Genomic DNA, 42,206 nt, shown 5'->3' on the forward strand with positions numbered 1-42,206 from the left:
GTTATGGTCATAGATTGAGACATTTTTAGAAGATTTACTATTGGTAAATCCTCCAATCCATCCCCTTATAACTTGTCCTTTGCGACTGCTTTCTACATAGTCCCCAGACCGAAATCCAAAAGGAGTTATTGTTCCTCCTTGACGCTTGAGAATTCCTCCCTTTTTATACTGTTCTTGATGGAGTTTACGTCTGAACAATTTAGGGCGAGTTAATACAATAAAAGGGGTTTGAGTAACTAAACATTGACCAATCCATTCATGACCATGATTATTGCCACGTTGAAAAGATTGATATTTGATAAAAGCAGAAGAAGCAATGGCAATGGCATCATTTCCATGAGATTCTATAGATTGTTTATCTTTATGCTTTTTCTCTTTTATTAACCCTAATTTTTCTCGGAAACTTCCTGTAGTTTTAGAATCTACGGGAACGACGGTAGCTATTTTCCTGGCTTCTTTTCTAAACCATTCTTGTCCCACAGTAACAGGAGAAATACCTCGTCCATTCTTGATTGTATAACCCCCACAATCTTCATCTCTAATTTCTGCTATTGGTAGCAGTTTAGACATTTCTCGTAATACTCGCAATTCCATTAAGCGGTTAGCAAGTACACTGGGAGGTATTTTGCTTTGACGACGATTCTTAAACCTTTTCTCTCTATGATTACGGAGCTTAAAAGGTTTAGTCCTATCAATACGTCTGGCACGTCGAGAACGTCTTAACTCTTTTCTTTTCGCCATTTTCCCTGTTACCGATTGACGATCTTTTTTAGTTTTTTTCGACTTATAAAATCCTGGTAAACAAAGATGGAAGACAATAATTGTAACTAATTTAGACTGGAAAGCAATTCCTGTAAAAGCTTTGCCTCTATCTGTCCCTGCTACAATTTCTTGTACTTCATGACCTGATGGTTCTTTTGTTAATTGGACATAAAATACTCCTAATTTATTACGCTTAGGAATAGCTTTACCAGACTTAATCCATTTTCTAGCACGGGCTGGTGTTGTCGGCATTAATGGTTTGCCAACTGGATCTTTTACTGGAATTCTTGTTACTTGATTAGTCATATAATGCACCTTTTTAAGATGTATTTGTAGATAAAATCTACGTCCCTTCGGGCAATTTGATGAGCGTATCTTCTATTCACGACTAGACCGTAAAGAGGAGCCACTGCGGTCTTGGGGGTTTCCCCCAGGAGCAAGTGGCCTGTACAAACTAGGGAAATATTTGTACGTTTATCCCCACCAAATCTCTATGCCCTAACCAACTCTTGCGTTGCCTACCGTGAAACCTATTTCTAGGTTTTTTGGCAAGCCTCGACCTCAGCCGTTAGGCGGGTCGAGGTAGTTGACTCTAAATTAGAATAATTCTAGTCCACTATCCTCAAAAAGTTTAACTAATTTTTCTCCCATTAATTGTTCTTCTCGTAACATGACAAGACATTTTTTGGCAAACCAGTCATCATTTTTAATTTTGTCTCGTAAAAAGTCTTTCACATCGTCATCAGTAATCTCTTTATCTTCATAAAGTTTCTGGATATCTTCTAGGGAACGATAAAGAATTGTATTTTTACCAAAAATTTCATCTTCATAAATAATTTCCTTACTCATCCATTCCCAGTCAACTCTTTGTATCCAGAGTTTTTCCCCTGAAAAAAGAGAATTAATATTAAGGGTTAAATCATCAGTTACCCACCAATAAGTTTGGGGATCATCGTACATATCTCCTGTAAGACTGTTAGCTAAGGTAACATGATTTCCTGAAAAATTACGAATGTTAACATTAGCATTTTCTGTGGTTCGGTAAGCAATTTTTAATCGTAAATAAAGTCCTTCTTTTTCATATTTATTTTTGCGAGGAAGAAGATTAAAAAAACTAATTGCCGCCCCTGCTTCGTAAATTTCAATTAATCCTTGTTCTTTGTCCAAATACCAATTTGAACCATAAATAGCTGCGTCTGCTGCTGCTGCTGTTCCTCTTTGTCCCAAAATATCCTTTTCTGTGGCAAAATAAGGACGAGGCATTATCGTTTTTTTCAACCTTGGGAAAAATTCTCGTTTAGGTTCCATAATTTCTCCTTTAAATCCCTAGTTTAATCAGAGGTTTTACCTACATAACTCTTAATTGTATCACTCTTGTTGTCCTCTAAAGTCGATTAATTTCTAGATGTCTTTAATTATAAGCATTCAGCCGTCAGTATTTAGTTTTCAGTTAAGAGTTGTTAAGAGTTAAATTATCTCCTACTTTTTCCAGTCTAATACTCCTTATAAACCTTAATTTTAAAACGAGTATTAACATTGGCAAAATCAATAATCAACACTTTGTACAGATTCCTTTTCATGCTCTGAGGCAACAACTAGCCTACTTGTGTAAAAGATATGGAATTAATTACATCGAACAAGAAGAATCCTATACCAGTTTAACGAGTGCATTAGATTTAGATAATCTACCAGAATATAATGCAGATAATCCACAAACCTATGAATTTTCAGGAAAGAGAATAAAAAGAGGTTTGTATCGGACTAAGAATAAAAAATTAGTCAACTCAGATATTAATGTTTCTGCCAACATTGGACGTAAAAGTAAAGCCAATCTTTCTGAAAAGAGAGAGGTATTAGAGGGGATTTTGGACGCTCCAAGACGATACTTTATCGTGTAAAGAATCCCCATAGCCTTGCGTTAGGGTAGTTCAATTATAAGGCAACCAATAGAAGTTTCTTGTATGCTATTTTAAGCGTCTTACGGGACTGACGGGATTCGAACCCGCAACTTCCGCCGTGACAGGGCGGTGCTCTAACCAGTTGAACTACAGTCCCTTGTTCTTTTGAGCCGATTACTATCGTAACAAGGTATAGCAGAATTTGTCAAGTGTTTTCAAAAAAAAATTTTAAACAAGTCTGAGGAACATGGGTGTGAGTAAGCTGATAGCACTTTTCTCAAGTCTGTTGACCAAACATTGAACATTGAACATTTTGGTTTCAAGCCTCTCCCTTTAGGGAGAAAGAAGTTTGGGAGAGATGTGCAAACAGTTAACCCTAAATATACCAGTTCTTATGCTTTTGATGGTAGTGGGAAAGTTAAACGCAGTAAAAAGAATTATTCTTTGTGTAGGTTTCCAAATGGCAAACAATATAATGCCGATTTGTCCGCCTCATATAATATCGGGGCAAGGTATTGGTATTCTGTCTTAATTGGGGATAAGTATTTCTCTAAGGTATTTGTTAGCCAAAGTTCTACAAATACACTGCGGACACCAGTTTGCTTAGGGACACTTAGAAGTCTAAAAACTTCTGGGTGCAAGTGAATCCCCAACTATAATCTGTGATTTAGTTGGGGTGTGTTCAAGCTAGTCTAACCCAAGATAGAGATGTTTTGTTCACCATCAATCTCATCATCAAATAAACCACCGACTGTTACTAAATCCATTGGTGCGGAGGTCATTTCTTCACTCATTTCGCCTTGAGAATCTGTTGTTGCTACTGTTTCGCTATTAACTGGAGAATGGCGAACCTGATAAAATTCTTTACCGAGGTTTCTGGCCTGTTCATAGCTGTCGATATCACCTTGTTCAAAGTAATATTTAGCGGCTAAACGTAAGTCTTCAACTGCTTGTTTTCTATTACCAATTTCTGCTAAGAGAACACCTCGATTATGATAGGCTTTAGCATAATTAGATTCTAAATATAAGGCTTCTGTATAGTCTTTGATCGCCCCTGTTTTATCTCCTAATTTTTGATGATTCAATCCCCGTTGATAATAAGCTTCTGCACCCTCTGAGTTAGTGCGAATTATTTGAGATAAGTTTTCAATATTTTGCAAGGTTTCAACAACATTTTGAACTTTATTCAGTTGAGACTCTAACTGATGAGCAAATTGCTCAAGTTCATTTTCTTTTCCATTTAACAGAGTAAAAGATTCTTTATTGTCTTGAACTCTATCTGATAACTCATTAACCAGGGTTTGAAATTTCTGATCTTGCTGATTTAAACTCTTTGCTCCCTGTTCTTTTAATTGTTGTAATTGTCCTACAAGACTAGAATGATTACTATTCATTTGTTGTGTCATTTCCATTGTAGAACTTTCTTGAATTCGAGCTAATTCTACTTTTAATTGACGACGGTTAGCAATTTGTAAAGCAACTGAAAAAGAAATAGGAATAGCAGCAAAAGAAGCGTTACTCAAAAAAGAGCCAACTACACCTCCAACTAATCCAACTCCTGATAAAATATCAAAAATGTCAGATAAATTACTGTTACTATCTTGAGTTTCTAGTTCTTGAGTTTCTACTTGGTTTTCCATGATATTCAATCCTGTTTGAAGTTTAATTAATGGTGAATATTTAGTTTAAATATTCTTCTTCTTGATGGGTTAAAATGGTACAATTAGATGTAGGAGAACAAGCACAAAGTAAAATATATCCTTGATCTAATTCATCTCGTTTAAGGAAAGATTCAGCCTTTTCTGTTTGTTCAACTTTCCCAGAAACAACTTTACCTAAACAATCAAGACAAGATGCGACACGACAAGAATAAGGATGTTTAATACCTTTACTTTCCGCAACGTCAAGAACGTACTCTTCTGAGGACACCCCAATAGTTTTATTTAAGTCATGTTTAGGGTTAACTAATTTGACTTGAAAATAACTGTTAGTTTCACTCATTTGTAGCTCCTTAAATGTTGATAATTAAATGATTGATAAAAAAAGTTTAAGCACCTAAAATAGTGCAATCTAGTTGAAATGCAGGTAATATGAACTTAGATATTTGAGGAGTTAAATATTGTTGGATTACCTCCTAAATTATGGGGTAGTGTGTCCTTACAAAACGCTCATATCCGACAGAATGAATAATTTTTTGTAACTAAATCAAAATCCCATCATGTAAACGATCTAAATCATTATTCCTCGATAATAAAATTAGTTTTAAAACTATTTAAGCATCTTGAATTTTTGCCATATATTCAGATACTTTTATTTGCGTATCTTTTAGCTGTGTAATCATAGTTCGAGTGACCAATTTACGCTTTTCAACTAAGATCGCACCGGTGACAGGATGGAGGATATTTTCTTTAGCACGACTGCCAATTAAATCTTCAATATTTTCGATTTCACTGACATACATCCCCGAAGGAACTTCTACTACAACTCCGTCTCCGATAACCCTTGCTTGACAAGCTAAACGAGAGCATTTATTAGCGGTAGTAATCACATCCATAGTGCGAATTTCTCGGCGGTTAACAGGAGATAAACTCTCCATTCCTTCCGTGATAAAAACATGGCAAGTGGAACACATTCCCCGACCACCACATTCTTTCCAAACCTTCAAATCTTTGGCTAGTAAACCACTTAAAAGATTATCGTTAGTTAGTATATCAACCCTCTCGTTAATAGGGTCAAGTTTAACTGTTTTTGCCATGTCTAAAATCTCCTCAATTGATTAGTTTTTACGTAATTGATCACGACACAATAATTCCATTATTTTATGATGATCATGACCTTCTTCTCGCCATGCTTTTATGGGGTTAATTCTTTCAGCTAAACCAATTACAAAGTAATTAGAATTAGCTCCCATAGATTCACAAGTGGTTTGAATACAGTGTAATTCTTCTCCTGTTAATTTACTGAAAAAAGCACTCATAATTCCTGCTTCCAGAAAACACATAGGACGCTTATTTTGAGTAGCAAACCGAGCAAAAGGAGAATTAGAAATTTGCGGTACTAGAAAACCATTTTGATAGTATTTGAGGTTAATATCAAGGACTCCCCAACCATGAGCTTTCCAGCATTCTTTTAAGCATTGAACAAATTGAATCATGTTCATTTGTGCTAGAGGTTTTTCGTAGTATTCCCCTAACTCATCAGCAAATCTCTGATAGAAATTTTTTCCCCACCAACGACCAATACTGAATAAAGCAACACTACTTCCTTCACCCAGTTCATCTTCTAAAGTGTTATAAAGTGCCTCTAATAAAGGTTGGGGAAGGGCTAATAAACGGGAACCACTACGATTCTCTAATAAACCAAATTCAAAGTCTCCTTGAAGATAAATATCTGGAGAAAAGTAATTGCCTTTAAAGGAAGATTTTTTAACTAAATTTGCAACATCAATCATTAACTTATGCTCCTACTTTTAAGGTTTCAGATTCGGGTTTTGTTTCTAGTAGCATCATTTTTGCCTGTTTTAGAAATGGAGTTAAAATAACCATTTGCTCCATGGTTAATTTTTCTTCTAAACCCTTTATTAAGTTTTCAAAAATATGGGTTTCAATCTCTACCATTTCTTGAGCATGAATAACATCTGTGAGCCATTCTAAAAGGCGATGTCTGAAATAATCGGGATTATTTAATAACATGGCCATTGCGCCATATCGCATCACTGACATCCAGTGTTTTAATGCTTGTTCCAAACGCTGCATATTTTCATCAGGAAAAGCCTCTACTAAACTATAAGCAATATCCTGAAATATAGGTATTTCTTGATCTCGTAAACTTTGATAAATTTTTAGGCGTTCTTTAAGGGTTGCTGCCCCTTGTTTTAGGGATTGTAAGTCTGAAGATTCAAGATAGTGATCTTCAGCTTCATAAAATAAGTTTTCAAAATCTTTCTGCATGATCTTTGTTTTAGAATAAATCAGATAAGTTGTTTAAATCTAAATCGGAAGAAGTGTTATGATTTGGAGGTGTCAAGGAAGACTTTTTAGACATAGGCGCAATTTCTGGCGGTTTTTTCCAACGAATTTCTCGGAAAAAACTATTAACGGAAAGACTGAATAAAGATTCAGGTGCAAGTTGAAATTGCTCTGAAAAAGTCTGTGTTTCTTGTTGTCCTTTCCAGTTGGATTGTCTAAGAAAATCTTTGAGATTTAAGTCCAATAAAGACTGCGCACTTTCTATTAATTCAACGGCATCTAAATTTTGTAGACTGGTGGTTTCTCCTACCCAATTACAAGTACGAAAAAAGTCATAAACACTGACACTCGACCATGTTTGCCTACTCATCATTTAAGATACTCCCCATGATGTAATTTCTTTTCAATGTCCTTAGCTAAGGCCCCTTCGTTTAACCAGAAAGTTGCAGCATCAACTCTGTCTTGTTTGCCAACTAAAAACTTACAATAGGTTTCACCCATGGCATAACATTGAATTTCAATGGCATTGAGGTCTTTATTGACTAACTTGCTAAAAAATCCAGCTAATAAACCAGCATAAATATGACAAACTGGCTTACCAACATCTCCTAAAGTTCTTGCAACAGCAGAATCAAAAATGTTGACAAACATAAAGCCATTTTTCTGCTCACTCATATCCACTTCCCAGTTACCCCAACCTTGCGCTGTAAAACGCCACCACCAAGCTTCTAAAATATAGTTGAGGTTCATTTGATTGAGGGGTTTCTTATATTCATATTCGGCATAAAGCCACTCTTTAAAAAAGTCGGCATCTCGCTTTCCCCAATCTTTACCTATGTTGTAGGCAATCACTCCTGCTGCACTACCAATTTCTTCTTCTAGTCCTTCAATTAATCCTAGAATAAAGTCTTCGCTGGTGAGAATATTCCGAGATTCGTTCCAATCAATAATACTGCCTGTTTCTGTTTGGAAAGAAAAGAAATCTTCTGAGGCATAATGATGATGTCTCTTCGGATATTTCTTTTTTAAAGGATGCTCAAAATTAGTTACTAACTGTTTTGTTTCCTGTTTGCTATCACTTGAGGTGAAAACCATCTTATACTAAACCTCAATACTTTATCAAATGTAATTTCATTGTAAAAAGATAATTGGCCGACTTCCTCAGTGGTTATCAGCAAATTATCAGGGTTTGTTCTCTAAGTATCAGGGGTTGTACAGACTGATACAAACCAATACTGCCTGGTTAAGCTCGAAACGCTCTAGTTAAGGGGGGCAGGGGGCAGGAGGCAGGAGGCAGGAGGCAGGAGGGGAGAAAAAAGTTGAAAAATAAGACTATTTAGCTTTTAAAAACCTTATAATTTGCTATTTAAGATGATATCTAACTATTACTACTTCTGACTCCTTTTGAATTCTTTAAATTTCCAATTCCCTATATTTTTCAACTTCAATTAAAGCTTTAAAGTCCTCAAATTGAAAGTTATTATCAGTTATCTTTGTGCTTCCTGTTGCTTGTAATTGTTGGAAACATTGAAACATAGAATTAGTAGAATTTAATAACCCTGATAAGGCATAAGCGACTATTTTAAACCCCATTGTTTCTAATTCTTCTAAGGATAAACAGGGTGTTTTTCCACCTTCAATTATATTTGCTAATAAAGGAATATCAGGAAAATAATTAGCAATTTTTTCTAATTCTTCTTTAGTTTGGGGGGCTTCAATAAAGATAATATCTGCCCCTGCTTCTTGGTATTTTTTACCTCGATATAATGCTTCTTCTAGTCCATAAATTGCCCTAGCATCAGTTCTGCCAATAATGACTAAATCACTGTTATTTTTAGCATTTACTGCTGCTTTTATTTTTTTGACCATTTCTTCAGTTTCAATGACCTTTTTTCCTTCAAAATGACCACATTTTTTCGGCCATTCTTGATCTTCTAAAATAATTCCTGCTGCCCCAAAATCAACAATATCTTCTACTGTTCTTTGTACATTCAAAATATTTCCATAACCAGTATCTATATCACAAATAACAGGAATATTGACAGATTTTATAATATTTCTAACTTGATTTAACATTTCTGTTGCAGTTAAAAATCCCAGATCAGGGAGTCCTAATAAAGAAGCAGACATCCCAAAACCACTGGTGAAAATAAAAGAAAATCCTGCTTTTTGGGCTAATTTAGATCCCAGACAATCATAAACAGCAGGGGCAGCTATAATTCCAGGTTTATCTAATAGTTGACGTAAGGTTTTTGCTGAGTTCATAAACAATTTTCAATCAAATATTTCTGCTTTTTTAAAAGGTAAACCTTCTTGATCTTTTTTTGACAATTTTGGTTCTCCTTTTAACTGCCAGTCAATAGCCAGATCAGGATCATTCCAAAGAATACTTCTTTCATGTTGTGGGGCATAATAATCAGTGGTTTTGTAAAGAAATTCAGCAGCATCTGATAAGACAACAAAACCATGAGCAAATCCTTCGGGAACCCAAAATTGACGTTTATTTTCTGCACTTAAAAGACAGCTTACCCACTGTCCAAAAGTCGGGGAACTTTTGCGAATATCAACTGCTACATCTAACACTTCTCCTGCAACAACACGGACTAATTTTCCTTGGGGTTGTTGAATTTGATAATGAAGTCCCCGTAAGACATTTTGCTGCGATCGCGAATGATTGTCTTGGACAAAATTTCTTTCTATTCCTGTTGCTTCTGTAAACGCTTTTTCGTTATAACTTTCATAAAAAAAGCCTCGATCATCCCCAAATACTCGGGGTTCAATAATAACAACATCAGGAATTTTTGTTTGAATAACTTTCATAATTAATAACTGGTAACCCATAAATAATAACTGAATTAAACTTGCATTGTCACCCAATTTTGTAATTCTTCCCACCCTAAACCCTGACGCATAATAGAAGGAGGATCAGAAGTCATATCTAAAATAGTAGACACATCAAAACCAGGTTCTAAACTATTATCAATAATAAGGTCAACTTGACTTTCTAAAATGTCAAATAATTTAGCTTTTTCTAAGCCAAGAGTAGGAAGCTCTCCATCTTCATCGGGTAAATGAGCAGAAGTAGAAACAATGGGATTTTCTAAAGTTTGTAAAATAGCTTGACAAATTGGGTGATTAGGTACACGAATACCTGTACTTTTTCGCTTAGGACTCATCACTAATTTTGGCACAGCTTTAGTAGCTGGTAATAAAAAAGTATAAGGGCCAGGAATTAAGCGTTTCATAATACGATAAGCTTCATCAGTTACTCCTGCATAATGGGAAATATTAGACAAAGAAGAACATAAAAAAGTCAACGGTTTATCATTAGATAATTGCTTTAATTTTCGCACACGTTGCACGGCTGATTTACTATTAAGATCGCACCCGATCGCATATACTGTATCTGTTGGATATAACATGACGGACCCTTGTCTAAGGGAATCGCATATTTCGTCAATGCGACGGTCTTGAGGGTTTTTAGGATGTAAATCGTATAAAATAGCCATAATTATGACCAAAATAGCTTATTTAGACTGTGTGACAGGTATTGCTGGGGATATGTGTTTAGGAGCATTAGTGGATAGTGGTGTTCCTTTAGAATACTTGATTGAGCAACTCAAAGGGTTAAAAATTGACCACGAATATGAGTTAAGTCAAGAAAAAGTACAGCGCAATGGACAACAGGCCACTAAGGTTCATGTTAACTTGCTTCAGCATGATGATCATGATCATGACCATCACCACCATCATCATACCCCTGCTCGTCATCTTCCTGAAATTGAAGCTATGATTCGAGAGGCAAACTTACCGTCACGGGTGACAGAATGGAGTCTGGATATATTCCGTCGTTTAGCGGTAGCAGAAGGGGCAGTACACGGAGTTCCACCGGAAAATGTACATTTCCACGAAGTAGGGGCAACAGATGCCATAGTGGATATTGTAGGCACTTGTCTGGGGCTAGATTATTTAGACATTGAGACGTTATACTGTTCAGCGTTACCTACTGGTGGGGGAACGGTTTATGCCGCACATGGCCGTTTACCTGTGCCAGTACCGGCGGTGTTGAAGTTATGGGAGTCCCGTCAAGTTCCTATTTATAGTAACAATATTGACAAAGAATTAGTGACACCCACAGGAGCAGCGATCGCTGTTACACTGGTTAAAAGTTTTGGTCAACCTCCGAAGATGATATTAGAAAAAGTTGGTTTAGGTGCAGGTTCAAAAGATTTATCTATCCCTAATATTTTACGTCTCTGGATAGGGGAAAGTGTGACAGAAAAAAAAACAGTAATGTCGACATAGTTGCTGTTTTGGAAACCCAAATAGATGATCTAAGTCCGCAAGTTTTTGGTTATTTATTTGATATTTTATTGAATGTTGGGGCGTTAGATGTTTTTACTCAGTCGGTGATGATGAAAAAGTCACGCCCTGGTATTTTATTAACGGTTATTTGTGCTGTTGATAAAATAGATGTTTGTGAGAAGATTATTTTTAGAGAAACAACCACATTGGGTATTCGTCAATCTATTCAGAAACGTTCGATTTTAGATCGAGAAATTAAAATAGTTAATACAAAGTATGGAGAGGTTAGGGTTAAGATTGCAACGCAAGGAAAAGGAGAGAATAAAACTATTATTAATGTCCATCCTGAATATGAAGATTGTGCAGCGATCGCTCTTAAGTTTAATCAACCTTTAACTACTATTCAAAAAATTGTCTTAGAGTCTTTTAATTCTATGTCTTGATTCTCTTTTGATATTATTAAAATCATTAAAAACTATGAGTAAATTAACCATTAAAATAACTAATTATCAAGATGAAATAGAAGCAATTAAAAACATCAGAACTTGTGTTTTTCAAGAAGAACAAGGAGTCGATCCTGTTTTAGAATTTGATGGTTATGATGATAATTGTGTTCATTTTATCGCGTATATAAATGAGGAAGCAATAGGAACAACAAGAGTTAGATATCTTGATAAAAATACCGCCAAAATTGAACGATTAGCAGTGTTAGCTTCCTCAAGAGGTCAAGGGGTCGGTACAGCATTAATGAAAGAAGCGATAACCTTTATTAAAGGACAAGAAAAATATCAAAAAATTGTTATTCATGCTCAAGTTTATATTCAAATTTTATATGAAAAATTAGGATTTGAACCAATAGGCGATCGCTTTACAGAAGCAGATATTATTCACATAAAAATGATTAAATATATCTAGATTTTACTATCCATTGTCAAAGAGATTACTCGTACCTCGGAATTACAATTATTAATTGTTAATTGTTAATTGTTAATTGTTAATTATTAATTGTTAGCGGCATTCGTCTATAGCGTTTCTCGGACTCATGAGGTACACCTAATATCTAACTCCGAACTCCTAACTCCGAACTCCTAAAACTAGAAAACTCTGTACCTCACAAGTATGAGAAGTGCTATATATTGTCTTCCTCGTCCATCAATAAAGCATTGTCGTCACTCTCAAATGCTTGCTTGAGTAGGGTTTCAGCTTTTTCTGGATCTTCATAAATCAACTCAATCATCTCATCAGTATCCATCCCAAGCCGCTTAGCATAAAATCCAACCTCATTTTTGATTCTGTTTTCCCCTTGCCTCAGATACATCGATAGGCAATGCCTAGCCTGTACAGTGTGTTCGCGCTTGAAGCGAAAAAACGACAGACAAGCAAGTAATCGATCTTCATAAGGGGCTAAGGCTTTCATCTGGATACGTTTTGGCTGTCTACTGGGCATATTTGTTCCAAAATCTATCATATCTTCATTTACTTTAACAATTATTAGAGATGAAATAGCACTAGATTCTTCGTACCTCGGAATTACAAATAAATATATAATGAGAAAAATATAAACTTTTATAACAAAAATTTAAACCGTGTCTAAACAAGCTATAGTCGTGGGAGCAGGAATAGGTGGATTAACGGCCGGGGCATTACTCGCTCGTCGAGGATATGATGTAAGTGTGTATGAACAGGCTTATGTGCCTGGAGGTTGTGCCTCAACCTTCAAACGTCGGGGGTTTACCTTCGATGTGGGAGCAACTCAAGTAGCAGGTTTAGAACCCGGAGGCATTCATCACCGCATTTTTGAAGAATTAGACATTGACTTACCCCCAGTTACTCCTTGTGATCCTGCTTGTGCCGTTTTTTTACCAGGAGAAACCCAACCGATCAATGTTTGGCGAGATCCCGAAAAATGGCAACAAGAAAGACAACAACAGTTCCCCGGAAGTGAACCTTTTTGGCAATTATTAGCTAAACTATTTCAAGCAAGTTGGAAGTTTCAAGGCCGAGATCCAGTATTACCTCCTCGCAACCTTTGGGATATTTGGCAACTTACTAACGCGCTACGCTTAGATACATTAATCACAGTTCCTTTTACCTTGATGACGGTGGGGGATGCTTTACGGTTGTATGGATTATATAACGATCGCAGATTAAAAACCTTCCTCGATTTACAATTAAAATTATATTCTCAAGTTGATACTGATGAAACCGCTTTATTATATGCAGCTACAGCGTTAGGAGTATCCCAGGAACCCCAAGGATTATATCATTTACAAGGAAGTATGCAGGTATTAAGCGATCGCTTAGTGGAAGGGTTAGAAAAATACGGGGGAAAACTCTTCACTGGCCATTCTGTTGAGAAAATAGAAACCCTTGAGGATAAGAAAACTAAAGTTACTATTCGTGTTCGCAAAACAGGGGAAACCATCACCAAAATAGCCGATCATGTGGTGACTAATGTTCCTGTCCAAAATTTAGTTAAGATGATTGAGACACCCACTAAACCTGGGTTTAACTTGTATCAACAAAGAGTTGATAAACTTCCCGAAGCGTCTGGGGCCTTTGTTATTTATTTGGGGGTTGATGAAAAAGCTATCCCCGAAAGTTGTCCCCCTCATCTGCAATTTTTCTATGATTATGATGGCATCATTGGGGAAAATAATTCCTTGTTTGTTTCCGTAAGTAAACCTGGAGATGGTAGGGCAAAAAAAGGACAAAGAACAATTATTGCCTCTAGTTTCACCGATACTCAAATATGGAATAATATAAGTAAAGAGAAATATCAACAATTAAAACAACAATATAGCCAAGAAGCGATCGCCCGTTTAAGCAACTATTTCCACCTCAACGCTGATACTATTATTCATCAAGAAGCAGCCACCCCTCGCACCTTTGCTTACTATACAGCTAGAGATAAAGGAATAGTCGGAGGTGTTGGCCAACGGGTATCTACTTTCGGTCCCTTTGGTATCGCTACCCGTACCCCCGTCAAAAATATTTGGTTAGTAGGAGACTCTACCCACCCCGGAGAAGGTACAGCAGGAGTTAGTTATTCGGCCTTAACTGCTGTTAGACAAATCGAAAGAATGACCTAAAAATCAAGGTTGTGAAGGTTTTTAACCACCCTCACCTTAATGTCGCAAGGAGGCTGACGCTATACGAATGTTAGCGTTAAGAGGAATTGCGACCAATATATAGCAATAGACAGGTTAGTTAGGACACATAAATTGTATTTTAAGGCAACAGGCAACAGGCAACAGGCAACAGAAAAATGTCCTAATAGCCTTGGCGACTGCTATATCAACACGAAGTACGTTTTTGATGCTAAACTCATCTCGGTGAGTTTTTAAGGTCGATGAAACAAGTCTTAACCCTAGTAGTCAAGCTTCAACCTAACCCCGAACAGAGTCAATTATTAGACGATACTGCTCAGGCGTTTGCTGATGCTTGTAACTGGATCAATGAGACTGTTAAACGTAATTTGACCAATAGAAACTCAATTCAAGCTGTATGTTATCAAGACGTTAAAGAACGTTTTGGATTAACAGCTAATCATGTTGTTAGAGCTTGTGCAAGAGTAGCGGCTAATCGCTTAACTGCTAAACATAAAGGTCGAAAAGTTAAACAATTCAAACCTACCAGTTTTGATTGTGATGCTCGCACTTTTCGTTTTATTGAGACTGGTTATCTAGCAAGTATCAGTACAACTGGAAAACGAGCCAAAATCCATCTCAGAGTAAGTAATTATCATAGAGGAAAACTATCAGGTCAAAATCCAACATCGGCACAAGTTTGTCAACACAAAGATGGTGATTGGTATGTTCATATTCAACTTAAATCTGATGCTCCAAAACCGATTAAAACAGATAAGGTTATTGGAGTTGATTTTGGGAGAAGAGACATAGCATTTACCTCCACTAATAAATCATGGTCAGGAAAGGAAATTCAAGAAAAACGAGATAAATTGAATCGTGTTAGAGCTTCTTTGCAGAAAAAGGCATCCCAAGGCACAAGATCAACCCGGCGTAGATGTCGACAGATTTTGAAACGGCTATCAGGGAAAGAGAGAAGATATCAAGCATGGATTAATCATAATATATCTAAAGCTATCATCAACGAGGCTAAACAATCTAAATCCTTCGTATCTATTGAAGATTTAACGGGAATTCGAGAACGAACTAATCAACAACCTAGAAATAAAACTGAACGAAGGCGGTCTAATTCTTGGGCTTTTTATCAGTTAAGAACTTTTCTCGAATATAAAGGTATCTCTGAAGGAATTGAAGTAGTAGCAATTAACCCTAGATATACGAGCCAAACTTGTCATTGTTGTCTGCATATTGGACTGAGAAATAATAAGTCTTTTAAGTGTAGCAATAAGACTTGTGGCTGGATTGGAGATGCTGATTTGAACGGCGCGTTAATGATAGCTTTAGTGGGGCAGAGTGTAAGGCTGCCTGGAGGTTCGAGTTTGTTGGCTTGTCCCATAGACTCAGGGCTACAGAAAGCCCACGCTATAGCGACAGCTTAGCGTGGGAACCTTACAACCTTGGTATTTCAATTAAAGGAGATATGAAGTCCTATTAACTAACAAAATTTATCATCGCCATGAATACTTCACGGGTAAGAGGTAAACTATCCACAACCATCGCAGTACATAACAACATTAGATAAAGGATAGAAAACTTAAACAGAGATTTTGCCATATCCTTATCAAAAGGATTTTGTTTTAGTAACCAGGTTTTCTTGATAAATATCGCCCCTAATAAAACAGCGATCACTCCATACAACCAACCAGAAACCCCCACAGGATAGACTAACAAGAAAGTACAAGGAATCACTAATAAGGTATACCACCAAATTTGACGCACAGTTGACTCTTCTCCTTCGATAACAGGCATCATAGGAACATTAACCTGTGCATAATCATCCTTGATCATCAAAGCCAAAGCCCAGAAATGGGGGGGAGTCCAGAGGAAAATAATGGCAAATAATATCCAAGGGGCCCAACTGAGATCCCCTGTTACAGCGGCCCAACCTACTAAAGGAGGAATTGAACCTGCTGCCCCACCAATAACGATATTCTGAGGAGTATTGCGCTTCAGGAAGTGGGTATACACCAGCATATAGAAAACAATGCCGGACATGGCTAATAAACCACTGAGAAGGTTTATATAAAGGAGAAAAAGACTAAAAGACATCACCGCCAACACCACTGCAAAAATGAGGGCGTGACTAGATTGAACACGGCCTGATGGGATGGGACGGGTTCTAGTCCGCAACATTTCATAGTCAATGTCGCGATCGTAGATACAGTTCATCACTTGCGCAGAAGCTGCCGCTAGGGTTCCTCCTAATAAGGTAATGAAGAGTTTAAAAGAGTCCACTTCACCCTTAGAGGCCATCCACATTGAAGCGGCCGTGGTGATTAATAATAGAGGAATAATCCTCGGTTTGGTTAGTTGATAATAACTTCTAACTACTTGTAAAAGGTTCTCGTTACGACGGACAAGATCAGTCCCAATCATTAATTCACACCAAATTCTATGGATTGATAGTTTATTGTGCTAAGCACGAAGAAATAGGGAATAAAAAGCGAAAAATACTAACTTTTAGGCTTTTGCATCTCGCATTCCCAAAGTTGTCAAGGCGACTAATGTACCAAATAAAGCAGCCCCGACGGTATGATGGATAACGGTTAAAGGTTCCACCTGTAAACGTAGGTAAAAAGTGGCTACCCCTAAGAGGACTTGTAAAACAACGATCCCACCAGCTACCCAAGCGAGTTTTCTCAGGGTTGGATGTAGTGCCGGAGTTCGCCAAGCCATGAAAACAACGGTTAAGGTGGCTAAGGTTGCAGGAACCACACCGATAATATGACTATTCATCACTGCGCACAGTTGGGAACCGCCAAAGCATTGATGCAAGGCCCAACGGGAACCCACTAACGCCCCTAATAAGCATTGAACATAGACTAAAATAGCTGCTGTCAGGCTGGCCCAGCGCAGTTTACCGGCGGTGGTGGTGCCTTGGTAGGGGGTGAGACAGAGGGCAATGATCACTAAGCTGGCAAAGAAGAGAAGGGCAGTTCCTAAATGGGCGGTAACAATATCAAACCGCAACATTTGTGTGACGGTTAAACCCCCTAAAATGCCTTGAAAAACAATGAGTCCTAATGCCCCTAAACAAGCCCAGGGTAGCCATTTGGGGAGTTCTTTGCGAAACCACCAAGAAAGTCCTACTAAGGCCAGGGTACTTAAGCCAATGAGGGAAGCATCTAAGCGATGGAACCATTCTAAGAAGACTTGCAGGTTCATTTGTTGGGTGGGGACTAACTGACCATAACATAGGGGCCAGTCGGGACAAGCTAACCCTGCATTCATTACCCTTGTGGCACTTCCTACAGCCATCAAGAGTAGGGTCGCGATCGCAATTTTCCACACCAAAAATCTCATCCATTTTTGGACTTTCGGGCGATCGCTTGTGGTGGTTATTTGTCCTGTAAGAACAGATTCTGTCATAGCATCCTAATCACTTTATTTAACAGATTTTCTTGTTAGCAAAATGTTGATTTTGCTACAAAATTTTGTCTCTTTAAAAGTAGAGCTAGTCAGATTCTACTGAAGGGTTTCTGATTTGTGACGGAATTTTTAGGAACTTTTCCTAATCTTTTGATTAGGTTAATAATGCCTTTACTTAAGTTAACAAACCAAGACTTAAATTTAATTATGTTTTAATCTCTTAGAGGGTTTAAGCAATGGCAAAATCTGTATATTTTCGACTTTCAGGATCATGAAAAGCTAAAACAATATCTTCTTTTAGTACACCTTCTCTTAATAATTCATTAGCGATACCTTCTTCTGTCCAATCTTCTTCTATATAGATTTTATTATTTTTTATTCGTATATGAACATGAATATTTCTAATTTTTTTCTTGCCTTCCCATCCCATAAATAACCACATATATTGGTCATGTACTTCATCAACAATAAGACAGCTTTCTCTACTTAAGTTCGATGAACCTGAAACCCATTCATGGTATTCTGTTAGAACTTTTTTTATAGATTGGCGATACTTTTCTAGTTTATCCATTCTAAAATTTCCTCTTGTTCCACATCAACAACAATTAAAAGTAATTGGTTTATTTTGCTAATTTCCTTGATAGAATCTCTTTCAAAAAAGTTTACATAGATACTATCTTTAATAGCTAAATAAATTGTATATTCTGGTTCAGTTAGCTTAATTAAGTCTCGATATAAAATATATTGACCTAAAGCAACTTCAAAATCTCTCATTGGTGAGGGACTTAAAAAGCTTTTGATTTCAACAACTATTTTATGCCCACTGCGTTCAGCAGCAATGGGTTTTTCTGCTGCTAAATCAGCAAATAATTCAGCATCTTTGTATTTAATTCTATAAGGATCTGCTGTAATCGTCCAACCCTCTTTAATTAAAGCATTTTTAACTGCATCATGGTAAGTGTCTTTTGCTGGCATTTTCCTCCTTATATTTATTTTAGTGTATGTATTTATTATAGGCGATCGCTTTCTTAATTTTTATTAATTTATTTCAACAAATTTTCAATTTCTTCATCACTAAAACCAAATTGTCTAAAAATGCGTAAAACATAAGCAGGTGAGATTTCTTTTGCACCAATATCTATAGGAACAATTCTACGCTGTTTATCAACTTCTCGAATATATAAGCGATGATCTCCTTTTCCTTCTCGATAAAATTGACAACCTCCTTTTTCAAGAATTTTAATTAGTTTTTTGGGTTTAAGAGAAGGAATATTTTTAGGCATAAACTTTTCTTAGTTCGTATATTTCAGAAGATTCTGAATCTTCAATAGTTAAAAATTCATGGAGTTCATCAATATGAAGAGGACGAGAATAAACACTATCTTCACTATTATAAACTTCTAAAAAAGATTCAATTGCTTCTTTAAGTTTATCAATAGCTTGTTCTGGAGTTTTTCCCTGTCCCACTAATCCATTTTCGAGACATAATGAAATCCAATAATCTGCGCTTTTTCGGAGGATTACGGTGTAAAAGTTCATTTTTATTTAACTAATTGCTAAAATTTTTTTTGATTTAATATGATTTTTAACGCTTTCATTTAAGAGTTGGTAGAGGAAATGAGGTGTTTTTTCATTAGCTAATTCTAAATTTTCTTGATAATTTTTACAAGCTAATTCATCATTTATTATTCGATAATGAATTATTTTTGTCCATTCTGGTGCAGTAATCATTAATTGTGGAATAACAGCAATAAAAGCTTCAATTTGTTTTTGTAGTTCAAAAGATTCTAAAAAATGCACTAACCCAAACATAATGTCAGCTTGCTCACAATTATCATCTAAAATAAGATGTAAGTCTTTTAAATATTCATAATGAGGGTCTTCCGCAATATTTTCTAAAGTTTCTTCAAAAGTAATTACCTCCTCAGGAGTTTTCATCAAGCGATTTTCTTTTAAAGTTTTTAGTAAATTACTCATTAGATTACTCCTTTATAAAAAACAGTTGGCCAAGTCTCTTGATTAAGTTGAATAAGCATTTGTAAACTTTTTTTGATACTTGAGTTATAGAGTCTGTGACTAAAATAAATAGAACGAACATTCCACACTTCTTGTGCTAGTATTTGCCGAGGTGAAAGGGTTAAGTCTGGACTTCTACCATAGGATGAAGTTTGGCGATGACGACCCCCTTTTCCTGGTGATAAATGTTCCATCATGATAGCAATTCCTTGATTCGTTGTGTAATCTTTGACTTTAGCTTTCATGTAAGCATTGGAGGGAACATGATGAGGGGTTAAATTGTCTCCTCTACGACCTAATTTTAACAAGTTGCCGTACGTCCCGACTTGTCCTTCTCCTGTAAGTAGTTTAGATTGGGTAATGTTGTCTCCTTGTAACTATTTTAGGGGATAGGTTTATTATAGGCGATCGCCTTAGTTTAATACTATTGAATTTTTGTTTTTTCATACTCATAATGTGGCTGTTTTCAATTATTTGTGTTTCTTCCAATAATTCTTGAATTTTCAGAAATTCCTCATAAGGTAAAACAGCAAATTTCTTTCCATTCTTAGTTAAAAATTCAGGATGTAATTCAATCATTTTTATCTCCTTAAATTAAGTGTTAAGTATTTAAGCGATGGCAAAGTCTGTATATTTTCGACTTTCAGGATCATAAAAAGCTAAAACAATATCCTCTTTTGGAACACCTTGTCTTAATAACTCATTAGCAATACCTTCCTCTGTCCAATCTTCTTCTATATAAATTTTATTATTTTTTATTCGTATATGAACATGAGTTGATTTTAGACGTTTATCTTCTTGCCAATCAACTGTTAACCAAAGATAATGATCATGGTTTTCATCAAATACTAAACAAGTTTCAGATTGATGATCTGGTGATTGATTGACTAATTGATCATATTCTGTGAGAATGCTTTTAATGAACTCTCTATACTTTACGATTTTATCCATGAGCTAATTTCCTCCTTTCTATCGTTAAAAACAAGCAATTGCATCTGATGACGTTTGACAACAGCTTGAATTGATTTTCTCTGAAAAAAAGTATTAAAGACACCATTTTTAATTGCTAGATAAATTTCATAATCTTTCTGAGAAAATTCGAGAAAGTCACGATATAAAAGATATTGACCTAATGCTTTCTGAAAATCATTCATAGGAGAAGGATTGATAAAACTTTTAATTTCAACAACAATTCTTTGTCCTTTTTGTTGAGCTAATAAAGTCTTTTCTACCAATAAATCAGTATAAAGATTATCACCTTCATATTCAATGGTATAAGGATCAGCTACAATTGTCCAACCATCTTTAATTAAAGCATTTTTAACTGCATCATGGTAAACATCTTTTGCTGGCATTTTCCTCCTTATAGTTATTTTAGGGTATAGTTTTATTATAGGCGATCGCAAAGTCTGTATATTTACGAGTTTCGGGGTCATAAAGAGTTTTTCATATTCTGTGAGAACTTTTTAATTTATTTGACGATAATTTGTTATTAGATTAATTGTGTAATTACCTCTTGTTCTGTATTTACAATAATTAGTTTAAGCTGGTTTTCATCGACAATAATTTGTGAGGAATTGCGACATTAAGGTGAAACTTTTAGCAACAATAAACCCCTCATAATTAAAGGAGGGGTTTATTGTTTAAGGATAAGGAAATTGGCAACTACACAGGTAAATTTTCAGGTACGATAAACGCACTACCGGTAATATCTACACCAGAGTTGGCCTCAATAATCTTATCGAGGCTCGTATTCTCTAGTCTTTTATCCACAATACCTGCTAATCTATCGAGATACTCATCGTTTTCATAGAAGAAGCGATCGCCGTCCCGTAAATTGCTAAATTGCAGACCAATAATAGCATTCATGGTCTCTCCGACAATGCTATCGCCAAACTGTTGTTCTGCTAAACCACCAATCCAGAGGTCCACATCGTCAATGGAATCATAAACGGACTCAAACTTGTCCGCTAATGCTGTATCACCTCCAGTTAACTCATCAAAGCTTTCATAAGCATCTAACCCTAAACTCTCACGAACCGTGTTGAGATCAGCAACGCCAGTTTCCCGTCCCCGTTGGATATTGAGAGAAGCTAAGTCAAAACCGCCCGCTCCTGGAGGTCCAAACAAGAAGTTACGAACATCATCAACGAGCTGGGTATCAAGTTCTTGGGCCTCTTGGAGTTCTAATCCTCTGAGGAAGGAATCAACCCCACCAGCTACAATAGCACTGGGGTTGAAAAAGGCATCCCGTAGTGCTACGGAGTCCACATTGCCAGCGTCATCTACTTGTAGCAGTTGGGGAGACAGCATGGTATGGCCAAAACGGAAAAGACCAGTGGAAAATTCTGTAAAAATTCCCGGGTTTACAGTGTTGTCATAACCTTCATAATCAGCAATTACATCATCGTCTAGAAGTAAGGGCAGAAACTCATTGTAAGTAATAATCTGAACTTTTGCGCCAACCAAACGACGGGCAGATTCATAAATGAAGTCCCCACGACTTAACTCGGACTCTTGAAATAAGTTGTTGAGCCGTCTAAATCTATTACCATTTCCCCTATCTAAAATCCTTCCCATTCTATCTGCTAGACGGTTATGTTCTCTAACAAAAAGGGTATGGACTGAGATCAAACCGAATTGTTCATTAACGCGGACATCCCCTGCCATGAAGTTACCATCAGCATCAACGGGAAGTAACTCCTCTCCGTTGTTACCGATACTTGTGGCCATTCTGCCGGTGCCATCATTAGCCCGTAAAGAAGCAGCAGTGGTGGCATTGGAACCATAGACCATGGAGCCATCAAGAAAAGCAGTAATTTCGTTGATCTGTTGGCGGGGGTTAGCGGAACCATCTCCGGGATCAAAACCGGTGTCGGGGTCAAAAATAGCACGGGTTAAGGGGATAACTTGAGTCCCTGTGTTGTTGGGATCGAAATCAGGGTCACCGGCGGGAACAGGAATATCAAAGGGTTCTCCCATGGGAACGGCTTCGGTTAAACCGAGATCATGGTCAATAAATTGTCCCCATTGCCAAAACCAGTCTGAAAGATCGAAACTGTTGGGAATAGAGACTTCTCCTTGATCCGCAATAGCATTACTGATAGCTCTAGCACTGGGAAGGGTTAAAGGTGTATCGATACCGCCCCCTCTGGCTTCGGAATAGCCATCTTCATAGGCTGCCGGACTCAAGCGCAACAGTTGAATCCCTTCTTCCCCGTATAAGGGGTTAAGTAAATTATTATTTAAACCGTTAAAGGTCCGAAAGTTGTTTTCTGAAATGACATCATTCCAACGCAAGTCATAGTTATTGCCTGAAAAAACAGGATTACCAGAACTATCTACTTCCCCAGAACCTACTTTGATAAAATATCTACCTGCTTCAGCAACGGTAACATTGAAAATTTCATTATCATTGAGGGAGGTGGAAGAAGCGATTTGATTTCCTTTTCTGTCAAAGAGGAATAAATCTAGATTTCCCTGTTCATGATCGAAAAATAGCTCGATGGATAGGTCTAAAGAACCTGGGGTGACTCTAATTCGATAGAAATCATCGTCTAAGGAAACCCCTGGTCCCCCTAATTCACTGAGAAGAGTTTGTTCATCTCTCGATAGGTTAAACGCGTCGTCGAGAATATCATTATTCTCAAAAATATCATCAATCATAGTTAGTCCTTTAAATTAATGTTCGACAGAGTGGAGTTATAGAACAACAAAAAATAGTTAGGACAGATAGAATTTTGTGGAAGGGAACGGGTAACATATAACAATAAAACGTCCTAACAAAAATGTGTAGTTCTATATTTGGTACCCACTAAATCCAATTGTATTTGAGAACTTTCTCAGAAAAACCAAAGATTTTGTATAGTGATTGATACTACATAAGAATGTTAAATTATAATTAAATAACGACCCATTTCTATAAATTGCTGCTACTAAATTATTCAGTCCTAAGTCTAAGCTTAAACATGGATCTTTATCTAGATTCTCTACTATTTCTTCCTTAATTTCATAGACAAATTGAGCGACAAAATAGCGACCATTACATTTAGGAATAATCCTAAACTTATGAATCTTTTTCCCTTTTAGGAGAAAAGAAAGATCAATGAATTTAGGGTGAGCATTACCCACCCTAAGATGTTAACTTAAAGCCCCTGCTGGAATGCCTAAAATATCTTCAATTTTGGGCATTTCTTCTAAGGGAATAACTCGCCCTTCGTCTTCAAATCCTGTCATTTGATCAAAGTTCAAATAACGGTACAATTCATCAGCAAAGGGATCAATTTTTTGGGTAACAATTTCCATATATTCCTCAACGGTAGGGATTTTTCCTAATAAGGCACACACCGCAGCTAACTCGGCCGAACCGAGATAAACTTGCGCACCTTTACCCATCCGATTATTGAAGTTACGGGTAGAGGTAGAAAAGACTGTTGCATTGTCTTCTACTCTTGCTTGGTTGCCCATACATAGAGAACATCCCGGCATTTCGGTTCTGGCACCAGATGCAGCAAAAACACCATAAATACCTTCTTCCCGTAGCTGTTTTTCATCCATTCTGGTTGGGGGACAAATCCACAAAACAGATTTAATGCGCCCTGCCCCTTCTAAAATTTTGGCGGCAGCGCGGTAATGTCCGATATTGGTCATACAGGAACCGATGAATACTTCATCTACTTTATCCCCTGCACATTCGGACATCAATTTAACATTATCGGGGTCATTGGGTGCAGCAACAATTGGTTCTTTTATCTCGCTTAAGTTGACTTCGATAGTATCAGCATAATCTGCTGTTTCATCGGCTTCCATTAAAACGGGATTTTTTAACCATTCCTCCATTTTGGCAGCGCGACGCATCAAGGTTTTAGGGTCTTGATAACCCCGTGCAACCATATTTTTAATTAAGGAAACATTGGAACGCAAATATTCGGCGATAGTGTCTTTTCCTAACTTAATAGTTGACCCTGCACAAGACCTTTCTGCCGTTGCATCGGTTAATTCAAAAGCTTGTTCTACTTTTAAATCAGGTAATCCTTCCATCTCCATAATACGGCCATTGAAAACATTAATTTTGTTCTCTTTGGACACAGTTAATTTACCTTCTTGAATAGCAACCCAGGGAATAGCATTAACAATATCCCTTAAAGTTACTCCCGGCTGCAACTTTCCAGTAAACTTAACTAATACTGATTCTGGCATATCCAAAGGCATAACCCCTAATGCTGCTGCAAAGGCAACTAAACCGGAACCAGCAGGAAACGAGATACCCAAAGGAAAACGAGTATGAGAGTCTCCCCCGGTTCCCACTGTATCCGGTAATAACATCCGGTTTAACCAAGAATGGATGATACCGTCACCTGGTTGCAACGCTACACCTCCACGGGTAGAAAAGAAGTCTGGTAAGTCCTTATGGGTTTTAATATCAACCGGTTTGGGATAAGCAGCAGTATGACAGAAACTTTGTAGGGTTAAGTCTGCGTTGAACCCTAAACAAGCTAACTCTTTCAACTCATCCCTAGTCATGGGTCCTGTGGTATCCTGGGAACCAACGGTGGTCATCATGGGTTCACAAGATGTTCCGGGTCTAACCCCAGGCAAACCGCAAGCTTTACCCACCATTTTCTGGGCTAAAGTAAAGCCTTTGCCGGTGTCTTCTGGAATACTGGGACGGACAAACACGGTACTGGGTTCGAGTCCTAATGCTTCACGGGTTTTATCGGTTAATGCGCGTCCAATGAGTAAAGGAATGCGTCCCCCGGCCCGAACTTCGTCTAAAATAGTTTCAGGTTTGCGGTCAAAGGTGGCAATAATGTCTCCTTCTTCGTTAGCAACTTCTCCTTTGTAGGGATAGATGATGATAACGTCGCCGGTTTCCATATCGGAAACATCGCACTCGATGGGAAAGGCCCCAGAGTCTTCTGCGGTGTTGAAGAAAATAGGGGCTATTTTCCCCCCCAAAATGTAGCCTCCAGCGCGTTTATTAGGGACATAAGGTATATCATGTCCAATGTGCCATAAAACGGAGTTAATGGCTGATTTACGGGAGGAACCGGTACCGACTACATCGCCAACATAAGCCACAGGATAGCCTTTCTCTTTGAGTCTAGCTATGGTTGCAATACCTTCTGGCATTTTCGACTCTAACATGGCTAACCCATGCAGGGGTATATCGGGACGAGTGGTTGCATGGGGGGCTGGAGATAGGTCATCAGTATTGGTTTCCCCTGGGACTTTAAAGACGGTGACGTTTATGCTTTCAGGAACTTCTGGTTTATTGATGAACCAAGTAGCTTCGGCCCATGCGTCGATGACTTGTTTAGCGTAGGGGTTGCTTTCGGAGAGTTCTAAGACTTCGTTGAATGCGTCAAAGACTAACAGGGTTTTGCTGAGTGCGGTGGCTGCTTCTGAGGCTAAGCTGGTGTCAGAAGATTTGAGCAACTCTACCAATGATTGTACATTATAACCTCCCATCATGGTTCCTAATAAGTCTATCGCGCTTTGAGGAGAGATAAGGGGACAGGTTATTTCTTGTTTGGCAACTGCTGTTAAAAACCCCGCTTTAACATAAGCTGCTTCATCCACACCAGGGGGAACTCTATCCCGTAATAAGCTTAAAAGTTCTTCTTTTTTGTCTTCGGGAGGATGTTTTAAGAGTTCGCATAGTTGCGATGTTTGTTCTGCGGTTAAAGGTAAGGGGGGAATACCAAGTTTGGATCTTTCTGCTGCGTGTTTATGATAGTTTTCTAGCATTTAGTAGTGTCTCCTTTTCTTCACATTTACTTAAGATTTTGCGACAAGTACTTTTTAGGGTATCCCTTCTTAGGGTATCAAGTTTATTTAGTAATAGTGTTTAGGTATTTCTTAAGTTTTCTAGGAAGAGGTGTTAGGGTTGGGTCATGTTTTGGGAAGATTTGATACACTGTAAAATAATTTTTACTGATAGAGATTGTATGTTTAGGTAAATTAATTATATTTATCTACATTATTTGATGTTTTATTTATTAGGAGATTATTTTATGTTTCCAATGAAAGCTGATTTACAAGAATTAATGATTACCTTGGGGGAAATTAAACATATAACAGGAGAGGATTACAAATTATTTAAAAAATTTATTCCACGAAACCCTAAGAAATATTGGTGGTTTCAAACAGATGATAATTCTGATCAAGAAGGACTAAAGATTCAAAAAAGTGGTTTTATTTCTGAACTTTTAGAATTTAGCAAATTTTTTTTGGATAATAAAAATCCGATAATAGAACCGATACTAGGATCTTATGGAGTAGTTATTTTTGTATTAGGTAGTATTTTAGTTATATTTTGGGTTTTTAGGGCATTGTGGTGGTTATTACTATTTTTGTTTGATGAAGATCATTGGTTCTCATTTTTATCATTACCAAATATTATCATTAAACTTAACTTCATTATACTTGGTTTATTAGTTATTCCAGTTTTTATTTATACAGTCATTTACATTTTAAATAAACCTTTTTACATCTTAGGTCAATTATATACTAGACGAAAATTTTCTAATTTATTAGAATTATTCAAAGAAGTTGGTAAATATAACAAAATTGTTCAGGACTTATATGTATTAGACCAATTAAAAGAAGCTGATAATCCTGTACAAATCAATGATAGAGAGTCAGTAATAGAAGCATTAATAATAACTAGAGATGGATTAGTTCGTGCTTTAAAAACAGAAAGAATATTAAGAGAAAATCCTACATTTAATCCTCAGAATTTCAATTTAGATTTAACCAGTTTGCAAGCAGAAAAAACAATGGTCAAAGCAATAGAATATGCCGAATTACTTGATAATGCAGTACAAGTAGGAGTTAGTGTTCAAAAAGAAATGAGGAAACTACAAAAAAGAGGTTAAAGTTTTGTAGGGGTCAACGGTTGTTAACCCCTACAATAGGATGAATAAACGAAACATTAATTAGCAGCGATCTTGAAGAAATGAGTTTTACGGTGCGCTGGATTAATTTTAAGCTAAAATAGTTATATGAACTTTCGATGGGATGAACAGAAAAATCAAACTAATATCAAGAAACATGGTTTTGACTTTACTGATGCTTGGGAAATTTTTGAATCTCCCATGTTAGTAGAATTAGATTCACGACAAAACTATGGAGAAGAGCGTTATATTAGAATAGGGTTCTTAAGACAGTATGTTGTCGTTGTTGTCTTCACAGAACCTAACGATAACGTTATCCGTATCATTTCGCTAAGGAAAGCATTGAAACATGAACAAATCAAATTCACCAAATACATCAGAAACCAACTGGGAGAGAATTGAGAAAATGACAGATAATGACATTGACACCTCCGATATTCCTCCCCTAGATGATGATTTTTTTGCTAATGCAACCCTGAGAATGCCAAAGAAAAAAATATCAGTTACTTTAGAAATTGATCAAGATGTTTGGGAATGGTTCGCTGCACATGGAGAACAATACCAAACAAAAATTAATACAGCTTTAAAAATGTATGCTAACGAAACAAAAAACAACAAAACTCCTAGTAAGTAATACTTAATTTTTGTAGGAACTTATGCTGATGACTAAACCTTATTTTAAAGCAATGAATCTTAAAAATTTGAGAAAATATATCTTATCTCATAGAGAAGATAATGAAGCGTTTTATACTTTTGTTGATCGAGTTGAAACAGAAAAAAATTGGATAAATAATCCGCCTCTAGATTCAATAGAAGATATGGATAATTATCCAGAATTTTTGGAGAAGATCAAACAAGATAAAGGGAGAAAATTTTCGTATTATTAACTATTTGAAGGTTCAAAGTCTATTGATATCTCAAATACCATAGAAATATATTATAATTATAATCAACACTCTATTAACTACCAAATCATTTAACTATGTCGCAAGCAAAAATAAACCCTACTATAACTGAATCTAACAATCAGACAAATGACTGGAAAAATTTAATGGAAGATATTAAACATCCTAGCTCAAAAATAGAAAAGCAAAGAGAAGAAAAATTAAGCGAATTGTTAACAGAATGGGAAACAGAAGACTTACAAGAACAACAAGAAACTTGGGAATTGATACAACAAGTAATTAATGAAGATAAAATTAGTATTTAGTTCTTTTTTCAATGAGTAAAGTTATTTTTCTTGATTCTGCTATTGTAGGAATGCTAACAAACCCAAAAGCAACACCTAATAATTTAGAATGTCGCTATTGGTTAGAATCATTACAACAGAAAAGATACATATTAATACTATCTAAAATTGTCGATTATGAAATAAGAAGAGAATTATTAAGAGCAGGAAAAATTAAAGGACTTAGAAAACTTAATCAATTAAAAGAGACTATTCGTTATCTTCCTATAACAACAGAAATTATGCTTAAAGCTGCTGAATTTTGGGCAGAAGCAAGAAATAGAGGAAAACCTACAGCATCCCCTCAAGCACTTGATGGAGATGTTATTTTAGCTGCACAAGCAGTATTAGTAGCAGAAGCAGGAAATGAAGTAATTATTGCTACTACAAATGTTAAACATTTATCTCAGTTTACTGATGCACGAGATTGGAAATTAATTCAATAATAATATTTCTTTTAACACAATATAAGGAGTCTGATTTGATAATTTTTATCATAAATATGGGTATTCTAATCTTGATTACTGAATTTAATCAAGCATAAAGATACTATGAAAAAAGTAGTTAGTTTATCCGTTGCAGGTTTAGTTGGTTGTTTATCTATTATTTTGCAATCACAAAATAACTCTATTTTAGCTGCATCATCAACTATTCCCCCAAATCCTAAATGTAATATTAAAGGGAATATTTCAATTAGCACAGGAAGAAGAATTTATCATGTTCCTGGTCAACGAGACTATGAAAACACGGTAATAACAACAGAAAAAGGTGAAAGATGGTTTTGTAGTGAACAAGAAGCAATTGAAGCAGGATGGACTAAAGCACCTCGTTAAATTTTAGCAAAATGTTTAGAAGTTAACCTCTGTCAACTTCTACTCTATAGTAAATAAATCAAGCATTAATTAGTTAGCAATTGCCTATTGATAGTTATCTACTAAATTGGTTTTTCCATTGTTTAGGATCGCGTTTAACATGAAAAAAAGCAACAATAAGAATTATATAATCCTCAACAAGATAAAATAACCCATAAGGAAATCTAGATAATAATTTGCGCCTAACATTCTGATAAATAAGAGGATAAGCAAAAGGATTTTTTTGAATCGAACTTAAACTATCATCAACCTTACGAATAAACTCAGAACCCAGTTGATTGACTTGTGTTTCATCCCATTGATAAACCTCCTGTAAATCTAATTATGCTTCATCATAAATATTAACTTTATACATTGTTTTCCATAATTCTTTGCTTAACTTCTTCCCAAGACAAACCTGTATTTTTAATATTATCATAAGACGCTAATCGTCTACCTAACTCTTGTTTTTGATACTTAGTTAAAGGAACTTGAGTATCATCAATAATAATACTATCCCAAACATCTGCGATTAATTCAAGTTTTTCGGGAATAGTAAGAGAAGAAATTTGTTTAGATAAGATTTTATTCATAGACTTCTTAAGTTACATCCTTTAACTCATTCTAGTGTAACAAAAATTGTGTATCAATACTTCTTGATATCTACAATAAAATTAATAACCGACACAAAGAGATAAACTTTAAGATACGGTTGACCAGTTTTTGAGCTAGAATAGTTACATCAAATAGGAGACTGTGACATGGAAACTCAAAGTTCACCACAAATCAAGAATAAGACCATTCTTTCTCTAGAAGAAATTAGAGAACAATATCCAAATCAATGGGTATTAGTTGTTAATCCAGAATTAGATGATAACTTAGAAATTATTCAGGGAGAAGTTATTGCTAATTGTCCCACTAAAGAGGAATTATATGAGAAACTTCACTTGTCTAAAGACCGATCTTCTGCTATCGAATATACAGGCACTTATGATGATAATCTGGTTTTAATATGACCTTTCAAAAAAGATATTCTCTTGAACGTTATGGGACAAATTTATTAAGAACAAATGCAACAATAGGAAGCGCAAAACAAAGTAGTGGTAAAAGTAGATTTTGAGGTCATTACTTATGATTTACCTAGACAGTTACAAGTTAGTGGAGTATTAGGAATGGACTATTTACAACAACGGAAAGCTGTTATTTCTCTTCATAATGCAACAATTTATTTTGAAAATGAATAAGGGAGTCTTAGTGATACAATTACTCTATACTATTAATGGGAAAATAAGCAAAAATAAAAATCAAATAATCCTCAACAAGATAAAATAACCCATAAGGAAATCTAGACAACAATTCCCCTATAGCACTTTTAGCATAAAATGTCAAGGTCAGAAAAAGTAGAAACTATAATCAGTTCCTCTTCGAGTTAGCAGTTAATCAAGTGGTCGGCCCCTCATACCCCACTAAGACCTGTATAACCGAGATATTCAGCCCAAAATTTTCAAGATAACATTTCTTTAAGTAGTATTAAATAGTATAATGATGAGCATTAAGAAAAATTAAGTTTTTTCATCGTTTTCTCACACTACCTATAACAAGGAGATTCGAGACTGAATGCAGCAACCAATGACTGTCAATAGGCCAGAACCCAAAGTGGTCGACCTTCCGTTTAGCTTAAAAGATGTTAAAGAGGCCATTCCTCCCCATTGTTTTGAGTCTTCTGCTATAAGATCATTAGCTTATTTTTTTTGGGATATTTTCGTAATATCTGTTCTTTATGTTATCGCTGATTATTTAGATTCTTGGTTTTTTTGGCCTATTTTTTGGGTCATGCAAGGAACTATGTTCTGGGCCTTATTTGTGGTAGGACATGATTGTGGCCATGGTTCTTTTTCCCGCTACAAATGGTTAAATAATCTGATTGGTCATTTGTCCCATACTCCCATTTTAGTACCGTTTCATGGTTGGCGCATTAGTCATCGCACACATCATAAAAATACAGGTAATATTGATACAGACGAAAGTTGGTATCCTGTTACAGATTCTAAATATAATGAGATGGACTGGTTAGAAAAATTTGCCCGTTTTAAACTGGTTTTATTTCTCTATCCTCTTTATTTATTTAAGCGTTCTCCAGGCAGAAAAGGAACTCATTTTAACCCAGAGAGTGATCTATTTCGTCCCTCTGAAAAATGGGATGTTTTAACAAGTACAATCTCCTGTGCTTTAATGATAGCTTTCTTAGGAGTTTTAGCCTATCAATTTGGCTTTTTGTGGTTACTTAAATATTATTTAGGTCCCTATATTGTTTTTGTGGTTTGGTTAGATTTAGTCACCTTTTTACACCATACTGATCCCGATGTTCCTTGGTATCGTGGTAAAGATTGGTACTTTTTAAAAGGAGCTTTATCTACGGTGGATCATGATTACGGATTCATCAATAATATCCATCATAATATCGGAACCCATGTGGCTCATCATATCTTTTTAACAATGCCCCATTATCATCTAAAAACGGCAACGGAAGCCATTAAACCAGTTTTAGGTGAGTATTATCGTAAGTCAGATCATTCCATTTTAGAAGCGTTTATTCGGGGTTACAAAATTTGTCATGTGGTTCCCGATGAAGGTGGTAAAGTTTACACTGAACCAAGAGAGTTGTAATCTGAGTTCGGAGTTCGGAGTTCGGAGTTCGGAGTTATGATTTTTTAAAGAAAAAAATGAGGCTTTAAGACTTCTGAGAAAGGGGAAGGTATTTTATTAAGTATCTTCCCTTAACTATTATTATATTTTTCCCTATACAACGAATGTGCTACGAGTGACAGCTAAAGAAAATATAAATTTAAAGAATAATAACAGTTGAAAATTTTCCCATACTCTAGAATTGAGGAAACTATATTTATTAATGAGATCGAGATCAGCAATATCCACTGATCCCTAATGAAAGCAAAATATGGTACAACTCTCCTTAAAACCAGAATCAACCACCCCTAAACCCTTGGTAGAAACCGTTACCCTTGATGTCCAAGGAATGAAATGTGCCGGTTGTGTCAAAGCAGTGGAAAGACAATTAACACAACAGTCCGGCGTAGTTTCAGCTTGCGTTAATCTAATTACAGAAGTAGCGGTGATTAACTACGAACCGCAAACGGTTCAAGCAGAAATTTTAGCCGAAAAATTAACAAAAATTGGCTTTTCCTCCGATATTCGCACCTCACAAACCCTCACCCCTCAACAAATTCATCTTAACCAAAGTCAAAGACGGGAAGCAGAAGCGAGACAACAAAAAAATAATCTCATTACCGCCGCAATTTTACTAATATTTTCAGCCCTCGGCCATTTAGAACACTTTGGGGGTCCAACCCTTCCCCTAATAAGTAGTTTATGGTTTCATTGGGGACTAGCTACCATGGCCCTACTCATTCCCGGTCGAGAAATTATCATAGATGGTTGGCGAGGACTTTCCCACGGTATGGCTAACATGAATACGTTAGTCGGTTTAGGAACCCTCAGTGCTTACTTAACCAGCAGTGTAGCCTTTCTTGTCCCTAGTTTGGGTTGGGAATGCTTTTTTGATGAACCCGTGATGTTATTAGGCTTTATTCTCCTGGGCCGTACCCTAGAAAAACAAGCCAGAAACCGTGCTTCCTCAGCTCTAGAAGCCTTAATCGCCCTACAACCATCCCTAGCTAGGTTAGTCGGTGACCCCTTCTCTGATGATAGTTCTAGCATCGAAATTCCCGTAGAGCAAGTACGAGTGGGAGAATACGTCAAAATTTTGCCAGGGGAAAAAATACCCGTTGACGGAGAAATTATTACAGGAAAAACAGCCATAGATGAATCTTTGGTAACAGGAGAATCATTACCCATAGCCAAAAACCCTGGAGACAGAGCGATCGCAGGAACCCTTAACCATTCTGGCGTAATTACCCTCAAAACCACAGAAGTTGGCGCAGATACTACCTTAGCTAAGATTATCGCTTCTGTAGAAACGGCACAAACCCGTAAGGCCCCCATTCAAAAGTTAGCCGATACAGTAGCAGGTTATTTCGCCTACGGGGTGATGATTTTAGCCTCATTAACCTTTCTTTTTTGGTATCTTTTGGGAACACATTGGTATCCCCAAGTATTGAGCCTCAATTCTATGGGAATGTCAACCTCACCCTTACTACTAAGTTTAAAACTAGCGATCGCAGTTTTAGTGATAGCTTGTCCTTGTGCCTTGGGTTTAGCTACTCCCACCGCCATTTTAGTGGGAACCGGCATAGGTTCAGAGAGAGGACTATTAATTAAAGGGGGAGATGTCTTAGAAAAAGTTCATCAACTGGAAGGAGTAATCTTCGACAAAACAGGAACCCTAACCGTTGGCCATCCCACTGTAACCGATTGTATTTCTTGGGGAGAGATGGAAGCGCAAACTTTACTACAACTAGCAGCAACCGTAGAAAGTGGCACCAATCACCCTCTAGGGTTAGCTATCCTGGAAAAAGCCCAACAAGAAGAATTATTCTTACTATCTGCTACAGATTTTTACACAGAAGCCGGCTCAGGGGTAGAAGCGATGGTTGAAGGTGAAAAAGTTTGGTTAGGTAATCAAAGATGGTTACAGGAAAAAGGTTTGCTCGTAGATGAGGAACAAAAAACCTTTATCAGTGCCTTAAACCAAGCCGGTAAAACTGTGGTTTATTTAGGGGTAGAAGGTTCAATACAAGGGGTTTTAGCCCTCAAAGATAACTTAAGACCTGATGCCCAAAAAACCGTCTCAGAATTGCAAAAACGGGGCTTAGAAGTAATCTTGTTGACAGGGGATCACCCCCAAGTTGCTCAAGCTATTGCTAGTCAAGTGGGTATTACTCAAGTATTGGCAGAAATTCCTCCCAGTGGCAAAGCTGCTGTAGTTGAAAAGTTACAACAAAGCAAAAAAGTGGCCATGGTAGGGGATGGGATTAACGACGCACCGGCCTTGGCCCAAGCGGATCTCGGCATCTCTTTACAAGGTGCAACCGAAGTGGCCATGGAAACCGCCGATATTGTTCTGATGAGCGATCAACTGTGGGATGTGATCACAGCCATGGATCTCAGTTTAGGGACATTTAGAAAAATTCGGCAAAATCTAATGTGGGCTTTAGGTTATAATACACTTGCTATACCTATGGCTGCTGGAATTTTACTACCCAGTTTAGGCTTAATGCTAAGTCCAGCAATGGCCGCAGGGTTTATGGCCTTTAGTTCGGTGACAGTGGTGACCAATTCTTTATTACTTCGTTATCGAAAATTTGGGTTGATCCAAAGCACTATAGTTTAAACTTGGTTTAGCGATGGCTGAAAAATCCGTACTCCCTCAACGAGAACATTTCTTGATTGTCGAGGATGATAAAGGCAGACAAGAAATATCCCTGCGAGAACCCACCTACACTGTGGGGCGATCGCGCGAATGTGATATTCGTCTGCGCTCTCAGTTTATCTCTCGCCATCATGCCACCCTCTATCGACGCATTCGAGAAGATGGCTCAAGTTACTATCGTATTGTCGATGGGGATCTCGACGGGAAACGGAGTGTTAATGGGTTGTTGATCAATAAGGCTAAGATTAAACAAAACTCCCACGATCTTCAGGATGGGGACGAAATTGTTTTTGGTCCCCAGGTATTTGCTATTTACCAGCATCGACGGCGAGATAAGTTCCCAACCCTACCTAGTAACGATCCCTTCGATATTACTCTAATTGACCCTGCTATGATGGAGTATGATGAGGATACGAAAGAACACGATACGAAAGAATGAGGTAGTTAAGAATCCAGGCCATCGTCAATTATTATGGGGAATGAGGGAAAAATGTTGCGTAAAAATCAAATATTAGTATTAGAAAAAATTTCCCAAAGAATTAAGTTCATCCTTTCGATTCCCTCAGCGAAAGAACACTTTAAAACCTATGCTCCCATATTTATTATTGGCGCACCTCGCAGTGGAACCACTGTAACCCTTAAGTTATTTAAAAATCAACCTTCAATAACTTCTTTGTTTGAACCTGGAGCGTTTTGGTTCAAAGCATTTGGTGATGGTGTTGATGATAGTTATAAAAATAGTTTAAATTGGCTAGGTTTTCAAGCATTGAGGTATTTATATTATAGAGAAATTACAGACCAAAATCCCTATTTAGTGGTTAAAGATCCTAGGGATAGTATTCGTATAGAAACCTTAAATTATTTATTTCCTAATGCGAAATTTATTCAGGTTATTCGTGATGGAAGAGATGTCGTTGCGTCAATGATGAAAACTTTTGAACATGACGTTTATTATTTGCCAAATGAATCCTGGCCTCATGTGCGTATTCCTAATTATAAAAATTTATTAGATAATCCTTCTTACATTAACGCAGCAATTCAATGGAAATATTGTGTAGAGTCTAGTTTATCAGGACTTGAAAAGATTCCTCAAGAAAGACAATTAACTTTTAAATATGAAGATTTAATTAGTAATCCTTTAACAAATGCTAGGAAAGTTTTACAGTTTGCTTATCCACAATTACAAATCGATAATAATGCTTTAAACACTGTTATTTCTTCCATTTCTAATCAAGTTACCAAGAATAATAAGGATCTAGCTTTTATACCTAATAAAGCAGGATTATCTTGGCAAGATAGGATGAATCAATTATCGTCTCTAATTGAAAATGATGCGGGATCAGGAACAACTTCAGAGTCAGTAAGAGTGGGAAAATGGCAACAAGAATTAGATGAGACCATTTTATCAGAAATTGAACCATTGATTGGTAGTTTACTAATTAAATTAGGTTATTAAAAAGAAAGTTTCGATATTTGTTTTTTCCATCGCTGTGATAAAAGTGTAAATCTATAGTGTGGATCAAAAGTTAGTGCTTTAAACTGAGTCCATAGGGCAAATTTATAATCTTTGTAAATCGGCCAAACTAATTTAAACAGTTTTACCATTTCATGACATTTAACTTGATTTTTGAATTGAAGATAAGGAATCGCATAATTTTTTTCAAAGAATTGATCATAAACTTTAATTATTTCTTTAGACCACAGCCAATAATTTCTAGATAGATTATTATCGTGATTATTTTTTAAGACTAAAGCTTCAGGAATATGAAGAATTTTCCCTCGAACAGATAACTTTAAATATAAGTCTAGATCATTACAAATATGTAATGATTCATTGAGCAAACCTGCCTTTAATAAAGTCGATTTACGTAGTAAAGTTAATGATAAAGAATGAATAACATTTTGCATCAATAAATGATAAGTAAAATCATCGTATGCAGACAAAGGTTTTAAATTCTTGAGAATTTTATTGTTATTCTGACTGACTTCAAAGTAATTACAGTATGAAAGCACGGCCTCTGGAAAAAATTGTAATTGTTTAACCTGAGATTCTAAATAATTAGGCAACCATTGATCATCGTGGTCTAAAAAAGCAATAAATTCACCTTTACTAGCATTAATTCCCATATTTCTAGCTGCCGCATTACCTACATTTTTTTGCATTCTAATCAACTTAAATTCGGGATAGTTCTTGGAAATCCAATCAGCAGTTTTATCTGTAGAAGCATCATCAATAATAATTAGTTCGTAGTTTTTATAACTTTGTTTAATAACACTTTCGATGGTATCTTTTATTAAAAACCCTCGGTTATAAGTAGGAATAATTACAGATACTAATAAATTAGAGCTTTGCATAGTTATGTTAGAATTTATTTGGGATTAAATATTGTTTTTAAGTAATAAAAAGGACTGAGAAAACTTCCCCAATAAAATTGTAACTCAAAAGCAGAAATTAAGTTGTTGTTAACCTCAGATTTATATTTAAGTAAGTGTAGTAAAATTCTTCTAAAATTCCCCAAGATTGTCCTCACCAAAATTAAAGGTTTTTGCCAATTTTTAGCTAAAATCATTCTTAACTGACAAGTAGCTAAACCTGTTCCCATTGCTAAGGGAAGTAAATAATCTTGGGACAGGCGATCTTTTGGTATCACATGATGTAGAATCATCTTAGGATTGTACCAAATTTCCCAACCTTTTTTATGAAGATATAATAGAACTTCATAATCTTCTCCAGCTATATTATATTTACCAACACGACCTATTAAATAAGTCTTTTGAGGAACACTCTCAATCCATGCTTGTCTTCTAACCACTAATCCTGCGCCGGGGGGCAATCTTAACTTTTCTGGTTCAAATAAACAAGGTTTTTGTCCATGATCTCTAATTGCTAAAAATTGAGAAATCACCCCGAAATTATCGGGAGTTTTCTGCTCAAAATCTCCCACTATTTTGCCACTAAATGCTCCCACTTGAGGATATTTTTTACTGAATTCATAAGCTTCATAAATCCAATTATTTTGTGGTAAATTATCATCATCAATAAAGCTAATTAGTTTTCCTTTTGCTTCCTTTATTGCTCGTTTTCTAGCAAAAGCTAATCCTTGCTGAGGTTCAAAATAATATTTCAATGGCCAAGAGAACTGCCAATTTTCTTGATAAGTTTTAATAACATTGACTGTACTATCTGTACTATTGTTATCAATAATAATAATCTCTCCTATCAAATTATTTATCTTAATTTGCTCTTGTAAGCAGTCTAAAACTTTAGGTAGCTTATTGGCTCCATTGTAAGTAGGAATTATAACAGAGAAGTCCATCTAATTATTAAGTCACAAGTTTTGAAAAAATTAACCAGAAAAAATCTACCAAAAACCTCGTTTTCCAGTAGGCATAACCGTGCGCCAATTTGTTTTTGCCACGGATAATTGAGCCTCGGTAATTCTAGCACCATTGAGATCGACCCCACAAAGATTAGCCCCTTGTAGGTTAGCATAAGTCAGGTTAGCTCCACAAAGACTAGCCCCCCTTAAATCCGCTCCATTTAAGTTAGCGTAGCCCAAATAAGCTTCATTAAGATTAGCATTTTTCATCACAGCTTGGGTCAAATCTGTTCTACCAAGATCGGCACGGCATAACTCAGCCCCTTGTAAATTAATGTGACTTAATTTGGAGTCATAGAAACTAATTCCTGGTAAAAAAGCTTTAGATAAATTGAGTTCGTCTAATTCCTGATGAGCAAAATCGCGACGGCCTTTATTATAAGCTTCTAATAAGGTTTTTTCGCGCCATTTTTTCTTCTTTTTGTTAGTTTGTGCCGCATCAGAATAAGTGCCTTTTCCACGGCCACGACGACGGGTGGAAGTTCCTCCATGAGCTATATTATAAACACTTCCTGGTGCCGCTCCACCCCCTCCACCTCCACCTCTATCGTTAACGCCAGTAGAGATAGGTTGATTGAGTTTAGTTGAAACCGAAGAAACCGTATTTCCCCGACTTCTCGTCGAAGGTGAGGTACTGATTAACCCTGCACTCACCGAAGAATTGGGATTTGATGAGCTACTGGAAGTCTTGAAACCCGTTATCATAGTGGTCATGCTATCTTCCATCCCCTGTTCATAAGGGGCCATGGCCATAGCATCTAAGACTTGTTCGGCTGACTTGTAGCGATGTTTAACCGACACCTCCAACATATTTGTGAGAACTTTGGCCAAAGAATCGCTAATATCCACGTAGGGTTCCCAGGCAATTTCCCCGGTTTCTGGGTCACAACCAATATCTTTGGGGGTTTTAGCCGTTAATAAGTAAACACAGGTCACACCCACTGCATAAATATCACTGGCGTAAACAGGACGCATAGCCATTTGTTCGGGAGGAGCAAAACCGGCGGTTCCCACAGCAAAGGCGGTAAAGGCGCTTTGGGCGTTATTGGCGACCATAGAATTAACTTGGTTTTTTACCGCCCCAAAGTCAATTAATACCAGTTTACGGTCTTTTTGAGCGCGGATGAGGTTAGCTGGTTTGATGTCACGGTGAATGACTTTCTGAGAATGAATGTACTGTAGAATTGGTAAGAGTTCTGTTAAAAATTGTTTGACCCCTGCCTCCGTAAAAGGCCCATTTTTCTTAACCTCTTGATGAAGGTTGTATCCTTTGATGTATTCTTGAACCAGATAAAATTCTTTGTTTTGTTCAAAAAAATCTAATAATCTAGGCACTTGAGGATGATTTCCTACTTTTTCCAATGTGGCCGCTTCTCTTTCAAATAATTCCTTGGCCATTTTGTATACTTGGGGGTCATCAGTGGAGGGCCTTAGCTGTTTGACAACGCAGATAGGATTGCCTGGAAGGGCAACATCCGCGGCCCCAAAAGTAGCCCCAAAGCCACCTTTTCCTAGAATACCTAAAGGTTGATAACGTTTGTTTAATCGTAGTTCAGAACCGCAAGATTGACAGACTGTCACATTATTAGGGTTTTTGGGTTGGGCGCAAGATGGGTTTACACAGTAGCTCATTCACTCTTACCGATGTCACGTTATGGACTTTGACCGAGCGGATACAAAAAGCGGTCGAGATTACCTTCATCCGGTTATCTAGTTTTAATATGCCCGAATTTGCTAGGAAAGTAACAGAGAAGACTGAGAGTTTGGGGGGTGTGGGGAGAGTGGGAGACTGGGAGACTGGAAGACTTCTGAGACGGGGAGACTGGGAGACGGGGAGACTGGGAGACTGGGAGACTGGGAGTATGGGCAGACGGGGAAGGAATATTATTATTTTTTCCCCAACTCCCCGGATCTTAATCAATAGATATGGTTTGTGGACCGCTACCGTTATCTGTGGTTTCATCAGCATAGTTAAAGTCGGTCATTCCCTGTTCTTGTAGCCAACTTTTTAAGGGATCTTCTGATAGTTGTAGCTTCAGTGCGCCAGAAATTAGTCCTCCAGCAAAGGCCAGGGGTTGCTGGATCAATTCTTTAAAAACGGGTTGTAGTTCATCGAGAAACACAATTATTCTCCTTATTTTTTTGAATCATAATTATTATAACTACGTTTGCTATAATTGATACCATCAAACCCTAATTATTTTGCTTTGATTTTGTTGACTAATTCATTAAAAGGTTGCCAATTATCTTCATTGGCGATCGCTTCCCATACTAACTCAATTTGTGGTCTTAATAAGGGGATTTGACTATTAAATTGATTGATGGTTTCTCTGATTTTATCTATTTTATCTGGAGATATTTCTTTTAGGGTTTTAAAATAAAATTGTCGCCAATTTTTCCAGTGAATTTCTGCTAAATTTTTATTCTCTAATATGGTTGTTTCATCTTGCCACCAACCTCGATTAATTTCCGTCATTAAATCGATAAAAAATTGATGGTAACTTACTTGACTTTCTTTTAAAGAATCTACGGTTACATCTACTAATTCTTTCCCGTTTTCAACTAAACCAAACAAACCTAATTTTTTCAACATTTCTTGAGTATAAGCTGTTTGATAATAGTTATCAAAATCATTTAAAGTTTTTTCTAAAATTTTAGGAGAAATAAGAGTCATTAAGGGTGCGTGTAACATCTCCAAGTTACGGCGAATAATTAAGGATTGATTGCCATAGCAATAGAGTTTTGAATAATCAAAATAAGCTGCAGTAAATGAGGATTCATAGGTGGAAATAAAAGCATAGGGACCGTAATCAAAACTTTCTCCTGTAATGGACATATTATCTGTGTTTAATACTCCATGACAAAACCCTGCTGCCATCCATTGCGCTGTTAATTGGGCGTGACGTTTTACTAATTCTTGATAAAATAATTCATAACAATCGAGGGAATTTAAGTCAATTTCTGGATAATAAATATCAATAACAAAATTCAATAAGTTTTTGATTAAATCTGGTCTTTTTATATGGTATAAACGCTCAAATGTACCAAAACGAATGTGAGAACAACTCATACGAATCATAACAGAAGAACGAGTGGGAGAGGGTTCATCTCCTCTCCATAAGGATTCTCCAGTTTCTACTAAACTTAAACAACGGGAAGTTTTGACTCCCATTCTGTGTAAGGTTTCTGCTGCGAGGACTTCTCTAACCCCTCCTTTTAGGGTTAATCTACCGTCACCACCCCGAGAATAAGGGGTCGTTCCTGACCCTTTGGTGCCAAAATCGTATAATTCTTTATCTACTCCTCTAACTTGTCCATAGAGGAACCCTCTACCGTCTCCGAGAAAGGGGTTATATTGCCCAAATTGATAACCATGATATCGTAGGGCAAGAAAGGGTCTAATTCCTTGAAATTTGCCAAAAGCTTCGATAAAATGTTGGTCATCTATATTGTTGGATGATAACCCTAATTGGGGTAATAAATCATCGTTACGAAACCTTAAAATATGTTGGGGAAATTCGGCTGCTGATACTTGATCGTAGTAGTCTTCTCCTAAGTTTTCTAAAGCGGGTTCGTAATTAAGATTGAGAAAAGGATTATCTCCGTTTAAAGTCATAAGTTTGTTTTCGTTATCCGTAAACAGTTATCAGTGAACAGTTATCAGTAACCAGTTATAATTATGAGGCATTCACTGTTTTAATTTTACCAGGAATAAACGGGAGCCTGAAAACCACCGTCATTTATGGGGTGGACGGACGCTCAGATGATTTGCCGTGCGACGACAAATCCGCGTCCTCATGAAAAGCGACTCCATTGGTTTTAACCTAGGGGTTGATGCTGCTCCCAAAAACCTACCTAATATTCCCTAAAATTACTTATATTAGTAGCAAAAGTTGATAAATAAGTAGGTTATTGTGTTTAAAACCCTAATATGATACAATTAAACTTAACAGTTTTGGTCATTATCTCAAAAATGCCATGTTGTTAGGCTTTAAAACCCAACTTAAATTAAATCAAAATCAACGTCAACAACTG

At 36.6% G+C, this 42,206-nt stretch carries 51 protein-coding genes and 1 tRNA gene; 19 read left to right on the plus strand and 33 right to left on the minus strand.

Annotated features, from left to right (window positions below; translation table 11 throughout):
• Together QNJ66_RS08590 and QNJ66_RS08595 are read right to left on the minus strand one after the other, a co-directional pair.
• Positions 1 to 1,068 (minus strand): RRXRR domain-containing protein (locus QNJ66_RS08590; RefSeq protein WP_300505249.1); only part of this gene is annotated, 1,068 nt, incomplete at its 3' end.
• A 291-nt stretch (positions 1,069 to 1,359) separates the two neighbouring features.
• A complete protein-coding gene (locus QNJ66_RS08595) occupies positions 1,360 to 2,070 on the minus strand; it encodes a hypothetical protein (protein ID WP_300505251.1) in 711 nt (236 codons plus the stop codon).
• Positions 2,071 to 2,219: 149 nt separating this feature from the next.
• Between QNJ66_RS08595 and QNJ66_RS08600 the strand changes: the two genes are divergently transcribed.
• Positions 2,220 to 2,660, plus strand: coding sequence for an IS200/IS605 family accessory protein TnpB-related protein (locus QNJ66_RS08600; protein WP_300505253.1), 441 nt, complete (start codon positions 2,220 to 2,222; stop codon positions 2,658 to 2,660).
• Positions 2,661 to 2,743: 83 nt separating this feature from the next.
• Here QNJ66_RS08600 and QNJ66_RS08605 read toward each other — a convergent pair.
• The 11 genes from QNJ66_RS08605 to QNJ66_RS08655 form a co-directional block, all read right to left on the minus strand.
• Positions 2,744 to 2,817 (minus strand) — tRNA-Asp (locus QNJ66_RS08605).
• A gap of 535 nt (positions 2,818 to 3,352) precedes the next feature.
• Positions 3,353 to 4,300, minus strand: coding sequence for a tetratricopeptide repeat protein (locus QNJ66_RS08610; protein WP_300505255.1), 948 nt, complete (start codon positions 4,298 to 4,300; stop codon positions 3,353 to 3,355).
• A 40-nt stretch (positions 4,301 to 4,340) separates the two neighbouring features.
• The gene (locus QNJ66_RS08615) at positions 4,341 to 4,661 is read right to left on the minus strand and encodes a 2Fe-2S iron-sulfur cluster-binding protein (RefSeq protein ID WP_300505256.1); all 321 of its coding nucleotides are present in this window, start codon (positions 4,659 to 4,661) and stop codon (positions 4,341 to 4,343) included.
• Positions 4,662 to 4,932: 271 nt separating this feature from the next.
• Positions 4,933 to 5,415 carry a 2Fe-2S iron-sulfur cluster-binding protein gene (locus tag QNJ66_RS08620; protein WP_300505257.1) on the minus strand — a complete coding sequence of 161 codons (483 nt, stop codon included), beginning with the start codon at positions 5,413 to 5,415 and terminating at the stop codon, positions 4,933 to 4,935.
• A gap of 21 nt (positions 5,416 to 5,436) precedes the next feature.
• A complete protein-coding gene (locus QNJ66_RS08625) occupies positions 5,437 to 6,111 on the minus strand; it encodes a V4R domain-containing protein (RefSeq protein WP_300505259.1) in 675 nt (224 codons plus the stop codon).
• Positions 6,112 to 6,115: 4 nt separating this feature from the next.
• Positions 6,116 to 6,610 carry a phycobilisome protein gene (locus QNJ66_RS08630; RefSeq protein ID WP_300505261.1) on the minus strand — a complete coding sequence of 165 codons (495 nt, stop codon included), beginning with the start codon at positions 6,608 to 6,610 and terminating at the stop codon, positions 6,116 to 6,118.
• Positions 6,611 to 6,620: 10 nt separating this feature from the next.
• Positions 6,621 to 7,001, minus strand: coding sequence for a hypothetical protein (locus tag QNJ66_RS08635; protein ID WP_300505263.1), 381 nt, complete (start codon positions 6,999 to 7,001; stop codon positions 6,621 to 6,623).
• Positions 6,998 to 7,723, minus strand: a complete 726-nt coding sequence (locus tag QNJ66_RS08640; RefSeq protein ID WP_300505265.1) for a V4R domain-containing protein — start codon at positions 7,721 to 7,723, stop codon at positions 6,998 to 7,000. The genes QNJ66_RS08635 and QNJ66_RS08640 overlap by 4 nt, the downstream gene beginning before the upstream one ends.
• Before the next feature lie 318 nt (positions 7,724 to 8,041).
• Positions 8,042 to 8,893, minus strand: a complete 852-nt coding sequence (locus tag QNJ66_RS08645; RefSeq protein ID WP_300505266.1) for an isocitrate lyase/PEP mutase family protein — start codon at positions 8,891 to 8,893, stop codon at positions 8,042 to 8,044.
• Between the two features lie 9 nt (positions 8,894 to 8,902).
• Positions 8,903 to 9,448, minus strand: a complete 546-nt coding sequence (gene rfbC, locus QNJ66_RS08650; protein WP_300505269.1) for a dTDP-4-dehydrorhamnose 3,5-epimerase — start codon at positions 9,446 to 9,448, stop codon at positions 8,903 to 8,905.
• Between the two features lie 35 nt (positions 9,449 to 9,483).
• The gene (locus QNJ66_RS08655) at positions 9,484 to 10,137 is read right to left on the minus strand and encodes an L-threonylcarbamoyladenylate synthase (RefSeq protein ID WP_300505272.1); all 654 of its coding nucleotides are present in this window, start codon (positions 10,135 to 10,137) and stop codon (positions 9,484 to 9,486) included.
• A 4-nt stretch (positions 10,138 to 10,141) separates the two neighbouring features.
• On the opposite strand from QNJ66_RS08655, the gene larC (QNJ66_RS08660) reads away from it, so the two are divergent.
• From larC (QNJ66_RS08660) to QNJ66_RS08670, 3 genes are read left to right on the plus strand one after another with little or no spacing between them, the layout of a single operon-like run.
• Entirely contained in the window at positions 10,142 to 10,933 is a 792-nt protein-coding gene (larC, locus tag QNJ66_RS08660) for a nickel pincer cofactor biosynthesis protein LarC (RefSeq protein ID WP_300505275.1), read from the plus strand.
• A gap of 8 nt (positions 10,934 to 10,941) precedes the next feature.
• Complete coding sequence (larC, locus tag QNJ66_RS08665) at positions 10,942 to 11,376, plus strand: nickel insertion protein (protein WP_300505278.1); 435 nt, start codon at positions 10,942 to 10,944, stop codon at positions 11,374 to 11,376.
• A 34-nt stretch (positions 11,377 to 11,410) separates the two neighbouring features.
• Positions 11,411 to 11,848 (plus strand): GNAT family N-acetyltransferase, encoded by a 438-nt coding sequence (locus QNJ66_RS08670; protein ID WP_300505280.1) that lies wholly within the window; start codon positions 11,411 to 11,413, stop codon positions 11,846 to 11,848.
• Positions 11,849 to 12,062: 214 nt separating this feature from the next.
• Here the strand turns inward: QNJ66_RS08670 and QNJ66_RS08675 are convergent, their stop codons facing one another.
• Entirely contained in the window at positions 12,063 to 12,401 is a 339-nt protein-coding gene (locus QNJ66_RS08675; protein ID WP_300505282.1) for a hypothetical protein, read from the minus strand.
• Positions 12,402 to 12,519: 118 nt separating this feature from the next.
• Here QNJ66_RS08675 and crtD point away from each other — a divergent pair, with 118 nt between their 5' ends.
• Together crtD and QNJ66_RS08685 are read left to right on the plus strand one after the other, a co-directional pair.
• Positions 12,520 to 14,025 (plus strand): C-3',4' desaturase CrtD, encoded by a 1,506-nt coding sequence (crtD, locus tag QNJ66_RS08680; RefSeq protein ID WP_300505285.1) that lies wholly within the window; start codon positions 12,520 to 12,522, stop codon positions 14,023 to 14,025.
• A 260-nt stretch (positions 14,026 to 14,285) separates the two neighbouring features.
• Positions 14,286 to 15,461 (plus strand): transposase, encoded by a 1,176-nt coding sequence (locus QNJ66_RS08685; RefSeq protein WP_300505287.1) that lies wholly within the window; start codon positions 14,286 to 14,288, stop codon positions 15,459 to 15,461.
• Positions 15,462 to 15,513: 52 nt separating this feature from the next.
• Here QNJ66_RS08685 and QNJ66_RS08690 read toward each other — a convergent pair whose 3' ends face one another.
• The 13 genes from QNJ66_RS08690 to acnB all read right to left on the minus strand — a co-directional run bounded on the left by QNJ66_RS08690 (position 15,514) and on the right by acnB (position 26,217).
• Positions 15,514 to 16,458 (minus strand): heme o synthase, encoded by a 945-nt coding sequence (locus QNJ66_RS08690; RefSeq protein ID WP_300505289.1) that lies wholly within the window; start codon positions 16,456 to 16,458, stop codon positions 15,514 to 15,516.
• Positions 16,459 to 16,542: 84 nt separating this feature from the next.
• Complete coding sequence (locus tag QNJ66_RS08695) at positions 16,543 to 17,451, minus strand: heme A synthase (RefSeq protein WP_300505292.1); 909 nt, start codon at positions 17,449 to 17,451, stop codon at positions 16,543 to 16,545.
• 229 nt (positions 17,452 to 17,680) lie between these two features.
• A complete protein-coding gene (locus QNJ66_RS08700) occupies positions 17,681 to 18,022 on the minus strand; it encodes a XisI protein (RefSeq protein ID WP_300505295.1) in 342 nt (113 codons plus the stop codon).
• Positions 18,010 to 18,426, minus strand: coding sequence for a XisH family protein (locus QNJ66_RS08705; RefSeq protein WP_300505298.1), 417 nt, complete (start codon positions 18,424 to 18,426; stop codon positions 18,010 to 18,012). Before QNJ66_RS08705 ends, QNJ66_RS08700 begins: the two co-directional genes overlap by 13 nt.
• A 68-nt stretch (positions 18,427 to 18,494) precedes the next feature.
• Positions 18,495 to 18,734 (minus strand): type II toxin-antitoxin system HicA family toxin, encoded by a 240-nt coding sequence (locus tag QNJ66_RS08710; protein ID WP_300505300.1) that lies wholly within the window; start codon positions 18,732 to 18,734, stop codon positions 18,495 to 18,497.
• A complete protein-coding gene (locus tag QNJ66_RS08715) occupies positions 18,727 to 18,990 on the minus strand; it encodes a type II toxin-antitoxin system HicB family antitoxin (protein ID WP_300505302.1) in 264 nt (87 codons plus the stop codon). Before QNJ66_RS08715 ends, QNJ66_RS08710 begins: the two co-directional genes overlap by 8 nt.
• Positions 18,991 to 18,996: 6 nt before the next feature.
• Entirely contained in the window at positions 18,997 to 19,428 is a 432-nt protein-coding gene (locus tag QNJ66_RS08720) for an Imm30 family immunity protein (protein WP_300505304.1), read from the minus strand.
• On the minus strand, positions 19,428 to 19,712 hold the full coding sequence (locus QNJ66_RS08725; protein WP_366146277.1) for a hypothetical protein: 285 nt from the start codon (positions 19,710 to 19,712) through the stop codon (positions 19,428 to 19,430). The genes QNJ66_RS08720 and QNJ66_RS08725 overlap by 1 nt, the downstream gene beginning before the upstream one ends.
• 103 nt (positions 19,713 to 19,815) lie before the next feature.
• Positions 19,816 to 20,046, minus strand: coding sequence for a type II toxin-antitoxin system Phd/YefM family antitoxin (locus tag QNJ66_RS08730; RefSeq protein WP_300505310.1), 231 nt, complete (start codon positions 20,044 to 20,046; stop codon positions 19,816 to 19,818).
• Positions 20,047 to 20,076: 30 nt separating this feature from the next.
• Entirely contained in the window at positions 20,077 to 20,418 is a 342-nt protein-coding gene (locus tag QNJ66_RS08735) for a XisI protein (RefSeq protein WP_300505313.1), read from the minus strand.
• The gene (locus QNJ66_RS08740; RefSeq protein WP_300505316.1) at positions 20,403 to 20,822 is read right to left on the minus strand and encodes a XisH family protein; all 420 of its coding nucleotides are present in this window, start codon (positions 20,820 to 20,822) and stop codon (positions 20,403 to 20,405) included. Before QNJ66_RS08740 ends, QNJ66_RS08735 begins: the two co-directional genes overlap by 16 nt.
• Positions 20,823 to 21,132: 310 nt before the next feature.
• Positions 21,133 to 23,133 carry a peroxidase family protein gene (locus QNJ66_RS08745; protein WP_300505319.1) on the minus strand — a complete coding sequence of 667 codons (2,001 nt, stop codon included), beginning with the start codon at positions 23,131 to 23,133 and terminating at the stop codon, positions 21,133 to 21,135.
• A 474-nt stretch (positions 23,134 to 23,607) separates the two neighbouring features.
• Positions 23,608 to 26,217 (minus strand): bifunctional aconitate hydratase 2/2-methylisocitrate dehydratase, encoded by a 2,610-nt coding sequence (gene acnB, locus QNJ66_RS08750; protein WP_300505322.1) that lies wholly within the window; start codon positions 26,215 to 26,217, stop codon positions 23,608 to 23,610.
• Between the two features lie 275 nt (positions 26,218 to 26,492).
• On the opposite strand from acnB, the gene QNJ66_RS08755 reads away from it, so the two are divergent.
• From QNJ66_RS08755 to QNJ66_RS08785, 7 genes are all read left to right on the plus strand, one after another.
• Positions 26,493 to 27,347, plus strand: coding sequence for a hypothetical protein (locus QNJ66_RS08755; RefSeq protein WP_300505325.1), 855 nt, complete (start codon positions 26,493 to 26,495; stop codon positions 27,345 to 27,347).
• Between the two features lie 126 nt (positions 27,348 to 27,473).
• Positions 27,474 to 27,767, plus strand: coding sequence for a BrnT family toxin (locus QNJ66_RS08760; RefSeq protein WP_300505328.1), 294 nt, complete (start codon positions 27,474 to 27,476; stop codon positions 27,765 to 27,767).
• Between the two features lie 4 nt (positions 27,768 to 27,771).
• The gene (locus QNJ66_RS08765) at positions 27,772 to 27,999 is read left to right on the plus strand and encodes a BrnA antitoxin family protein (RefSeq protein ID WP_300505331.1); all 228 of its coding nucleotides are present in this window, start codon (positions 27,772 to 27,774) and stop codon (positions 27,997 to 27,999) included.
• A gap of 28 nt (positions 28,000 to 28,027) precedes the next feature.
• Entirely contained in the window at positions 28,028 to 28,252 is a 225-nt protein-coding gene (locus tag QNJ66_RS08770; protein WP_300505334.1) for a hypothetical protein, read from the plus strand.
• Positions 28,253 to 28,416: 164 nt separating this feature from the next.
• On the plus strand, positions 28,417 to 28,575 hold the full coding sequence (locus QNJ66_RS08775; RefSeq protein WP_300505337.1) for a hypothetical protein: 159 nt from the start codon (positions 28,417 to 28,419) through the stop codon (positions 28,573 to 28,575).
• Between the two features lie 11 nt (positions 28,576 to 28,586).
• Positions 28,587 to 29,039, plus strand: coding sequence for a PIN domain-containing protein (locus QNJ66_RS08780; protein WP_300505342.1), 453 nt, complete (start codon positions 28,587 to 28,589; stop codon positions 29,037 to 29,039).
• A 105-nt stretch (positions 29,040 to 29,144) separates the two neighbouring features.
• The gene (locus QNJ66_RS08785; protein ID WP_300505345.1) at positions 29,145 to 29,426 is read left to right on the plus strand and encodes a hypothetical protein; all 282 of its coding nucleotides are present in this window, start codon (positions 29,145 to 29,147) and stop codon (positions 29,424 to 29,426) included.
• A 386-nt stretch (positions 29,427 to 29,812) separates the two neighbouring features.
• Here the strand turns inward: QNJ66_RS08785 and QNJ66_RS08790 are convergent, their stop codons facing one another.
• A complete protein-coding gene (locus tag QNJ66_RS08790) occupies positions 29,813 to 30,037 on the minus strand; it encodes an addiction module protein (protein WP_300505348.1) in 225 nt (74 codons plus the stop codon).
• Positions 30,038 to 30,205: 168 nt separating this feature from the next.
• On the opposite strand from QNJ66_RS08790, the gene QNJ66_RS08795 reads away from it, so the two are divergent.
• From QNJ66_RS08795 to QNJ66_RS08820, 6 genes are all read left to right on the plus strand, one after another.
• On the plus strand, positions 30,206 to 30,460 hold the full coding sequence (locus tag QNJ66_RS08795; protein WP_300505350.1) for a hypothetical protein: 255 nt from the start codon (positions 30,206 to 30,208) through the stop codon (positions 30,458 to 30,460).
• Between the two features lie 84 nt (positions 30,461 to 30,544).
• Entirely contained in the window at positions 30,545 to 30,688 is a 144-nt protein-coding gene (locus QNJ66_RS08800) for a hypothetical protein (protein ID WP_300505352.1), read from the plus strand.
• A 373-nt stretch (positions 30,689 to 31,061) separates the two neighbouring features.
• Positions 31,062 to 32,111 carry a fatty acid desaturase gene (locus tag QNJ66_RS08805; RefSeq protein WP_300505355.1) on the plus strand — a complete coding sequence of 350 codons (1,050 nt, stop codon included), beginning with the start codon at positions 31,062 to 31,064 and terminating at the stop codon, positions 32,109 to 32,111.
• 289 nt (positions 32,112 to 32,400) lie between these two features.
• Positions 32,401 to 34,752 carry a heavy metal translocating P-type ATPase gene (locus QNJ66_RS08810; protein ID WP_300505358.1) on the plus strand — a complete coding sequence of 784 codons (2,352 nt, stop codon included), beginning with the start codon at positions 32,401 to 32,403 and terminating at the stop codon, positions 34,750 to 34,752.
• A gap of 13 nt (positions 34,753 to 34,765) precedes the next feature.
• Positions 34,766 to 35,230, plus strand: a complete 465-nt coding sequence (locus QNJ66_RS08815; RefSeq protein ID WP_300505360.1) for an FHA domain-containing protein — start codon at positions 34,766 to 34,768, stop codon at positions 35,228 to 35,230.
• A gap of 51 nt (positions 35,231 to 35,281) precedes the next feature.
• Entirely contained in the window at positions 35,282 to 36,247 is a 966-nt protein-coding gene (locus tag QNJ66_RS08820) for a sulfotransferase (protein ID WP_300505363.1), read from the plus strand.
• Here the strand turns inward: QNJ66_RS08820 and QNJ66_RS08825 are convergent.
• From QNJ66_RS08825 to QNJ66_RS08845, 5 genes are all read right to left on the minus strand, one after another.
• Positions 36,244 to 37,146 (minus strand): glycosyltransferase, encoded by a 903-nt coding sequence (locus tag QNJ66_RS08825; RefSeq protein ID WP_300505366.1) that lies wholly within the window; start codon positions 37,144 to 37,146, stop codon positions 36,244 to 36,246. The two genes, QNJ66_RS08820 and QNJ66_RS08825, sit on opposite strands and share 4 nt — an antisense overlap.
• A 14-nt stretch (positions 37,147 to 37,160) precedes the next feature.
• A complete protein-coding gene (hpsE, locus tag QNJ66_RS08830) occupies positions 37,161 to 38,108 on the minus strand; it encodes a hormogonium polysaccharide biosynthesis glycosyltransferase HpsE (protein ID WP_300505369.1) in 948 nt (315 codons plus the stop codon).
• A 45-nt stretch (positions 38,109 to 38,153) separates the two neighbouring features.
• Positions 38,154 to 39,803 carry a serine/threonine-protein kinase gene (locus QNJ66_RS08835; RefSeq protein ID WP_300505371.1) on the minus strand — a complete coding sequence of 550 codons (1,650 nt, stop codon included), beginning with the start codon at positions 39,801 to 39,803 and terminating at the stop codon, positions 38,154 to 38,156.
• A gap of 281 nt (positions 39,804 to 40,084) precedes the next feature.
• Positions 40,085 to 40,294, minus strand: coding sequence for a hypothetical protein (locus QNJ66_RS08840; protein WP_300505374.1), 210 nt, complete (start codon positions 40,292 to 40,294; stop codon positions 40,085 to 40,087).
• A 74-nt stretch (positions 40,295 to 40,368) separates the two neighbouring features.
• On the minus strand, positions 40,369 to 41,787 hold the full coding sequence (locus QNJ66_RS08845) for a YdiU family protein (RefSeq protein ID WP_300505377.1): 1,419 nt from the start codon (positions 41,785 to 41,787) through the stop codon (positions 40,369 to 40,371).
• Between the last annotated feature and the right edge of the window lie 419 nt (positions 41,788 to 42,206).

It is taken from the genome of Crocosphaera sp., from assembly GCF_030064895.1.
Taxonomy (GTDB): Bacteria; Cyanobacteriota; Cyanobacteriia; order Cyanobacteriales; family Microcystaceae; genus Crocosphaera.

Bases quoted from the DNA above. Each gene is read 5' to 3' on its own strand.
- QNJ66_RS08805 (WP_300505355.1), top strand. From the start codon at position 31,062: ATGCAGCAACCAATGACTGTCAATAGGCCAGAACCCAAAGTGGTCGAC.
- QNJ66_RS08755 (WP_300505325.1), top strand. From the start codon at position 26,493: ATGAAAGCTGATTTACAAGAATTAATGATTACCTTGGGGGAAATTAAA.
- QNJ66_RS08770 (WP_300505334.1), top strand. From the start codon at position 28,028: ATGACTAAACCTTATTTTAAAGCAATGAATCTTAAAAATTTGAGAAAA.
- QNJ66_RS08795 (WP_300505350.1), top strand. From the start codon at position 30,206: ATGGAAACTCAAAGTTCACCACAAATCAAGAATAAGACCATTCTTTCT.
- QNJ66_RS08655 (WP_300505272.1), bottom strand. From the start codon at position 10,137: ATGGCTATTTTATACGATTTACATCCTAAAAACCCTCAAGACCGTCGC.
- QNJ66_RS08740 (WP_300505316.1), bottom strand. From the start codon at position 20,822: ATGCCAGCAAAAGATGTTTACCATGATGCAGTTAAAAATGCTTTAATT.
- QNJ66_RS08670 (WP_300505280.1), top strand. From the start codon at position 11,411: ATGAGTAAATTAACCATTAAAATAACTAATTATCAAGATGAAATAGAA.
- hpsE (WP_300505369.1), bottom strand. From the start codon at position 38,108: ATGGACTTCTCTGTTATAATTCCTACTTACAATGGAGCCAATAAGCTA.
- QNJ66_RS08825 (WP_300505366.1), bottom strand. From the start codon at position 37,146: ATGCAAAGCTCTAATTTATTAGTATCTGTAATTATTCCTACTTATAAC.
- QNJ66_RS08730 (WP_300505310.1), bottom strand. From the start codon at position 20,046: ATGATTGAATTACATCCTGAATTTTTAACTAAGAATGGAAAGAAATTT.
- QNJ66_RS08765 (WP_300505331.1), top strand. From the start codon at position 27,772: ATGACAGATAATGACATTGACACCTCCGATATTCCTCCCCTAGATGAT.
- QNJ66_RS08635 (WP_300505263.1), bottom strand. From the start codon at position 7,001: ATGATGAGTAGGCAAACATGGTCGAGTGTCAGTGTTTATGACTTTTTT.
- QNJ66_RS08760 (WP_300505328.1), top strand. From the start codon at position 27,474: ATGAACTTTCGATGGGATGAACAGAAAAATCAAACTAATATCAAGAAA.
- QNJ66_RS08820 (WP_300505363.1), top strand. From the start codon at position 35,282: ATGTTGCGTAAAAATCAAATATTAGTATTAGAAAAAATTTCCCAAAGA.
- QNJ66_RS08845 (WP_300505377.1), bottom strand. From the start codon at position 41,787: ATGACTTTAAACGGAGATAATCCTTTTCTCAATCTTAATTACGAACCC.
- QNJ66_RS08675 (WP_300505282.1), bottom strand. From the start codon at position 12,401: ATGATAGATTTTGGAACAAATATGCCCAGTAGACAGCCAAAACGTATC.
- QNJ66_RS08595 (WP_300505251.1), bottom strand. From the start codon at position 2,070: ATGGAACCTAAACGAGAATTTTTCCCAAGGTTGAAAAAAACGATAATG.
- QNJ66_RS08790 (WP_300505348.1), bottom strand. From the start codon at position 30,037: ATGAATAAAATCTTATCTAAACAAATTTCTTCTCTTACTATTCCCGAA.
- QNJ66_RS08775 (WP_300505337.1), top strand. From the start codon at position 28,417: ATGGAAGATATTAAACATCCTAGCTCAAAAATAGAAAAGCAAAGAGAA.
- QNJ66_RS08710 (WP_300505300.1), bottom strand. From the start codon at position 18,734: ATGCCTAAAAATATTCCTTCTCTTAAACCCAAAAAACTAATTAAAATT.
- QNJ66_RS08610 (WP_300505255.1), bottom strand. From the start codon at position 4,300: ATGGAAAACCAAGTAGAAACTCAAGAACTAGAAACTCAAGATAGTAAC.
- QNJ66_RS08745 (WP_300505319.1), bottom strand. From the start codon at position 23,133: ATGATTGATGATATTTTTGAGAATAATGATATTCTCGACGACGCGTTT.
- QNJ66_RS08835 (WP_300505371.1), bottom strand. From the start codon at position 39,803: ATGAGCTACTGTGTAAACCCATCTTGCGCCCAACCCAAAAACCCTAAT.
- QNJ66_RS08705 (WP_300505298.1), bottom strand. From the start codon at position 18,426: ATGCCAGCAAAAGACACTTACCATGATGCAGTTAAAAATGCTTTAATT.
- QNJ66_RS08690 (WP_300505289.1), bottom strand. From the start codon at position 16,458: ATGATTGGGACTGATCTTGTCCGTCGTAACGAGAACCTTTTACAAGTA.
- QNJ66_RS08620 (WP_300505257.1), bottom strand. From the start codon at position 5,415: ATGGCAAAAACAGTTAAACTTGACCCTATTAACGAGAGGGTTGATATA.
- QNJ66_RS08785 (WP_300505345.1), top strand. From the start codon at position 29,145: ATGAAAAAAGTAGTTAGTTTATCCGTTGCAGGTTTAGTTGGTTGTTTA.
- QNJ66_RS08625 (WP_300505259.1), bottom strand. From the start codon at position 6,111: ATGATTGATGTTGCAAATTTAGTTAAAAAATCTTCCTTTAAAGGCAAT.
- acnB (WP_300505322.1), bottom strand. From the start codon at position 26,217: ATGCTAGAAAACTATCATAAACACGCAGCAGAAAGATCCAAACTTGGT.
- QNJ66_RS08615 (WP_300505256.1), bottom strand. From the start codon at position 4,661: ATGAGTGAAACTAACAGTTATTTTCAAGTCAAATTAGTTAACCCTAAA.
- QNJ66_RS08700 (WP_300505295.1), bottom strand. From the start codon at position 18,022: ATGGATAAACTAGAAAAGTATCGCCAATCTATAAAAAAAGTTCTAACA.
- QNJ66_RS08695 (WP_300505292.1), bottom strand. From the start codon at position 17,451: ATGACAGAATCTGTTCTTACAGGACAAATAACCACCACAAGCGATCGC.
- rfbC (WP_300505269.1), bottom strand. From the start codon at position 9,448: ATGAAAGTTATTCAAACAAAAATTCCTGATGTTGTTATTATTGAACCC.
- QNJ66_RS08630 (WP_300505261.1), bottom strand. From the start codon at position 6,610: ATGCAGAAAGATTTTGAAAACTTATTTTATGAAGCTGAAGATCACTAT.
- QNJ66_RS08640 (WP_300505265.1), bottom strand. From the start codon at position 7,723: ATGGTTTTCACCTCAAGTGATAGCAAACAGGAAACAAAACAGTTAGTA.
- QNJ66_RS08725 (WP_366146277.1), bottom strand. From the start codon at position 19,712: ATGAAAGCTAAAGTCAAAGATTACACAACGAATCAAGGAATTGCTATC.
- QNJ66_RS08735 (WP_300505313.1), bottom strand. From the start codon at position 20,418: ATGGATAAAATCGTAAAGTATAGAGAGTTCATTAAAAGCATTCTCACA.
- larC (WP_300505275.1), top strand. From the start codon at position 10,142: ATGACCAAAATAGCTTATTTAGACTGTGTGACAGGTATTGCTGGGGAT.
- QNJ66_RS08720 (WP_300505304.1), bottom strand. From the start codon at position 19,428: ATGAGTAATTTACTAAAAACTTTAAAAGAAAATCGCTTGATGAAAACT.
- QNJ66_RS08715 (WP_300505302.1), bottom strand. From the start codon at position 18,990: ATGAACTTTTACACCGTAATCCTCCGAAAAAGCGCAGATTATTGGATT.
- QNJ66_RS08645 (WP_300505266.1), bottom strand. From the start codon at position 8,893: ATGAACTCAGCAAAAACCTTACGTCAACTATTAGATAAACCTGGAATT.
- QNJ66_RS08780 (WP_300505342.1), top strand. From the start codon at position 28,587: ATGAGTAAAGTTATTTTTCTTGATTCTGCTATTGTAGGAATGCTAACA.
- QNJ66_RS08685 (WP_300505287.1), top strand. From the start codon at position 14,286: ATGAAACAAGTCTTAACCCTAGTAGTCAAGCTTCAACCTAACCCCGAA.
- QNJ66_RS08815 (WP_300505360.1), top strand. From the start codon at position 34,766: ATGGCTGAAAAATCCGTACTCCCTCAACGAGAACATTTCTTGATTGTC.
- QNJ66_RS08810 (WP_300505358.1), top strand. From the start codon at position 32,401: ATGGTACAACTCTCCTTAAAACCAGAATCAACCACCCCTAAACCCTTG.